The sequence below is a fragment of the Streptomyces sp. NPDC036815 genome, assembly GCF_055609205.1.
Map to the genome: position 1 here is coordinate 680,425 of NZ_JBVJPW010000001.1, position 57,671 is coordinate 738,095.

General features: G+C 72.6%; 43 protein-coding genes, 1 other RNA gene and 2 pseudogenes (2 of these 46 only partly in view). 29 read left to right on the top strand and 17 right to left on the bottom strand.

Annotated features, from left to right (window positions below; all coding sequences use genetic code 11):
* The 5 genes from ACZ69I_RS03010 to ACZ69I_RS03030 all read left to right on the top strand — a co-directional run.
* Nucleotides 1-77: the 3' end of a ferredoxin gene (locus ACZ69I_RS03010; RefSeq protein WP_467668658.1), read on the top strand. The gene continues 157 nt to the left of window position 1, outside the view; 77 of the gene's 234 nt are visible here — the last part of the coding sequence; the start codon falls outside the window, past its left edge; it ends in the stop codon at nucleotides 75-77.
* Between the two features lie 220 nt (nucleotides 78-297).
* Nucleotides 298-2,940 (top strand): class III lanthionine synthetase LanKC, encoded by a 2,643-nt coding sequence (lanKC, locus tag ACZ69I_RS03015; protein ID WP_470830279.1) that lies wholly within the window; start codon nucleotides 298-300, stop codon nucleotides 2,938-2,940.
* A 44-nt stretch (nucleotides 2,941-2,984) separates the two neighbouring features.
* Entirely contained in the window at nucleotides 2,985-3,113 is a 129-nt protein-coding gene (locus tag ACZ69I_RS03020; protein ID WP_467668654.1) for a SapB/AmfS family lanthipeptide, read from the top strand.
* Nucleotides 3,114-3,259: 146 nt separating this feature from the next.
* Complete coding sequence (locus ACZ69I_RS03025; RefSeq protein ID WP_470830281.1) at nucleotides 3,260-4,987, top strand: ABC transporter ATP-binding protein; 1,728 nt, start codon at nucleotides 3,260-3,262, stop codon at nucleotides 4,985-4,987.
* Nucleotides 4,984-6,870 (top strand): ATP-binding cassette domain-containing protein, encoded by a 1,887-nt coding sequence (locus ACZ69I_RS03030; RefSeq protein WP_470830283.1) that lies wholly within the window; start codon nucleotides 4,984-4,986, stop codon nucleotides 6,868-6,870. Before ACZ69I_RS03025 ends, ACZ69I_RS03030 begins: the two co-directional genes overlap by 4 nt.
* On the opposite strand, the pseudogene ACZ69I_RS03035 reads toward ACZ69I_RS03030, so the two are convergent.
* Nucleotides 6,796-7,374 (bottom strand): annotated as a pseudogene (locus ACZ69I_RS03035) (LuxR C-terminal-related transcriptional regulator); the annotation flags it as partial. The gene ACZ69I_RS03030 and the pseudogene ACZ69I_RS03035 overlap by 75 nt on opposite strands.
* 114 nt (nucleotides 7,375-7,488) lie before the next feature.
* Entirely contained in the window at nucleotides 7,489-8,109 is a 621-nt protein-coding gene (locus ACZ69I_RS03040; protein ID WP_467668648.1) for a TetR family transcriptional regulator, read from the bottom strand.
* A 215-nt stretch (nucleotides 8,110-8,324) separates the two neighbouring features.
* Here ACZ69I_RS03040 and ACZ69I_RS03045 point away from each other — a divergent pair, with 215 nt between their 5' ends.
* Genes ACZ69I_RS03045 through ACZ69I_RS03055 form a run of 3 tightly spaced genes read left to right on the top strand, consistent with a single transcriptional unit; the run spans nucleotide 8,325 to nucleotide 11,580 of the window.
* Nucleotides 8,325-9,755 (top strand): glycosyltransferase family 4 protein, encoded by a 1,431-nt coding sequence (locus tag ACZ69I_RS03045; RefSeq protein WP_470830286.1) that lies wholly within the window; start codon nucleotides 8,325-8,327, stop codon nucleotides 9,753-9,755.
* Nucleotides 9,749-10,501: a class I SAM-dependent methyltransferase gene (locus tag ACZ69I_RS03050; protein WP_470830288.1), complete on the top strand. Its 753-nt coding sequence runs from the start codon at nucleotides 9,749-9,751 to the stop codon at nucleotides 10,499-10,501. The genes ACZ69I_RS03045 and ACZ69I_RS03050 overlap by 7 nt, the downstream gene beginning before the upstream one ends.
* Nucleotides 10,498-11,580, top strand: coding sequence for a prenyltransferase/squalene oxidase repeat-containing protein (locus ACZ69I_RS03055; RefSeq protein ID WP_467668642.1), 1,083 nt, complete (start codon nucleotides 10,498-10,500; stop codon nucleotides 11,578-11,580). The genes ACZ69I_RS03050 and ACZ69I_RS03055 overlap by 4 nt, the downstream gene beginning before the upstream one ends.
* 7 nt (nucleotides 11,581-11,587) lie before the next feature.
* On the opposite strand, the gene ACZ69I_RS03060 is transcribed toward ACZ69I_RS03055, so the two are convergent.
* The gene (locus tag ACZ69I_RS03060; protein WP_384256771.1) at nucleotides 11,588-11,881 is read right to left on the bottom strand and encodes a hypothetical protein; all 294 of its coding nucleotides are present in this window, start codon (nucleotides 11,879-11,881) and stop codon (nucleotides 11,588-11,590) included.
* A gap of 139 nt (nucleotides 11,882-12,020) precedes the next feature.
* On the opposite strand from ACZ69I_RS03060, the gene ACZ69I_RS03065 reads away from it, so the two are divergent.
* Entirely contained in the window at nucleotides 12,021-12,578 is a 558-nt protein-coding gene (locus ACZ69I_RS03065; RefSeq protein ID WP_470830290.1) for a hypothetical protein, read from the top strand.
* Between the two features lie 13 nt (nucleotides 12,579-12,591).
* Here ACZ69I_RS03065 and ACZ69I_RS03070 read toward each other — a convergent pair whose 3' ends face one another.
* From ACZ69I_RS03070 to ACZ69I_RS03090, 5 genes are all read right to left on the bottom strand, one after another.
* Nucleotides 12,592-13,602, bottom strand: coding sequence for an LLM class F420-dependent oxidoreductase (locus tag ACZ69I_RS03070; protein ID WP_470830292.1), 1,011 nt, complete (start codon nucleotides 13,600-13,602; stop codon nucleotides 12,592-12,594).
* Nucleotides 13,603-13,716: 114 nt separating this feature from the next.
* A complete protein-coding gene (locus ACZ69I_RS03075) occupies nucleotides 13,717-14,580 on the bottom strand; it encodes a hypothetical protein (protein WP_470830294.1) in 864 nt (287 codons plus the stop codon).
* A gap of 182 nt (nucleotides 14,581-14,762) precedes the next feature.
* Nucleotides 14,763-15,797, bottom strand: a complete 1,035-nt coding sequence (locus ACZ69I_RS03080) for an N-acetylmuramoyl-L-alanine amidase (protein WP_467668634.1) — start codon at nucleotides 15,795-15,797, stop codon at nucleotides 14,763-14,765.
* Between the two features lie 80 nt (nucleotides 15,798-15,877).
* Nucleotides 15,878-16,528, bottom strand: coding sequence for a class I SAM-dependent methyltransferase (locus ACZ69I_RS03085; RefSeq protein ID WP_467668632.1), 651 nt, complete (start codon nucleotides 16,526-16,528; stop codon nucleotides 15,878-15,880).
* Between the two features lie 121 nt (nucleotides 16,529-16,649).
* Nucleotides 16,650-18,392 carry an MFS transporter gene (locus ACZ69I_RS03090; RefSeq protein ID WP_470830296.1) on the bottom strand — a complete coding sequence of 581 codons (1,743 nt, stop codon included), beginning with the start codon at nucleotides 18,390-18,392 and terminating at the stop codon, nucleotides 16,650-16,652.
* 278 nt (nucleotides 18,393-18,670) lie between these two features.
* Between ACZ69I_RS03090 and ACZ69I_RS03095 the strand changes: the two genes are divergently transcribed.
* The 3 genes from ACZ69I_RS03095 (at nucleotide 18,671) to ACZ69I_RS03105 (ending at nucleotide 23,781) form a co-directional block, all read left to right on the top strand.
* A complete protein-coding gene (locus tag ACZ69I_RS03095) occupies nucleotides 18,671-20,890 on the top strand; it encodes an acyl-CoA dehydrogenase (protein ID WP_470830298.1) in 2,220 nt (739 codons plus the stop codon).
* A gap of 39 nt (nucleotides 20,891-20,929) precedes the next feature.
* Nucleotides 20,930-22,141 carry a lipid-transfer protein gene (locus tag ACZ69I_RS03100; RefSeq protein ID WP_470830299.1) on the top strand — a complete coding sequence of 404 codons (1,212 nt, stop codon included), beginning with the start codon at nucleotides 20,930-20,932 and terminating at the stop codon, nucleotides 22,139-22,141.
* Nucleotides 22,142-22,287: 146 nt separating this feature from the next.
* Entirely contained in the window at nucleotides 22,288-23,781 is a 1,494-nt protein-coding gene (locus ACZ69I_RS03105) for an MFS transporter (RefSeq protein ID WP_470830301.1), read from the top strand.
* Nucleotides 23,782-23,861: 80 nt separating this feature from the next.
* Here the strand turns inward: ACZ69I_RS03105 and ACZ69I_RS03110 are convergent, their stop codons facing one another.
* The 3 genes from ACZ69I_RS03110 to ACZ69I_RS03120 are packed head-to-tail and all read right to left on the bottom strand — an operon-like array spanning nucleotide 23,862 to nucleotide 26,320.
* Nucleotides 23,862-24,494, bottom strand: coding sequence for a response regulator (locus ACZ69I_RS03110; RefSeq protein WP_467670761.1), 633 nt, complete (start codon nucleotides 24,492-24,494; stop codon nucleotides 23,862-23,864).
* Between the two features lie 53 nt (nucleotides 24,495-24,547).
* On the bottom strand, nucleotides 24,548-24,976 hold the full coding sequence (locus ACZ69I_RS03115; protein ID WP_470830302.1) for a VOC family protein: 429 nt from the start codon (nucleotides 24,974-24,976) through the stop codon (nucleotides 24,548-24,550).
* Nucleotides 24,977-25,024: 48 nt separating this feature from the next.
* Nucleotides 25,025-26,320: a sensor histidine kinase gene (locus ACZ69I_RS03120; protein WP_470830648.1), complete on the bottom strand. Its 1,296-nt coding sequence runs from the start codon at nucleotides 26,318-26,320 to the stop codon at nucleotides 25,025-25,027.
* Between the two features lie 374 nt (nucleotides 26,321-26,694).
* On the opposite strand from ACZ69I_RS03120, the gene ACZ69I_RS03125 reads away from it, so the two are divergent.
* The 3 genes from ACZ69I_RS03125 (at nucleotide 26,695) to ACZ69I_RS03135 (ending at nucleotide 29,728) form a co-directional block, all read left to right on the top strand.
* A complete protein-coding gene (locus tag ACZ69I_RS03125) occupies nucleotides 26,695-27,549 on the top strand; it encodes a MaoC/PaaZ C-terminal domain-containing protein (protein WP_470830304.1) in 855 nt (284 codons plus the stop codon).
* Nucleotides 27,550-27,649: 100 nt separating this feature from the next.
* Nucleotides 27,650-28,732, top strand: a complete 1,083-nt coding sequence (locus ACZ69I_RS03130; protein WP_467668616.1) for a Zn-dependent alcohol dehydrogenase — start codon at nucleotides 27,650-27,652, stop codon at nucleotides 28,730-28,732.
* 54 nt (nucleotides 28,733-28,786) lie between these two features.
* Nucleotides 28,787-29,728, top strand: a complete 942-nt coding sequence (locus ACZ69I_RS03135) for a 3-oxoacyl-ACP reductase (RefSeq protein WP_470830305.1) — start codon at nucleotides 28,787-28,789, stop codon at nucleotides 29,726-29,728.
* Between the two features lie 76 nt (nucleotides 29,729-29,804).
* Here ACZ69I_RS03135 and ACZ69I_RS03140 read toward each other — a convergent pair whose 3' ends face one another.
* The gene (locus ACZ69I_RS03140) at nucleotides 29,805-29,993 is read right to left on the bottom strand and encodes a hypothetical protein (RefSeq protein ID WP_470830307.1); all 189 of its coding nucleotides are present in this window, start codon (nucleotides 29,991-29,993) and stop codon (nucleotides 29,805-29,807) included.
* Between the two features lie 44 nt (nucleotides 29,994-30,037).
* The gene (locus tag ACZ69I_RS03145) at nucleotides 30,038-31,321 is read right to left on the bottom strand and encodes a hypothetical protein (RefSeq protein WP_470830309.1); all 1,284 of its coding nucleotides are present in this window, start codon (nucleotides 31,319-31,321) and stop codon (nucleotides 30,038-30,040) included.
* A gap of 223 nt (nucleotides 31,322-31,544) precedes the next feature.
* Here ACZ69I_RS03145 and ACZ69I_RS03150 point away from each other — a divergent pair, with 223 nt between their 5' ends.
* The 3 genes from ACZ69I_RS03150 to ACZ69I_RS03160 are packed head-to-tail and all read left to right on the top strand — an operon-like array spanning nucleotide 31,545 to nucleotide 34,527.
* The gene (locus tag ACZ69I_RS03150) at nucleotides 31,545-32,405 is read left to right on the top strand and encodes a Nif3-like dinuclear metal center hexameric protein (protein WP_467668608.1); all 861 of its coding nucleotides are present in this window, start codon (nucleotides 31,545-31,547) and stop codon (nucleotides 32,403-32,405) included.
* Nucleotides 32,402-33,145, top strand: coding sequence for a zinc ribbon domain-containing protein (locus ACZ69I_RS03155; RefSeq protein WP_467670757.1), 744 nt, complete (start codon nucleotides 32,402-32,404; stop codon nucleotides 33,143-33,145). Before ACZ69I_RS03150 ends, ACZ69I_RS03155 begins: the two co-directional genes overlap by 4 nt.
* A gap of 11 nt (nucleotides 33,146-33,156) precedes the next feature.
* Nucleotides 33,157-34,527: a bifunctional RNase H/acid phosphatase gene (locus ACZ69I_RS03160; protein ID WP_470830310.1), complete on the top strand. Its 1,371-nt coding sequence runs from the start codon at nucleotides 33,157-33,159 to the stop codon at nucleotides 34,525-34,527.
* Between the two features lie 16 nt (nucleotides 34,528-34,543).
* Here the strand turns inward: ACZ69I_RS03160 and eda are convergent, their stop codons facing one another.
* The gene (gene eda / locus ACZ69I_RS03165) at nucleotides 34,544-35,197 is read right to left on the bottom strand and encodes a bifunctional 4-hydroxy-2-oxoglutarate aldolase/2-dehydro-3-deoxy-phosphogluconate aldolase (RefSeq protein WP_470830311.1); all 654 of its coding nucleotides are present in this window, start codon (nucleotides 35,195-35,197) and stop codon (nucleotides 34,544-34,546) included.
* 278 nt (nucleotides 35,198-35,475) lie between these two features.
* Nucleotides 35,476-36,282, bottom strand: coding sequence for a peroxide stress protein YaaA (yaaA, locus tag ACZ69I_RS03170; RefSeq protein ID WP_467668602.1), 807 nt, complete (start codon nucleotides 36,280-36,282; stop codon nucleotides 35,476-35,478).
* 132 nt (nucleotides 36,283-36,414) lie between these two features.
* Here yaaA and ACZ69I_RS03175 point away from each other — a divergent pair, with 132 nt between their 5' ends.
* The 6 genes and pseudogenes from ACZ69I_RS03175 to ACZ69I_RS03200 all read left to right on the top strand — a co-directional run bounded on the left by ACZ69I_RS03175 (nucleotide 36,415) and on the right by ACZ69I_RS03200 (nucleotide 42,822).
* Nucleotides 36,415-37,857, top strand: coding sequence for an RNB domain-containing ribonuclease (locus tag ACZ69I_RS03175; protein ID WP_470830312.1), 1,443 nt, complete (start codon nucleotides 36,415-36,417; stop codon nucleotides 37,855-37,857).
* A 691-nt stretch (nucleotides 37,858-38,548) separates the two neighbouring features.
* A complete protein-coding gene (locus ACZ69I_RS03180; RefSeq protein ID WP_470830313.1) occupies nucleotides 38,549-39,049 on the top strand; it encodes a lactococcin 972 family bacteriocin in 501 nt (166 codons plus the stop codon).
* Between the two features lie 1,143 nt (nucleotides 39,050-40,192).
* Nucleotides 40,193-40,297: pseudogene (locus tag ACZ69I_RS03185) on the top strand (Uma2 family endonuclease); the annotation flags it as partial.
* A gap of 52 nt (nucleotides 40,298-40,349) precedes the next feature.
* Nucleotides 40,350-40,753: RNase P RNA component class A (gene rnpB, locus ACZ69I_RS03190), an RNA gene on the top strand.
* Nucleotides 40,754-40,860: 107 nt separating this feature from the next.
* Nucleotides 40,861-42,240, top strand: coding sequence for a DEAD/DEAH box helicase (locus ACZ69I_RS03195; protein WP_470830314.1), 1,380 nt, complete (start codon nucleotides 40,861-40,863; stop codon nucleotides 42,238-42,240).
* A 111-nt stretch (nucleotides 42,241-42,351) separates the two neighbouring features.
* The gene (locus ACZ69I_RS03200) at nucleotides 42,352-42,822 is read left to right on the top strand and encodes an MSMEG_6728 family protein (RefSeq protein ID WP_467668596.1); all 471 of its coding nucleotides are present in this window, start codon (nucleotides 42,352-42,354) and stop codon (nucleotides 42,820-42,822) included.
* Nucleotides 42,823-42,843: 21 nt separating this feature from the next.
* On the opposite strand, the gene ACZ69I_RS03205 is transcribed toward ACZ69I_RS03200, so the two are convergent.
* Nucleotides 42,844-44,289 carry a vanadium-dependent haloperoxidase gene (locus ACZ69I_RS03205; protein WP_470830315.1) on the bottom strand — a complete coding sequence of 482 codons (1,446 nt, stop codon included), beginning with the start codon at nucleotides 44,287-44,289 and terminating at the stop codon, nucleotides 42,844-42,846.
* A gap of 321 nt (nucleotides 44,290-44,610) precedes the next feature.
* On the opposite strand from ACZ69I_RS03205, the gene ACZ69I_RS03210 reads away from it, so the two are divergent.
* Both ACZ69I_RS03210 and ACZ69I_RS03215 read left to right on the top strand, forming a co-directional pair.
* Nucleotides 44,611-45,444 (top strand): PIG-L family deacetylase, encoded by an 834-nt coding sequence (locus ACZ69I_RS03210; protein WP_470830316.1) that lies wholly within the window; start codon nucleotides 44,611-44,613, stop codon nucleotides 45,442-45,444.
* A 109-nt stretch (nucleotides 45,445-45,553) separates the two neighbouring features.
* Nucleotides 45,554-47,299, top strand: a complete 1,746-nt coding sequence (locus ACZ69I_RS03215; RefSeq protein ID WP_470830317.1) for a chitinase — start codon at nucleotides 45,554-45,556, stop codon at nucleotides 47,297-47,299.
* A gap of 154 nt (nucleotides 47,300-47,453) precedes the next feature.
* On the opposite strand, the gene ACZ69I_RS03220 is transcribed toward ACZ69I_RS03215, so the two are convergent.
* The gene (locus tag ACZ69I_RS03220; protein WP_467668588.1) at nucleotides 47,454-47,672 is read right to left on the bottom strand and encodes a response regulator transcription factor; all 219 of its coding nucleotides are present in this window, start codon (nucleotides 47,670-47,672) and stop codon (nucleotides 47,454-47,456) included.
* Nucleotides 47,673-47,932: 260 nt separating this feature from the next.
* Here ACZ69I_RS03220 and ACZ69I_RS03225 point away from each other — a divergent pair, with 260 nt between their 5' ends.
* The 3 genes in view from ACZ69I_RS03225 to ACZ69I_RS03235 are tightly spaced (each overlapping or abutting the next) and all read left to right on the top strand, a layout consistent with a single transcriptional unit that may run on beyond the window.
* Entirely contained in the window at nucleotides 47,933-49,201 is a 1,269-nt protein-coding gene (locus ACZ69I_RS03225; RefSeq protein WP_470830318.1) for an MFS transporter, read from the top strand.
* The gene (locus ACZ69I_RS03230) at nucleotides 49,198-52,509 is read left to right on the top strand and encodes a type I polyketide synthase (RefSeq protein ID WP_470830319.1); all 3,312 of its coding nucleotides are present in this window, start codon (nucleotides 49,198-49,200) and stop codon (nucleotides 52,507-52,509) included. The genes ACZ69I_RS03225 and ACZ69I_RS03230 overlap by 4 nt, the downstream gene beginning before the upstream one ends.
* On the top strand, nucleotides 52,506-57,671 hold the 5' portion of the coding sequence (locus tag ACZ69I_RS03235; protein WP_470830320.1) for a MupA/Atu3671 family FMN-dependent luciferase-like monooxygenase. 2,178 nt of this gene lie beyond the right edge of the window; 5,166 of the gene's 7,344 nt are visible here — the first part of the coding sequence; its start codon is at nucleotides 52,506-52,508; its stop codon lies off the right edge, out of view. The genes ACZ69I_RS03230 and ACZ69I_RS03235 overlap by 4 nt, the downstream gene beginning before the upstream one ends.

The following is a 57,671-nucleotide window of genomic DNA, read 5'->3' on the forward strand; positions in this document are numbered from 1 at the left end:
CCGAGGGCTGCCCGGTGGAGGCGATCACGATCACGCTGGCCGAGGGCGGGGAGGTCGTTTTCCCGCCGGAGGAGTAGCCCCGCCGCAACATCAACAGGCATGCGCCCGCGTCCAGTTCACCCCGGTGACGACGCGGGCGTCGCCATATGTCCGGTCCGTAGCTATTCTGGACTCTCGAACATGAGCGAACGTGACTTTACCCATGCGTTCCGCACGGTGTTCCGGTGACAGTCGTGACTGTTCCGCCCCTCGGCGTACTGGAAATCTCTCCTCCACGCCGAGCGGAGAGGGGACGCCATGGACAAGCGGTACGAGGTCTACTGTCTGGCCGACAGGCACTTCTACGAGACCCCGGACCGACTGTCGTCCAAGGGCGCCGAGCGCGTCCCGGAGTACCCGGTGGCCCGCCGCCCCGTTCCCGCGGGCTGGCGCTCGGGGCGCCTCGGCGACTGGCTCGCCCTCACCCCCGTCGACGACGGCGGAGCCCCGCTCCCCGCCCCCCAGCAGGGCTGGAAGATCCACGTCTCCGCCACCCTGGAGAACGCGGAGCACGTCGCCTCGACCGTGTGGGACTACTGCGTGCCGCGCGCCATCCCCTTCAAGTTCGTACCGGCCAAGCACCTGCTGCACCTGCGCAACAGCAAGTACGCGGGCCGCGACCACAGCGGCAAGGCCGTCACCGTCTACCCGGCCGGCGAGGCCCAACTGCAGGAAGTCGTCACCGAGTTGGGCGACCTCCTCGACGGGACCGAGGGCCCGTACATCCTCACCGACCTGCGCTGGCGCCAGGGCCCGTTGTACGTCAGGTACGGCGCCTTCACGCGGCGCATGTGCGACAACGGCAAGGGCACGCTCGTGCCCGCCATCGAGGACGGCGCGGGACGGCTCGTGCCCGACCCGCGCGACCCCGCCTTCAAGGTCCCCGAGTGGGTGACCCTGCCCGCCTTCCTCGAACCGGCGCTCAAGGCCCGCAACACGACGACCGTCGGCGACCTGCCGTACCGCATCGAGAAGGCACTGCACTTCTCCAACGGCGGCGGTGTCTACGCCGGCACCGACACCCGCGACGGCCGCAAGGTCGTCCTCAAGGAAGGCCGCCCGCACGCGGGCCTCGCCTCCGACGGCGCCGACGCCGTGGCCCGGCTCGAACGCGAGAGGGCCGCCCTGGAGAAGCTCTCCGGACTCGGCGTCGCCCCCGAGGTGCGCGACTGGTTCCTCCTCGACGGCCACCGCTTCCTCGTCATGGACTTCCTCGAAGGGGCGACCCTCAACTCGTACTTCGCCCAGCGGCACCCGCTGTTCACCAGCGAGCCCGACCCCGCCGACATATCCGAGTACACGGCCTGGGCGCTGCGCATGCACCGCGCCGTCGAAGAGGCCGTCACCGCCGTGCACGGACGCGGCGTCGTCTTCAACGACCTGCACCTCTTCAACATCATGGTCGCCCCCGACGAACAGTCCGTCTCCCTCCTCGACTTCGAGGCGGCGGCGGGCGTGGAGGACGCGGGACGCCAGATCGTCGCCCACCCCGGGTTCCTCGCGCCGCCGGACCGCACCGGCACCGACGTCGACCGCTACGCCCTCGCGTGTCTGCGGCTCGCCCTCTTCCTGCCCATCACCTCGCTGCTCTCCATCGACCGCGGCAAGGCGGCCCACTTCGCCGAGGTGATCGCGGCCGAATTCCCGGACGTACCCGAGGAGTTCCTGGCCGAGGCGGTGGCCGAGATCGAGCACGGCGGCCAGGCGAGCCGGACCGCGGCCACCCCCCGCACGACCGGGGCGGCCGCACCCCTGGTCGACCCCGCCGACTGGCCGTACAGCAGGGACTCGATGGTCAAGGCCATCCTCGCCTCGGCCACCCCCGACCGGGACGACCGGCTCTTCCCCGGCGACATCGCGCAGTTCTCCGAAGGCGGCGGGCTCGGCCTCGCGCACGGCGCGGCCGGCGTGCTGCTCGCCCTCGCCGAGAGCGGCGCCGAACGCTACGAGGAAGGCGAGCGCTGGCTCCTCGACCACGCGGCGCCCGCCCCGACCGGCACCCCGCTCGGCCTCCACGACGGCCTCGCGGGCGTCGCCCACGTCCTCGACCGGCTCGGCCACCGCGCCCGCGCCCTCGACCTCATGGACGTCGTCCTCAAGGAGAACTGGCAGCGGCTCCCCTCCGATCTGTACGGCGGCCTCGCCGGACTCGGGCTCGTCCTGGACTCCCTCGCGCACAGCACGGGCGAGAGCGCCCTGGCCCGCCACGCGGAGCACGCGGCGGAGCTGCTCGCCGAGCGCCTCACCGCACAGGACGCGGACAGCACCCCGAAGATCGGACGCCGCCGGGCCGGCCTGCTGCGCGGCGCCACCGGCCCGGCCCTGTTCTTCCTGCGCCGGTACGAACGGCACGGCGACCCCACCCACCTCGACCTCGCGGCCCACGCCCTGCGCACGGACCTCGCCCAGTGCGTGACCCAGCCGAGGGACGGCAGCCTCGCCGTGAACGAGGGGTGGCGCACCATGCCCTACCTCGGCGAGGGCAGCGTCGGCATCGGCATGGTCCTCGACGACTACCTCGCCCACCGGGACGACGCCGCGTTCGAGGCGGCACGGCCGGGCATCCTGACCGCCGCGCGCGCCCGCTTCTGCGTGCAGCCCGGCCTGTTCCAGGGCCGCGCCGGACTGCTGCTGCACGTCAACCGCAGCACCACGCCCGGCATCACGCCCGAGGACGTTGCCGCGCAGATCGAGGAACTCGGCTGGTTCACCATGGCGTACGCGGGCCAGCTCGCGTTCCCCGGCAACCAGATGCTGCGCCTGTCCATGGATCTCCACACCGGGACGGCCGGCTGTCTCCTCGCACTCGCCGGCGCGCTCGGCGAGGGCGGAGCGCACGTCCCCTTCCTGCCGCCGCTGCGGCAGCCTCCTACCCGGTCCCGCGACACCGCGGGGTCGTGACACCACCCACAGGGAGCAACTCCCCATAGAGAGAGGGAATTCTCATGGCGCTTCTCGACCTGCAGAGCATGGAGTCCGACGAGATGACCGGTGGCGGCGGCGGTGGCGGCGGCGCGAGCCTCGCCAGCCTGCTCCTCTGCTGGAGCCAGGCGAGTGTCGTGCTCTGCCTCTGATCGCCGCTGACTGACCGCATGTGAAAGCGGCACGGCACTGAGGGCTCGGGTGGTCCCGCAAGGGGCTGTCCGGGCCCTCAGTGGCCCCGCCGACACGAGGGCTGCGAGACCTACGCACACGACGAGGCGACGGAGACCCGCACCGCATGGCGACGACCACCCCCCGCCCGCATCAACCGACCACCGGCACCCGCCTGTTGGGCGAGGCCACCCGGTACAGCGCCGCCCGCTGCGCGGTCCTGGCCCTGTGCGCCGTCGCGGGCTCGGGCGCGACCCTCTTCCTGCCGTACGCGATCGGCCACGCGCTGGACGCCGTCCTGACCGGCCACCTGACCGGCCGCGACGACCCCGACGCCACCCGCTGGATCCTGGTGTGCGCGGCGCTGATCGGCACCAGCGCGCTCCTCGACGCCGTCGACGGCGTCCTGACCGGCACCACCAACGCCCGCACCACGGCCTGGCTGCGCGGCCGCGTCGTACGCCACGCCCTGGCCGTCGGCCCCCGCACCACCGCCCGCTTCGCCCCCGGTGACCTGGTGGCCCGCCTCATCGACAACGCGGCACACGCGGGCATCGCGCCCGCCACCTTCGCCGCCCTCCTCGCCGCCCTGGTCACGCCCGTGGGCGCCGTGGTCGCCCTCGCCGTCGTCGACATCCGGCTCGCCGTGGTGTTCCTGGTCGGAGCGCCCGTGCTCTTCCTCCTGCTCAGGGCGTTCGTCCGCGTCTCGTCCGACTGCGTGGCGCGCTACCAGAAGGTCCAGGGGGACATCGCGGGCCGTCTCGACGAGGCGATCGGCGGAGCCCGCACCATCGCCGCCGCCCACACCGAGGACAAGGAGGCGGCGCGCGTCCTGGCGCCGCTGCCCGACCTCGGCCGCCACGGCCACCGGATGTGGCGGGTCCAGGGCCGCTCCCAGGCACAGGCCGTCGCCGTCGCCCCGCTCCTGCAGATCGCGGTCGCCGCCGTGGCGGGCCACCTGGTGCTCCACCACCGCATCAGCATCGGCGACCTGCTCGCCGCGTCCCGGTACGCGGTGCTCGCCACCGGCGTCGGCATGCTCGTCGGACAGCTGGGCGGTCTGGTCCGGGCGCGGGCCGCCGCCGGACGCCTGCACGAGGTGCTCGCGGAGCCGGCGACCGAGTACGGCACGGCACGCCTCCCGGACGGCGGGGGCCTGCTGGAACTGCGCGGGATCAGCGCCGCCCGCGGCGGCCGCACCGTCCTCGACGGCCTCGACCTCACCGTGCCCGCGGGCACCACGGTCGCCGTCGTGGGCCGCTCCGGCGCGGGCAAGTCCCTGCTCGCCTCGCTCGCGGGACGGCTCGCCGACCCCGACGAAGGAGTCGTACGCCTCGACGGCGTCCCGCTGGACACGCTCAGCCGCGCCGAGCTGCGCCGGGAGGTCGGCTACGCCTTCGAGCGGCCCGCGCTGCTCGGCGACACCCTCCAGGACACCATCGGCTTCGGAGCTCCGCGCCCGGCCCCCGCCCGCGTCCGCGAGGCGGCCCGCGCCGCCCGTGCCGACACCTTCGTCACCCGCCTCCCCGACGGCTACGCCACCCCCTGCACCGAGGCTCCGCTCTCCGGCGGCGAGGCCCAACGGCTCGGCCTGGCAAGGGCGTTCGCGCGTGGCGGGCGGCTCATGATCCTCGACGACGCGATGTCGAGCCTCGACACGGTGACCGAACACCACATCGCCGAGGCCCTGCTCCGCCACACCCCGCACCGCAGCCGGCTGATCATCGCCCACCGCGCGGCGACGGCGGCCCGCGCGGACGCCGTGGCGTGGCTGCACGACGGCCGGATCCGGGCGGTCGGCACCCATGCGGAGCTGTGGCAACGGCCGGAGTACCGGGAGGTGTTCGGCGCGTGAGGCCCTCTTCCGCCGAGCGGGCGGCTCCGCGCGGACCGTACCGCCGGGGTCTGCGTTTCCTGTGGCGCAGGTGGCCGGTGGTGGCGCGGCTCGCGGTCTGGTCCGTCCTGGAAACCGGCCAGACGTTTCTCACCGGGTACGCCCTCGCGCACGCCCTGGACGACGGATTCCTCGCCGGGGACGAGGCGGCCGGCCTCGGCTGGCTGGGCGCGGCCGCGCTCGGCGTGGTCATCGCCGCGTACGGCACCGGGCAGGTGTACCGCGCGGTCGCCGACCTGGTGGAGCCGTTGCGGGACACCCTGGTGCGGCAGGTCGTCGGCCGGGGCCTGCGGGAGGCGGACGGGGCCGCCGTGTCCCGGCTCACCCAGCAGGTGGAGATCGCCAGGGACACCTTCGCGGGCCTGGTGATGGTCTCCCGCTCCTTCGTCTTCACGGCGGTGGGCGCGCTGATCGGCCTCTTCTCGCTGGACCCGCTCCTGCTCCTGGTGGTCGCGCCGCCGCTGCTCGCGGGCATCGGCCTGTTCGTGGCGACCCTGCGCCCGCTGGCCCGGCGGCAGGAGGAGTTCCTGGTCGCCGACGAGCGCCTCGCCTCTCAACTGGGCGTGGTCTGCCCGGGGTTGCGGGACGTCGCGGCGGCCGGTGCGGAGGAGGGCGTGGCCGGGGACCTGGACCGGGACGTCGCACGGGAGTACGCGACGGCGGGCGCTCTGGCCCGCTGGGGCATCCTGCGCACGGCGGCGCTCGCCGTCGGCGGCCAGCTCCCGCTCGTCCTGCTCCTGGCCACGGCCCCCTGGCTCCTCGACCGCGGTGTGACGCCGGGCGCCCTGGTGGGGGCCCTGGCCTACGTCACACAGGCGCTCCTGCCCGCCCTGCACAACCTGGTCCACGGCCTCGGCGCGAGCGGTTCCCGCCTGGCGATCGTCCTGCGCCGCCTGACGTGGGACCCGCCGTCGGAGACCGCGGACGACGGGGACGACACCGCCACCGAGGCCCTCGCTGCGGCTCCCGCCCTGGACCTCTCCTCCCTCACCTTCGCCTACGGCCCCCACGCCGAGCCCGTCCTGCGCGATCTGGGGCTCAGCGTCGCGCCGGGCGAGCACCTCGCCGTCGTCGGACCCAGCGGGATCGGAAAGTCGACGTTGGCCGGAATCGTCGCAGGGCTGCTCGAACCGGACGCCGGAGACGTGCGTGTCGCGGGGTTGCCCGTGCGGGGCGAGGGGGCCGTGGGGCGGCGGGTGCTCATCCCGCAGGAGGCGTACGTCTTCACGGGGACGCTCCGTGACAACCTGCGGTACCTGCGGGCGGGCGCCGTCCCGGAGCGGGAGATGCTCGCCGCCGCGGAAGCCGTCGGCCTCGTCCCGCTCGTCGAGCGGCTGGGCGGCCTCGACGCACCGCTCGTACCGGCGGAACTGTCGGCGGGGGAGCGGCAGTTGATCGCGCTGACCCGCGCCTATCTGTCGGCCGCGCCGCTGGCGGTCCTCGACGAGGCGACCTGTCATCTCGACCCGGTCGCGGAGTCGCGCGCCGAGCGGGCCTTCGCGACCCGCCCCGGCGGCACTCTGGTGGTGATCGCCCACCGCATCAGTTCGGCCCGTCGCGCCGACCGCGTCCTGGTGATGGACGGAGCGCACGCCCTGTGCGGGCGGCACGACGAGCTGATGGAGCGTTCGCCTCTCTATCGGGACCTCAACGGCGCGGGCGACTGGGGGGAGGAGAGCGCCACCTCACACCCACCCCTCGCCCTGCGAGATCCGTATCGCGTCGATCCTGTTCCGCGCCCCGGTCTTCCGGGTGATCGCGGCCATGTAGTTGCGCACCGTTCCGTTGGACAGATGGAGGCTGCTCGCGATCTCGGCGACCGAAGCGCCCCCGGCGGCGAGTGACAGCACACTCAACTCCCGTCGGGTGAGCGGCATCTGCGCCGCCTTGAGGAAGCCGAAGCCCAGCGATTCGTCGACGAACCGCTGGCCGGCCGCCACCTGTCGTATCCCGGCGAGCAGCCGTTCCGGCGGGCTCGCCTTGTTCACATAGCCGAGTGCGTCCGCCTCCGTCGCACGCCGCAGCTGGCCCGGGCGGTTGGCGGTGGCGAGCACCAGGACTCGGCACCCCCTCCCCAGTGCCGAGGGCCCGGTCAGTTCGCCGAGTGGGGTGTGGGCATAGGTCACCTCGTCGTCGAGGTCGACCACGCACAGGTCCGGCCGTACGGTGCGTTGACGGCCGCGCGCGTGCGACCACGGCGCGTGGAACACCTCCAGATCCGGCTCGCGGGCCAATTGCTCCGCCAGCGCCATTCGCAGTAGACAGGCGTCGTGCACGAGAAGGACCCGGATCACGCTCTGCCCCTCCAGCTCCCCGCTCCGGTTGCTCCGTTCAAGCACGCAGAACATTCATAGCGGTGAGTACCCCCGTCGTGACGCTGAGAACTGGCCAAGGGGGTGTTCGGGGGCGCATTTGCCGTACGACTGTGCGCCCCCTGTGCGACAGACAGGTGGACGACGAGATTACGTCCGGGACTCCGCCGTGAGGTCGATGAGTCTGCACACCGTTTCGATGTCGATCTTCACCTGGGCGATCGAGGCGCGGCCGGAGAGCCAGGTGATCAGCGCGGAGTGCCAGGTGTGCTCGATGACCCGCACCGCGGACAGCTGCTGCGCGGTCGGTGTCCGCGTCAGGCCCATCGCGTCCAGGATGATCGCCGTCGTCAGCCGCGAGACCGTGTCGACCTCCGGGCTCACCGAGCGGTCCGCGAACGTGAGGGCCCGCACCATCGCGTCCGCGAGGTGCGGCTCGCGCTGCAGCGCCCGGAAGGCCCGCATCAGCGTCTCGGAGACCCGCTCGGCGGGCGTCTCACCGGCCGGCGGGCGCTTGCGGATGGTCGTGTGCATGTGCTGCAGCTGGTCCTGCATCGTGGCGACCAGGAGGTGCACCTTGGAGGGGAAGTAGCGGTAGAGGGTGCCGAGGGCGACGCCGGCGGCCTCGGCGACCTCGCGCATCTGCACGGCGTCGAAGCCGCCCCTGCTGGCCAGTTGGGCGCTCGCGTGCAGAATGCGGCGGCGGCGCGCCTCCTGGCGTTCGGTGAGGGGTGGCGCCGCCGGGTTCGCCGCCTTGGCTTCCGCTGTCATGTCGTTGCCCCTTTGGAAAACGCCTCCCGAGATCGCACAGCATGGCAGGGAGCCCGTCGTGGCGCGAATCACCTGATCCGGGCCTTACACCTCGCCTACCTGCCGGTAGATTCAAAGCTCGTTCAGCGATCACTCAGCGATCAAGTCTGAAACTTGTTCTAGATTACCGTCCCGGCGTAACCTCGCGGAGAGCTGCAGGAAGAAGGGGGCCGAGAGTGACCGCTGAGGCCATGGAGGCAGGCCCCCGGAAGGGCCCCGGCCGGGACGGCGAGCGTCCGCTGCGCATCGCTCTCCTGACGTACAAAGGGAACCCGTTCTGCGGGGGACAGGGCGTCTACGTCCGCCACCTCTCCCGCGAACTCACCCGGCTCGGCCACAGCGTCGAGGTCATCGGCGCACAGCCCTACCCCGTCCTCGACGAGGGCGAGGACCTGACGGGCCTCAAGCTCACCGAACTGCCGAGCCTGGACCTCTACCGCTCGCCCGACCCCTTCCGCACCCCGAAGCGCGACGAGTACCGCGACTGGGTCGACGCCCTCGAAGTGGCGACGATGTGGACCGGCGGCTTCCCCGAGCCCACCACCTTCAGCCTGCGGGCCCGCCGGCACCTGCGCGCCCGGCGCGGCGAGTTCGACGTCGTGCACGACAATCAGACCCTCGGCTACGGCCTGCTCGGCGATCTCGGCGCTCCCCTGGTCACCACGATCCACCACCCCATCACCGTCGACCGGCGCCTTGAGCTCGACGCCGCGCCCGACCTCAAGCGCCGCATGTCCGTCCGCCGCTGGTACGCGTTCACGCGCATGCAGAAGCGGGTCGCGCGCCGCCTGCCGTCCGTCCTCACCGTCTCCGGCAGCTCGCGCCAGGAGATCGTCGACCACCTCGGCGTGCGCGACGACCGCATCAGCGTCGTCCACATCGGCGCCGACACCGACCTCTTCTCGCCCGACCCCGCGGTCCCCGAGATCCCCGGCAGGATCGTGACGACGTCCAGCGCCGACGTCCCGCTCAAGGGCCTCGTCTTCCTCATCGAGGCGCTCGCCAAGACCCGCACCGAGCACCCCGAAGCCCACCTCGTCGTGGTCGGCAGGCGCGCCGAGGACGGCCCGGTCGCCCAGGCCATCGAGCGGCACGGACTCGCGGGCGCCGTCGAGTTCGTCAAGGGCATCACCGACGCCGAACTCGTCGACCTCGTCCGCTCGGCGCAGGTCGCCTGCGTCCCTTCGCTGTACGAGGGGTTCTCGCTGCCCGCGGCCGAGGCGATGGCGACCGGCACCCCGCTCCTCGCGACCACCGGCGGCGCGATCCCCGAGGTCGCGGGCCCCGACGGCGAGACCTGCCTCGCGGTGCCGCCCGGCGACGCGGGAGCGCTCGCGCTCGGCCTGAACCGGCTCCTCGGCGACGCCGGGCTGCGGGCCAGGCTCGGCGCGGCGGGCCGCGCGCGCGTCCTCGCCAAGTTCACCTGGGCCCGCGCCGCCCAGGGCACCGCGGAGCTCTACCGCACGGCGATCGACCGCTCCGCGGGCCAGGGCGCCGCCCGCGCGGTCGCCCGCGGCCACGCGATCCCGGCGACCGCGCCCGCCCCCGGGGTCGCGGCCGCCCCCGAAGTTGCAGGACCTCACCCCGAAAGCAGGGCCACGTGCTGACCGTCGACTTCACCCGCTTCCCGCTCGCCGCCGGCGATCGCGTGCTCGACCTGGGCTGCGGCGCGGGCCGGCACGCCTTCGAGTGCTACCGGCGCGGCGCCCAGGTGGTGGCCCTCGACCAGAACGGCGAGGAGATCCGCGAGGTCGCCAAGTGGTTCGCCGCGATGAAGGAGGCGGGCGAGGCGCCCGCGGGCGCGACCGCCACCGCGATGGAGGGCGACGCGCTCAACCTGCCCTTCCCCGACGCCTCGTTCGACGTCGTGATCATCTCCGAGGTCATGGAGCACATCCCCGACGACAAGGGTGTCCTCGCGGAGATGGTGCGCGTCCTGAAGCCCGGCGGCCGCATCGCCGTGACCGTCCCGCGCTACGGCCCCGAGAAGGTCTGCTGGACCCTCTCCGACGCCTACCACGAGGTCGAGGGCGGTCACATCCGCATCTACAAGGCCGACGAACTCCTCGACAGGATGCGGGAGTCCGGCCTCAAGCCGTACGGCACGCACCACGCCCACGCGCTGCACTCGCCGTACTGGTGGCTCAAGTGCGCGTTCGGCGTCGACAACGACAAGGCGCTGCCGGTCCGCGCGTACCACAAGCTCCTGGTCTGGGACATCATGAAGAAGCCCCTCGCGACCCGGGTCGCCGAGCAGCTGCTCAACCCCGTGGTCGGCAAGAGCTTCGTCGCCTACGCCACCAAGCCGCACCTGCCGAAGGCCTCGGCCGACGCCGCGGCGGACGCCAAGTGACGAGCCCGGAGCGGACCGAACACCTCGTCCTGCCCGGCGTCCTGACGGCCGATCAGGCCATGGCGACGGTCCGCGGCATCCTCGCCGTGCAGCGCGAGGACGGCGCCATCCCGTGGTTCCGCGGCCACCACCTGGACCCGTGGGACCACACGGAGGCCGCCATGGCGCTCGACGCGGCGGGCGAGCACGCGGCCGCCGAGCGCGCCTACGACTGGCTCGCGCGCCACCAGAACCCCGACGGCTCCTGGTACGCGGCGTACGCCGACGGCGACCCGGACGACGTCACCGACCGCGGGCGCGAGACCAACTTCTGCGCCTACCTCTCGGTGGGCGTCTGGCACCACTACCTCTCGACCGGCGACGAGGCGTTCCTGGACCGCATGTGGCCCGCCGTGGTCGCCTCGGTCGAGTTCGTCCTCGCGCTGCAGCAGCCCGGCGGCCAGATCGGCTGGAAGCGGGAGGCCGACGGCACGCCGGTCACTGACGCGCTCCTGACCGGTTCCTCCTCCATCCACCAGGCGCTGCGCTGCGCCCTGGCCGTCGCCGAGCAGCGCGACGAGCCGCAGCCCGACTGGGAGCTCGCGGCCGGCGCCCTCGCGCACGCGATCCGCCGCCACCCCGAGCGCTTCCTCGACAAGGACCGCTACTCGATGGACTGGTACTACCCGGTCCTGGGTGGCGCGCTGACCGGCGACGAGGCCAAGTCCCGCATCGAGGAGGGCTGGGACCGCTTCGTGGTGCCCGGCCTCGGGGTGCGCTGCGTGGTGCCCAACCCCTGGGTCACCGGCGGCGAGAGCGCCGAACTCGCCCTCGCCCTCTGGGTGTTGGGGGAGTCGGACCGCGCCCTGGAGATCCTGCAGTCCATCCAGCACCTGCGCGACGCGGAGTCGGGCCTGTACTGGACGGGTTACGTCTTCGACGACGAGGCGCTCTGGCCCGCGGAGCTCACCACCTGGACGGCGGGCTCGCTGCTCCTCGCGGTGGCGGCGCTCGGCGGCGACGAGGCGACCTGCGCCGTCTTCTCCGGCGAGCGCCTGCCGAGCGGCCTCGACCCGGACTGCTGCGACGTGGCCCGGTAGGCGTCACTCAGTAGCGGCGCAGGCGTCCGGCGAGAGCGTGGCCGACGAGCAGGTAGACCACGGCCGCGAGGCCGTAGCCCGCCACGACCCTGGCCCAGTCCTCGTCGAACGTGAACAGGTCGTGCGACCAGCCCGCCAGCCAGCGGGCCGCGTCGTGGATGAACTGGACGAGGTCGTTGGCCCGGTTCGCGTCCAGCAGGTACATGAGGATCCACAGGCCGAGTATCGCGGCCATGATGTCGGCGACGAGTGCTATGACCCGTCCCGCGGTGCTGCCGTGGGAGTGCCGTGTGGGAGACATAAGGACCGGATACCTGGAAGGCCCCCCTTGAAACCCGTACGGGCCCGCCCCGCTGGCGGGGTGCGGCGGCCGGGGTGAGGCTGCGCAGAGGAGCGCGCTCTGCCGCGGGCCGCTCAGCTCTCGTCTGGAGGCCGTTGCCGTGCTCAGCCCCGTACCCGTCCGTCGTGCCGGAGTCTCCCTCGCTCTCTGCTGCACCCTGCTGGCCGGCGCGACGGCCTGCAACGACGACGACAAAGCCAGTGCCAGTGCGGCGACGCCCAGCAGCTCGTCCTCCAGCGCGGCGGAGAAGCAGAAGTTCGCCAAGACCCGCTTCGTGGCCAACGCGGGGCTCGCCGCGGGCGCGACCTACCAGTGGATCGTGAAGCCGTACCGCGCGGGCAAGTTCAAGAAGGGCGCGAACGGCCGGAAGTTCGCGATGATCAAGGCGGGCCTCGCCGGAGCGTTCACGTACAACCGGCTGAAGGCCGCGACGAAGAACGCCCAGGGCGACCCGACCCTCGCCAAGGCGGTGGCCCCGCTGACGTCCGGCATCGACGCCCTGAAGGACCTGCCGTCCAAGCTCCGCAAGGGCGAGGGCACGGACTCGGTCGTGAACTCCTTCGACGACATCATCCAGGACGTCAAGGGCGCGGGCAGCAGCGCGGGCGCCGAGGTCAAGGACAAGGTGCCGTCGGCGGGGGAGCTGAGCAAGGGCTGACGCCCCCCCGCTCTCAGGAGTTGAGCTCGGCCAGGACCCGCAGGGTGTGCGGGTCCGGCGCGAGCAGGAGCAGGTCCGTGACCGGGCCCCTGCGCCACAGCTCCAGGCGCTCCGCGATCCGGGCGCGCGGGCCCACCAGGGAGATCTCGTCGGCGAAGGCGTCGGGCACGGCGAGGACCGCCTCCTGCCTGCGCCCCGCGAGGAACAGCTCCTGGATGCGCCGCGCCTCGGCCTCGTACCCCATGCGCGCCATCAGGTCGGCGTGGAAGTTGCGGGCCGCGTGCCCCATCCCGCCGATGTAGAAGCCGAGCATGGCCTTGACCGGGAGCAGGCCCTCCGCGACGTCGTCGCAGACCTTCGCACGGGCCATCGGGGCGATGGTGAAGCCCTCCCGCAGACCGGTCAGCGACGCCTCGTACACGTCCGTGCGCAGCGGCGACCAGTACAGCGGCAGCCAGCCGTCCGCGATCCGCGTCGTCTGCTCGATGTTCTTGGGCCCCTCGGCGCCGAGCAGGACCGGCAGATCGGCCCGGAGGGGATGGGTGATCGGCTTGAGCGGCTTGCCGAGCCCCGTGCCGTCCTCGCCGTCGTACGGGTGGGAGTGGAAGCGGCCCGCCACCTCCACGGGACCCTCGCGCCGCAGGACCTGGCGGATCACCTCGACGTACTCACGGGTCGCGGTCAGCGGCGACTTCGGGAACGGCCGCCCGTACCAGCCCTCCACCACCTGCGGCCCGGAGAGCCCGAGGCCGAGCAGCATCCGCCCGCCCGACAGGTGGTCGAGGGTGAGGGCGTGCATGGCGGTGGTGACGGGCGAGCGCGCCGCCATCTGTACGACGGCGGTGCCGAGCCTGATCCGGGAGGTCTGTGCGGCGATCCAGGTGAGCGGCGTGAAGGCGTCCGAGCCCCAGGCCTCCGCGGTCCACACGGAGTCGTAGCCGAGCCGTTCGGCCTCCTGGGCGAGGGCGACGTGGCCGGGGTCGGGGCCGCGCCCCCAGTAGCCGAGTGCGAGCCCGAGCCGCATGCGCCTGCCCCCTCCTGAACTGACGGTACGTCAGCTGACGTCGAGGGGCGACTGTACGACAACGGCCCCCCGCCCGGAAGGGCGAGGGGCCGCGGTACTGGCGTGCGTGCGGGGTCAGCCGCGCTGGATCCCCGTGGTGTCCTGCAGGACGCCGCGACGGCCGTCCTGCGTCTGGGCCACCAGGCCGGGACCGCGCTGCTCGACGGCCAAGTACCAGGTGCCGGGGGCCAGTTCGGCGATCGGCGTCGGCGAGCCGTCCTCCGCGTACAGCGGACGCGGCACCGGCACGGCGAACCAGAACGGCGAGAAGTCACCGGCCGGCTGCGCCTGCGCGGGCGGCGGGGTCTGCCCGGCCTGCGGCTGCGGCTGCTGCCCGCCGAAGGACTGGCCCTGCGGCTGACCGGGCTGGCCGCCATAGGGCGCGCCCGGCTGCGGCTGACCCGCACCGGCACCCGGGTAGCCGTAGCCACCCTGCGGCTGGCCGCCGTAGGGCTGGGGGGCGGCCGGACGCGGGGCGCCCATGAGGGGCGCCTTCAGGGCCGGGACGAGCAGGGTCGCGACCGCGGCGGCGGCGAGCACGAGGGCGCCGATCAGGCCGAGGATGAGGCCGACACCGGCGTCGATGTCGTCCGAACCCCTGCCGAGGCCACCCTCGAAGATGAAGTCGTACGACTGGGTGGTGTCGAAGATCGCGCCGAGCGAGCTCCAGGCGGCGGCGATGGTGAAGGCGACACCGACCTGGCCGAGCTCCAGGCCCGCGACCTTGCGCGGCATGGCGCGGCCGACGACGACCAGCGCCGCCCCGATGATGCCGAGCAGGTACACGCTCAGGAGCAGGTTGCCGTTTTCCCAGGCGTTGGGGAGCTTGTCGCTGTCGACACCGTTGATGTCCAGGGTGTCGAGGAACGAGGCGATGAAGAGCAACACCGCTGCTCCGATCACCACGCCGTCGCCTCGAGTGAGGGAGCGGAAATTCACTTCAGGTCCTTCGTCAGTCGTCTCGTCAGTGGAGGCGTCGCTGTCGCCGTGGTCGCGGTCGTGTCGCGGGGCGCGAAGCGCGGGGGTGGCCCCTCATCGTAGGGAGGACAATATCGTCCGGACACGCGGGGTGTCTGCTCGGGATAAAGACGTCCACGCTCCGGAACGCGGACGTTCACGCGCTACCGGCGCAGGAATCCCGCGATTCCCTCAGAAATCCCCTGCGCCGCCTTCTGCTGCCACGCACCACTGGTCAACAGGGCCGCGTCCTTCGCGTCCCGCATGTTGCCGCACTCGATGAACACCTTGGGAACGGTGGAGAGGTTGAGGCCGCCGAGGTCCTTGCGGACGTCGAGTCCGGTGCCGCCGCCGACGTAGTTCGAGGGGGCGCTGCCCGTCACCGCGACGAACTTCCCGGCGATGCGTTCGCCCAACTCCTTGGAGGGGGCGACGATCGCCGAGGTGTCGGCCGCGCCGGACTTCACCTGCGCGGGCAGGATCACGTGGAAGCCGCGGTTGCCGGGCGCGGAGCCGTCCGCGTGGAGGGAGACCACCGCGTCGGCGTGGGCCTGGTTGCCGATCCGGGCGCGTTCGTCGACGCACGGGCCCCAGGGCCGGTCCCCGTCCTGGGTGAACTTGACCGTGGCGCCCTGCTTTTCGAGCAGCGTGCGCAGGTCGCGGGCGACCGCCAGGGTGAACTTCGCCTCGGTGTAGCCGCCGTTGGTGGACGTGCCCGTGGTGTCGCACGCCTTGCGGTTCGTCCCGATGTCGACCTGACGGTTGATCTCCGCCGTGTGCTGGAAGTTGCCCGTGTTGTGGCCGGGGTCGACCACGACGACCTTGCCCTTGAGGGGGCCGTCGGGCGCGGGGTGGCGGGGGGCAGACGGCTTCGTGGCCGAATCGTTGTCGTTGCTGTCCGAACCCTTGCCGTCCTTGTCGCTCTTGTCGTCCTTGTCCTTCCCCTTGTCGGGCCCGCGGGTCCCGGACGGGGTGGACGAGGAGGACCCGTCCGAGGCGTTCGCGCCCTCGGACGTGCTTGAGGAGACCGGCAGCGATCTCGCCGGTTCACCCCCGTCGGGCCCGCTCGTCGCCTGGTGGATGAGCCAGCCCGCCAGGCAGGCCGGCACCAGGGCGGCGACGGTCACCGTCAGCGGACGGCCGAAGCGGCGGCGCCTCGGCGGCTGGGAGGGATCGAATTCCGGACCTACGTACGACACGGGGCGAGCCTATCCGCGGCGCCGGGTCCCCGCTCCTCATTGCGGCCCGGACCCAGCCCGGAGTGGTCGGATCCGCGTGGTCAGATCCCCGGCCCCGTCCGCCGCAGCACGCGCAGCGAGTCCGTCACCGAGACCTCGGTGAACGCGCCGGACTCCAGGGCCCTGAGGTAGACGCGGTACGGCGCCTGGCCGGTCATGATGTCGACCGGGTCGGGGAACACGTCGTGGATGACGAGCAGGCCGCCCTCGGCGACGTGCGGCGCCCACCCCTCGTAGTCGGCCGTGGCGTGCTCGTCCGTGTGGCCCCCGTCGATGAACACGAGGCCGAGCGGGCCGCCCCATGCCTTCGCCACCTGTGGCGAGCGCCCGACGACGGCGATCACGTGCTCCTCCAGGCCCGCCCGGTGCAGCGTGCGGCGGAAGGTGGGCAGCGTGTCCATCCGGCCGACCTCGGGGTCCACCGTCTCCGGGTCGTGGTACTCCCAGCCGGGCTGCTGCTCCTCGCTGCCCCTGTGGTGGTCCACGGTGATCGCGCTCACCCCGGCCTGCCGCGCCGCGTCGGCCAGCAGGATGGTGGAGCGCCCGCAGTACGTGCCGACCTCCAGGAGCGGCAGGCCGAGCGCGGCCGCCTCCGTCGCGGCCGCGTACAGCGCGAGCCCCTCGCCGCGCGGCATGAAGCCCTTGGCGGACTCGAAGGCGGCGAGGGTCTCCGGCTCGGGCTCGGCGGCCATGGCCACGGGTTCCTCCAGGTCGTAGGCGGATCGCAGGGGGTGTGGGCGCCATGATGCACGGCACCCCCGCCACCTGGGTGACGGGGGTGCTCCGGCGCCGTCGATGGACGGCGCCCGGGCGTCAGGCCGGTACGTCGCTCTCGTCGGCCGCGCCCGACAGGGCCAGGTCGACCCGTACGGGCCGGGCGTCCCCGTGGTACGCGGCCGCCGAGGCATGCGGCGCGTGGCCGGTGGCGGTGGCCGCGAGGACGTAACTGCCGTCGGCCGGGACGTCGAGGGCGTACCGGCCCTCGTCGTCGGTGAGCGCGGCGCCCGCCTGCTTGCCGCGGCGGTCGATCAGCGTCACCTTCGCCCGCGGGACGGGGGCCCCGTCCGCGCCCCGCACCAGGCCGTGGAAGCCCGCGAGCACCTCGGCGGCGCGCTCCAGATTCGCGTCCTCCTCGCTGCTCGCGCGCAGCTGCGTGGTGACCGAGCGGCGTGCGGAGGGCAGCATGAGGGCGAAGAACAGGCCGACGACGACCGCGCCCGCGGCGATCAGGAACGAGACGCGGAAGCCGTGCATGGTGGGGACGGCCACGCCCCCGACGTGGTCCGCGGTGTTGGCCAGGACCATGCCGATCACGGCGCTGGACACCGAGGTGCCGATGGACCGCATCAGGGTGTTGAGGCCGTTGGCCGCGCCCGTCTCGGACGGGTCGACGGAGCCGATGATGAGTGCGGGCAGCGAGGAGTAGGCGAGGCCGATGCCCGCGCCGAGGAGCACCGCGATGACGATCGTCTGCCAGGCGGCGCTCATCAGGCCGAGGCCCGCGCCGTAGCCGATCGTGATGATCAGCATGCCGAGGATGAGGGTCACCTTCGGGCCGTACTTCGCCGAAAGGCGGGCGTAGACGGGCGCCGTGAACATCATCGTCAGGCCGAGCGGCATCACGCACAGGCCCGCGACGACCATGGACTGGCCGAGGCCGTAGCCGGTCGCGGTCGGCAGCTGGAGCAGCTGGGGCAGGACCAGCGAGACGGCGTAGAAGGCGACGCCGACCATGATCGAGGCGAGGTTGGTGAAGAGCACCGAGCGGCGGGCCGTGGTGCGCAGGTCCACGAGGGGGGCCTTCACGCGCAGCTCCATCACGCCCCACAGGACGAGGACGACGGCCGCGGCGGCGAACAGGCCGAGCGTGGTGGACGAGCCCCAGCCCCAGTCGCTGCCCTTGGTGATCGGCAGCAGGAACAGGACGAGACCGGCGGAGAGGCCGAGCGCGCCGAGCACGTCGAAGGTGCCCTCGGCGCGGACCGGGCTCTCCGGCACGAAGACGAGGGTCAGCAGGATCGAGAGGACGCCGAGCCCCGCCGAGCCGAAGAACAGCGCGTGCCAGTCGGCGTTCTGCGCGATCAGCGCGGCGACCGGCAGGGCGAGGCCGCCGCCGACGCCGATGGAGGAGCTCATCAGGGCCATCGCGGAGCCGAGCTTCTCGCGGGGCAGCTCGTCGCGCATCAGGCCGATGCCGAGCGGGATGGCGCCCATGGCGAAGCCCTGCAGCGCGCGGCCCACGATCATCACGACGAGATCGTCGGTGAATCCGCAGATCATCGAGCCGACCACCATCACGGCGAGGCTGGAGAGCAGCATCTTCCGCTTGCCGTAGAGATCGCCGAGGCGACCCATGATCGGCGTGGAGACGGCACCGGCGAGCAGGGTCGACGTCATGACCCAGGTGGCGTTCGACGGCGAGGTGCGCAGCAGCTCCGGCAGGTCCTTGATGACCGGCACAAGCAGGGTCTGCATCACCGCGACGACGATGCCGGAGAAGGCGAGTACGGGGACGACGCCGCGTATGCCGCGTGGGTGGGTCGTCGACATCGACATTGCTTGGGGCCTCCGGGGCGGCAGGGGACTCGGCGGGGGTACGTGGAGCGGTACGCGCACGGCGGCGTGTACGTGTAGCCCGAACCTGTTTCCCGGGGCGACTATTCCGACGGATGTCGTACGAGAGGAACTCTTGACCCGTTGTTAACCCTTTCATCAGCCGGGCCGCCAGAGGCCTCTGAGGCCCCCGCCAAGCCGCCCCGCACCTGACCTTCCGTCAGATTGAAACGTGTTCTACTCTGTCGCCGTCCCGGCAGCGGCTACCGGCGAGGATGCGCATGGGGATCGGAATCACGCGGGAACATGGGGAGTTGGCGTCGGCCGTGCGGGGCTGGATCGCCCGCGCCGTGCCGCCCGAGGAAGTGCGGAGGCTCCTCGATGCCTCGCTCGTCGCCCCTCCGGGGCCCGCGCTCCCGGCGGGCGGGAGCGGCGGCGCCCGGCCCGCCCACTGGGACGGGCTCGCCGGTCAGGGGCTGCTCGGCGTCCACCTGCCCGAGGAGTACGGGGGCGGAGGAGGGGACCTCCTCGACCTCGCCGTCGTCCTCGAAGAGGCGGCGCGGGCCGCGCTCCCCGGGCCGCTCGTGGCGAGCTCGCTGGCCTCCCTGGTGCTGCACCGCGCGGGCGCGCACGCGCTCGCCGCGGACCTGGCGAGCGGTGCCCGGATCGGCGCCGTGGCGCTGGACGCGGGCACACTCACCGCCGTCGCCGGGCCCGACGGCCACGTCCTGGACGGCACGGCGCCGCCCGTGCTCTCCGGGGGCGAGGCCGACCTGCTGATCCTCTGCGCCGCGTCGGCGGCGGGCCCGGTGTGGCTGGCGGTCGACGCCGCCGCGCTGACCGTCCGTACGCACGACAGCGCCGACCCGACCCGGCCCACCGCCGAGGTGAGCGCGCGGGCGGCGCACGTCCCGGCGGACCGCCTCCTCGCCGTCGACGCCGCGGCCGTCCGCGACCTGGCCGCCGCCGTGCTGGCCGCCGACGCGTGCGGCACCGCGGCGTGGGCGCTGCACACCGCGGCCGAACACGCCAAGGTGCGCGAGCAGTTCGGCCGCCCCATCGGGCAGTTCCAGGGTGTCAAGCACCTCTGTGCCGACATGCTGGTCCGCGTCGAACAGGCCCGCGCCCTGGCCTGGGACGCGGCCCGCGCGGCGGACGACCCCGAGGCGGCCGCCGACGTACGCGGCCTGACCACCGCACTCGCCGCGGCCACCGCCCTCGACGCCGCCCGCACCTGCGCCAAGGACTGCGTGCAGATCCTCGGCGGTATCGGGTTCACCTGGGAACACGACGCGCATCTGTATCTGCGCCGGGCGGTCGTGGCCCGGCAGCTGCTCGGCGCGGGCGACGCGCACCGGCTGCGTGCCGTGCGGCTCGCGGAGGGCGGCGCGCGCCGCGAACTGCGCCTGGAACTGCCGGAGGAGGCGACGGAGTACCGGAACCTGGCCCGCGCGGCCATCGCCCCGGCCCGCGGACTCGACCCGGCGGCGGCCCGCAAGGCGCTCGCCCCCACCGGCTACGCCGCCCCGCACCTGCCCGAGCCGTACGGCCTGGGCGCGGGCCCCGTCCAACAGCTCGCCGTGCAGGAGGAGTTGAAGGCCGCCGGAGTCAGGCTCAGTGACCTCGGCATCGCGACCTGGGTGATCCCCTCCCTCATCGCGTACGGCACCGAGGAACAGCGCGCACGCTTCCTCGCGCCCACCCTGCGCGGCGAGTTGCTCTGGTGCCAGCTCTTCAGCGAGCCCGGCGCGGGCTCCGACCTCGCGTCCCTGAGCACCCGGGCCGAGCGCGTCGAGGGCGGCTGGCGCGTGAACGGCCAGAAGGTGTGGACGAGCGCGGCCCAGTGGGCGGACCACGGGATCCTGCTCGCCCGTACCGACCCGTCGGCGCCCAAGCACAAGGGGCTGACGTACTTCCTCGTCGACATGAAGGCCGCCGCGGGCGAGGGCGGCGGGATCGACATCCGCCCGCTCACGGAGATCACCGGCGACGCCCTCTTCAACGAGGTGTACTTCGACGACGTGTTCCTCCCCGAGGACGCCGTCGTCGGGGAGGTCGACGACGGCTGGCGGGTCGCCCGCGACACCCTCGGCAACGAACGCGTCCACATGGCCGACCAGTTGACCTTCGACACCGGCCTCGAAGCGCTCATCGCCCGCGCCGGTGAACTCGACGGCGCGTACCGGGCCCGCATCGGAGCGCTCGCCGCCGAGGCACACGCCCTCGCCTGCATCGGGCTGCGCACCACCATCCGGCAGGTCGCGGGCGCGGAGCCGGGCGCGGGCGCTTCCGTGCGCAAACTCGTCCAGACCCCCCACCAGCAGAAGGTCGCCGAACTGGCCCTCGAACTCCTCGGCCCGGCGGGCGCGGTCCGCGAGGGCCCGGGGGAGCGGGCGCTGCACGGCTTCCTGATGTCGCGCTGCCTGACCATCGCGGGCGGCACCACCCAGGTCCAGCTCAACGTGGTCGCCGAGCGGATCCTCGGCCTGCCCCGTGACTGAGAGCCCTTCTTTGCACCACCGGCCAGCGAAAGGGACATCATGAAGGCGTACGTCGTCGGCGTCGGGATGACCAGGTTCGAGAAGCCCGAGACGCGCGACTGGCAGTACTGGGACATGGCCAGGGAAGCGGGCACGAAGGCCCTCGACGACGCCGGGATCCCGTACGGCCAAGTGGAGCAGGTCCCCGTCGGCTACTGCTTCCAGGCCTCGACCGCCGGCCAGCGCGCCGTCTACGAACTCGGCCTGACCGGCGTGCCCGTCTACAACGTCAACAACAACTGCGCGACCGCGTCGACCGCGCTGATGATGGCGCGGCAGTTTGTCGAGGGCGGCCTGAGCGACTGCGTGCTCGCGCTCGGCTTCGAGAAGATGGCGCGCGGCTCGCTGGGCGGCGGCAGCGACGGGGGCGCCCGCGGCGAAGCCGCCGATGGATTCGGCAAGACGTCGCCGGTCGCCCGCCACTACGGGATCATGGCCGCCCGGCACGGCTTCGAGATGACCCCGCCCACCGCGCAGATCTTCGGCGACGCGGCCCGCGAGCACATGGAGAAGTACGGCACCACCGAGGCACAGCTCGCCGCGGTCGGCGCCAAGAACCACCGGCACTCCACGAACAACCCGTACGCGCAGTTCCAGGACGCGTACACCGTCGACGAGGTCCTCGCCGCGAAGATGATCCACCGCCCGCTCACCAAGCTCCAGTGCTCCCCGACGTCGGACGGTTCGGCGGCGGCGGTCGTGGTCTCCGAGCGCTTCGTCGAACGGCACGGCCTCGCGGACCGGGCGGTGGAGATCGCCGCCCAGGCCATGACCACCGACACCGAGGAGTCCTTCGCCTCCGGGTCGTGCATCGACGCCGTCGGCCAGCCGATGTCACGGGAGGCGGCCCGCCGGGTCTACGAGAGGTCGGGGCTCGGCATCGAGGACGTCGACGTCGTCGAGCTGCACGACTGCTTCTCCGTCAACGAACTCCTGACGTACGAGGCGCTCGGCATGTGTGCGCCGGGCGAATCGGGAGAGCTCGTCGAGAGCGGCGCGACGACGTACGGCGGCCGGTGGGTGGTCAACCCCTCCGGCGGCCTCATCTCCAAGGGCCACCCGCTGGGGGCGACCGGCATCGCGCAGGTCGCCGAAGTGACCTGGCAGCTGCGCGGCGAGGCGGGGGCGCGACAGGTCGAGGGGGCGCGGGTGGGGCTCGCGCACAACATCGGGCTCGGCGGGGCGGCGGTGGTGACGATGCTGCGGAGGTGAGGAGACGGGCTTCGGCCCGCAGGTACTGGCGCCACAAGTTCTGGCGCCACAGGTCCTGGCGCCACAGGTCCTAGTCCTGTCGACCGAGGCCGCGTCCAGCGAATTTCCGATGCACTGCTCAAGTGCGGCTTGAGAGGATGGCTGTCATGGTCCAGACGCCCCCCACCTCTTACCCAGCCGACACCGGCTCCGGTTCCGCCCCCGCGCCGTCCTCCTCCGCGGCCTCCGCCACCGCCCCGCCGAAGAAGTCCGTCCCGGTGTGGGCGGTGCTGATGACCGCCTGCGCGGGCCAGTTCCTCGTCGTCCTCGACGTGTCCGTGGTGAACACCGCGCTGCCGTCGATGCGCGCCGACCTCGGCATGAGCGCCATCGGCCTGCAATGGGTCGTCAACGCGTACTCCATAGCCTTCGCGGGCTTCATGCTGCTCGGCGGGCGGGCCGGGGACCTCTTCGGGCGCAAGCGGATGTTCCTCGTCGGCCTCACGCTCTTCACCGTCGCCTCGCTCGGCGGCGGCCTCGCGCAGGCCGAGTGGCAGCTCCTCGTGGCGCGGGCCGTGCAGGGCCTCGGCGCCGCGATCCTCGCGCCGTCGACCCTGACGATCCTCACGTCGGCGGTGCCCGAGGGCGCCGCGCGGGCGCGGGCGATCGGCGTCTGGACAGCGGTCGGCGCGGGCGGCGGCGCGGCCGGCGGACTGGTCGGCGGAGTCCTCACGGACCTGCTCTCCTGGCGCTGGGTGCTCCTGATCAACGTGCCGGTCGGCGCCCTGGTGATCGTCGCGGGCCTGGCCTGGCTCACCGAGAGCAGGGCGGACCGGACGCGCCGCCTGGACGTGCCGGGCGCGGTCCTCGTGACGGGCGGCCTCGCCACCCTCGCGTACGGCATCGTGCAGACGGAGGAGAAGGGCTGGACGGCGGCCGCCACCCTGGCGCCCCTGGCGGCGGGGCTCGCGCTGCTCGCGGCGTTCCTCGTGGTGGAGTCGCGCACGGAGGTGCCGCTGATGCCGCTGAAGCTGTTCAAGGTGCGGACGGTGTCGGCCGCGAACGCCGCGATGTTCGTGTGCGGCGGCGGAATGTTCGCCATGTGGATGTTCATGACGCTCTACACCCAGAACGTCCTCGGCTACTCGCCGCTGAAGGCGGGCCTGGCCCTCATGCCGTCCTCGTTCACCGTCGTCCTCGGCTCGATGCTCGCGCCGCGTCTGATGCCGGTGATCGGCTCGAAGAACGTCTCCGTGCTCGGCATCGTGGTGGCCGCCGCGGGCTTCGGCTGGCAGTCGACGATGACGGTCGACGGCGCGTACGTCACCTCGATCCTGCTGCCCGGCATCGTGATGATGCTCGGCGCGGGCCTCGCCACCACCCCGCTCGCCTCGCTCGCCACGTCGAGCGCCAAGGCGGACGACGCGGGCCTCGTCTCCGGACTGGTCAACACCTCCCGCACCATGGGCGGCGCGCTCGGCCTCGCGGTGCTGTCCACGGTGGCCGCCGCGCGGATGAACGGCTCGACATCACCGCAGGCGCTCACCGACGGGTACGCGATGGCGTTCCGGACGAGCGGGTTCATCCTGCTGGCGGGCGTGGTCGTGCTGCTGCTGTGGATGCCGAGGGTCCGGGGGACCGCGGCTGCGAAGCAGGGCTGACGTTCTGCTCGGGTGAGGCGACTGCGAGGCTGGGGCGACCGGCACGGCGTGGGGCGGTGCCACCACCGCTCCAGCCACGCCTACAACCACCCCTGATGCCGCGCCTCCCGCACCGCCTCCATCCGGTTCCGCGTCCCCGTCTTGCCGATCGCCGCCGACAGGTAGTTCCGCACGGTCGACTCCGACAGGTGGAGCCTGCCCGCGATGTCGGCGACCGTGGCGCCGTCCACCGAGGCCTTGAGGACGTCCGCCTCGCGGTCGGTCAACGGGTTCGGCCCCGCGCTCAGCGCGGCGGCGGCGAGCGCCGGGTCGATGACCGTCTCGCCCCGCAGCGCCCGGCGGACCGACTCGGCAAGCTCCTCGACGGGCCCGTCCTTGACCAGGAAGCCGACCGCTCCGGCCTCCATGGCGCGGCGCAGATAGCCGGGCCTGCCGAAGGTGGTGAGGATGAGGACCCGGCAGTCGGGGCACTGCTCACGCAGGTCGGCGGCGGCCTCCAGGCCGCTGCGGCCCGGCAGTTCGATGTCGAGCAGCGCCACGTCCGGGCGGGCTACCAGCGCCGCGTCGACGATCTCGTCGCCCGCGCCGACCTGGGCGACGACCTCGAGGTCCTCCTCCATGCCGAGCAACAGGGCGAGAGCGCCCCGCATCATGCCCTGGTCCTCGGCGAGGAGGATGCGCACGCTCTTGGCGGGGCGGTGGTCCTGCGGCATCTCGTTCACGGGGAACAGAGTAGGGCGGGCGCCCTGTCGTCGAAGGCAGGCCGTCAGTCGATGCAGAACTCGTTGCCCTCGATGTCCAGCATCGGGATGCACGCGTCGGTGCCGTCGTACAGCGTCTGTACGTGTACCGCTCCGAGCGGGATCAGGCGTGCGCACTCGGCCTCCAGGGCCGCGAGGCGCTCTTCGCCGACGAGTCCGGTGCCGACGCGCACGTCGAGGTGCACGCGGTTCTTGACGGCCTTCCCCTCGGGGACGCGCTGGAAGTACAGCCGGGGGCCTTCGCCCGAGGGGTCGGTACAGGCGAACCACGCGTCCCGCTGCTCGGGGGGCTGGGCGCTCTTGAACTCGTCCCACGTGGCAAAACCCTCCGGCGGGGGCGGAATGACGTACCCCAGCACCTCGCACCAGAAGCGGGCGAGACGCTCGGGTTCCGCGCAGTCGAAGGTGACTTGGAACTTCTTGATCGACGTCATCGGGCCACCGTATGGACGCGTGCCCCGCGGCGAAACCCCCGGCCGCGATCATGTTGTGGCGGAGATGGGGGGCGCCAGGGACGGGTCCGGTTCCGCGGTCGGGAGGACGGCCGTGACGCGGAAGCCGGAGCGGGGCGCCGGGCCGGAGGTGAGGGAGCCACCGGCCGCCGCGAGGCGTTCGGCCAGTCCCTTCAGGCCGCTGCCGGGCGCCTCCGAGCCCGCGCCGCGGCCGTCGTCCGTGATCACCAGGCGGGCGCGTCCGGCGGTGCTCGTGACGTCGATCTCGCAGTGGGCCGCTCCGGAGTAGCGTACGGCGTTGGTGACGGACTCGCGGACGACCCAGCCGAGGAGGGCCGCGGCCTGCGGGGTGAGCGGCGGGCCCGACTGGCGGACGACCGCGTCGATCCCGGCGGCCGCGAGCAGGTCGCGGGCGCGGTCCAGTTCGGTGGCGAGGCTGCCCTCGCGGTAGCCGGTGACGGCCTCGCGGATCTCGGTGAGCGCCTGCCGGCCGACGGACTCGATGTCGGCGACCTGGCCGAGCGCCGCGGCCAGGTCGCGCGGGGCGATGCGGCGGGTCGCCTCCGCCTTCACCACGATCACGGAGAGCGTGTGGCCGAGCAGGTCGTGCAGGTCGCGGGAGAAGCGGAGGCGTTCCTTCTCGACGGCGGCGCGGGCCAGTTCCTCGCGGGTCTCGCGCAGCTCTCGGACCGCCTCGGAGAGCGAGAGGATCGCGGCCGTCACCATCGTGGACAGGAACGTGGCGTAGGCGACGTTCAGCGCGCCCCAGCCGTCCCTGAACCCGCCGATGGCACCCGCCAGGGCGCTCAGCCCCAGGCCGACGGGGCCCAGGCCGCGACCGCGCACGATCGCGCCCACGGCGAGGCCGAGCAGCGGGAAGAAGAGCAGCCAGTTGCCTCCGTAACCGGCGGCGAGCCCGACGGTCAGCAGGCCGAGCGCGATCAGGGCGATGAGCGTGGCGCGGGACTGGCGGCTGCGCTTGTCGAAGGCGCGGAAGGCCAGGAAGACGTAGAGGGAGTTGAAGACGAGGAGCCCGATGCCGCCGACCCAGGGGTTGGGGGTGCGGCCCTGGAGGAGGTGGGAGACGGCGCCCAGGCCCATCAGGAGCCAGGGCAGGAGCGCGAATCCGGAGGGCGGCGGCCCGAGGTGCTCGTCGTCCGGGCCCGCCGCGCCCCCCTTCCATCGCCCCCGCCACCGGCCGCCCTCCCGCCGCTCCGCCGCGCACCGTTTCCGCTCGGCCCCGCACTCGTCGCGGGCGTTCCCGTGCTCCCTACGGGAGGTCCGCCACTCGCGTACGGAGCGGCTGATCCTGTTCTCTGCGGCCATCTCGGCGTTCCCCGTCCTCGGCATCGGGCGGCCGCGGATGCGCGGACCGTCGTTGGGAGACCACAGCGTACGAACCGGGGGACGGATGTCGGCAGATGCGCCCGTACCGACTCGGCCAGTACAAATGTCACCCGTGGCGCCGCCGGGCCGCCGAGCTCATCTGACGAGCTGTCAGGAGTCTTCACAACCGCCGTGGCCTCGGCTATACATGGGATCGCCGGACTGGAACGCGTTCTAGAACGAGGCTCTCCGTGCGTCCCGGGACGAGGCTGTTCACGGACCGCCCCTCCGGCCCTGTTGCGACCTCGGTGCGGTCGACGGTGCGGACGGCCGCACCGAGGTCTTCGATCACCGGCCCAAGGAGCTGCCCCCAGATGCCCATTGACGCAGTGAAGGCCGTGGCCGCCGAGCCCCGGTCCGCCGAGATCGCCTGGGACCACAAGGACATCCAGCTCTACCACCTGGGACTCGGCGCCGGACGGCCCGCCACGGACCCGGACGAGCTGCGCTACACACTGGAGTCCCGCCTGCACGTCCTGCCCAGCTTCGCCACCGTCGCGGGCGCGGGCATGGGTGTCGTCGGCGGTCTCTCCGCGCCCGGCATCGAGGTCGACCTGGCCGCCGTCCTGCACGGCGGCCAGAGCATCACGCTGCACCGCCCCATCCCCGTAAGGGGCGAGGCCGTCAGCACCTCCAGGGTCGCCGCGGTGTACGACAAGGGGAAGGCCGCGATCCTCGTCCTGCGCACCGAGGCCGCCGACGCCGACGGGCCGCTGTGGACCAGCGACGCCCAGATCTTCGTGCGCGGCGAGGGCGGCTTCGGCGGCGACCGGGGCCCCTCCACCCGCCTCCCCGCTCCCGAGGGCGCCCCCGACCTGGAGGTCGAGCGCCCCGTCCGCGAGGACCAGGCACTCCTCTACCGCCTCTCGGGGGACTGGAACCCGCTGCACGCCGACCCCGAGTTCGCCGCCCTCGCCGGCTTCGACAAGCCGATCCTGCACGGCCTGTGCACCTACGGGATGACCCTCAAGGCCATCGTCGACACCCAGCTCGGCGGCGACGTGTCCCGGGTGCGCGGCTACGGCACCCGCTTCACGGGGGTCGTCTTCCCCGGCGAGACCCTGCGGATCCGCATGTGGCGGTCCGCGGGCCGGGTGCAGGCCACGGTCACCGCCGCCGAACGGGACGACGCGCCGGTCCTGGCCGACACCGTCGTCGAACACGCCTGAGTCGTCCAGCACGCCTGAGCCGTCGAACCCGCCTGAGTCAGCCCGGTCGCCCCCGACCCGCTCGGGCCCGCCCGGATCTTCGTACGAGAGGAGCCGCACCATGCGCGCAGCCGTACTGCACGAGACAGGCCAGGACAAGCTCGAAGTCCTCGACGACGTCGAGACGGCGGGCTTCGGCCCCGGCAAGGTGAAGATCCGGGTCCGGGCCACCGGGCTGTGCCACTCCGACATCTCGGCGATGAACGGCGTGCTGCCGCAACCCGCCCCCTTCATCCCGGGCCACGAGGGCGCGGGCGAGATCATCGACGTCGGCGACGGGGTGACCGGCCTCGCCAGGGGCGACCGCGTCCTGCTGTGCTGGCTGCCCGCCTGCGGCGTCTGCCCCGCCTGCAAGCGCGGCCAGACCCAGCTGTGCCTCGCCGGGTTCATGAACGCGGGCACGCCCAACTTCAAGCGCTCCGGCGGCAATTCCGATGTGTTCGGCTTCGCGGGCACCGGCACGTTCGCCGAGGAGGTCGTCGTCGACGCCGGGTGCGCCGTGCCGATCCCCGACGACGTGCCGTTCGACATCGCGGCGCTGATCGGCTGCGGCGTGACGACGGGGCTCGGCGCGGCCGTCAACACCGCCGACGTGGCCGTGGGTTCGTCGGTCGCCGTGATCGGCTGCGGCGGCGTCGGCATCTCCGCGATCCAGGGGGCCAGGCTCAAGGGCGCGGCGCAGATCGTCGCGGTCGACCCGGTCGCCTCGCGCCGGGAGGCGGCCTTGAAGTTCGGCGCCACCGAGGCGGTCCCGCCCGACGAACTGGCCGACGCCAAGCAGCGGATCACCGCGGGCGAGGGCTTCGACTACGTCTTCGAGGTCGTCGGCAAGTCGGCCACGGCCCGCACGGCGTACGAGGCGACGCGGCGCGGCGGCACGATGTGCGTCGTCGGAGCCGGAGCCATGGACGACCACCTGCGGTTCAACATGTTCGAGCTCTTCTTCGACGAGAAGCGCATCCTGCCCTCCATGTACGGCGGGGGCGACGTCCTCACGTCGTACGAGCGGGCCATCGCGCTCTGGCGGGCGGGCCGCATCGACCTGGCGGGCCTGATCACCCACCGCGTACAGCTCGCCGAGGTCAACGAGGCGCTGGAACAGATGCGTACGGGCGCCGCGCTGCGCACCTGCATCGAGATCTGACCGTCTCCGCGCCGGGCTCCGACCGTCTCCGTATCCAGCTCCGAAGGGACTTCGATGTCACTGCCACTTGAGGGCCTGTCCGCGATCGTGACCGGTGCGGGCCGCGGGCTCGGCCGCGCCGAGGCACTCGAACTGGCCCGCCTCGGCGCGAGCGTCGTCGTCAACGACTTCGGGCAGCCGGGCCGCGACGGTTCGGGCGAGGCCTCGGCGGCGCCCGCCGAGGAGGTCGCCGCCGAGATCCGGGCGGCGGGCGGCGCGGCCGTCGCCCACACCGGGGACGTCGCCGACCACGAACAGGCCCGCGCACTCGTTCAGTTGTCGGTCGACATGTACGGAAAGCTCGACATCCTCGTCAACAACGCGGGCATCCTGCGGGACCGGATGATCTTCTCGATGAGCGAGGCCGAGTGGGACTCGGTCATCCACGTCCACCTCAAGGGCCACTTCAACACCACCCACTTCGCGGCCGCGCACTGGCGCGAGCGCTCGAAGGCGGCGGGCGGCCCGGTGTACGGCCGGATCGTCAACACCTCGTCCGAGGCCTTCCTCGCGGGCTCGGCGGGCCAGCCCAACTACGCGGCGGCGAAGGGCGGCATCGTCGGCCTGACGACGTCGACGGCGCTGGCACTCGCCAAGTACGGCGTGACCGCCAACGCCATCTGCCCCCGCGCCCGTACACGGATGACGGAGGACGTCTTCGCGGGCTTCCAGGAGCCTTCGGAGGGCCGGCTCGACCCGCTGGCGCCCGAGCACGTCTCGCCGTTGGTCGGATATCTGGCCTCGCCCGCGGCCGCCCGGGTCAACGGGCAGCTGCTCGTGGTGCACGGCGGCATGGTCGCGGTCGTCGAGCGGCCCAAGGTGGCGGCGCAGTTCGACGCGGCGAAGGAGGCGTTCACCTTCGCCGAGCTGGACGAGGCGCTCTCGCCTTATTACGCGGGGCGTCCGGAGAACGAGACGTTCGCGGCGGCGGAGGTGCTGGGGCTCAAGCGGGGCTAGCGGGACTCCGTAAAGAGTCTCGCCCCCGTGCCGCTTGTGGCGGTACGGGGGCGAGACCTTTCCGCGGAGCTCCGGGTCAGGGCTGCTGCTGGTATTGCTGCTGGTCCTGCCTGCGGTGGCGTCCCTGCGGCACGGCTGCCTCGTCGTGCTCGGCCACCGGGCCCCGGTGCCTGCCGGCCCCGGTCCCCGCCCCTGTGGGCACGGTCGACGGCCACCGTGGTGTGGTGTTCTGCTGTGTCTCCGTGACGGTCTCGGTCGTAGTCAAGCCATTCACCCCGTAAAGAAGATCGTTCGTACAGCCGGGCGAGTCTAACGGTCGCCCGTTCGGCCGCCGAGGGGTGCCTGCTGCAGGGGTACGGGGCGTGCGACGGCGGGCTGCGGAGGGCCCGCCGGGGGAGGCGGAGGCGGTGGTGGGGACAGGTGCGGAGCGCCGTCGTCCACCGCCGGGGGACCGGCGTCCGGCGTGGGCGTCCCGGTGTCGGCCGACGGGGCCTCCGTGCCGGGCGGCGGCATGGGTGCGCTCACCCGGGCCACCCCGCACGGCACGGCGGCCGTCGCGTACGGCAGGCACAGGACGCCGTCCGGGGTCCACCACCCCGAACCGGCCAACCAGCCCTCGGGAGCCGCCAGTTGGATCAGCTTCCGGCCGGCGGGCCGCCACAGTCCGAACCAACTGCCGTCACCGCCGCGGTCATCGCCGGGCGCCCGCCCGCCACGGCTGCCCGGCCCGTCGATCCGCAGCGCCACCGCGCAGGCCTCCGGCGTCAGCACCTGCCCGGGCTGGATCGCGAACGGCGTCACCGTCAGCTCCGGCAGCCGCAGGCACTCCGGGAAGCGCACCGGCCGCGTACCGCCGAGGACGCCCCAGCCGAGGCGGGGCCCGCCCGGCGCGTCGGAGCGGATCAGGAGCAGTCCGCTGCCCGCGTCGGCAAGCAGCAGCCGGTCGTCGCTCTCCTCCGCGATCTGCAGGAGCGGGGAGACCTCGCCGCCGCGCTCCAGGTCCACCGCCACCGTCTTGGTGCGGCCGTCCAGCTCGCGGTCGAGCGCGAGCATGCGGTCCGTCCCGTCCAGCCAGACGCCGCCCGAGCAGCGGCCCGGCACCGAGGCGAGGTGCTCGGGCCCGAAGGTGCCGCCCGCCACCAGCCAGATGTCCGAGGAGCGGGCGCCGGGCGCGAGGGCGTACGCGCGGTCGCCGCCCGGCGCCGGTGGCAGCAGGTTCAGCTCGCCGCACTCCACGGCCCCGAGCGGCACCTCGCCGGTGCCCGGACCCGTCGGGTACAGCAGGGCGAAGGCGTGCCGCTCGCCCACCACGCGGTGGACGAGGACGCGGCCGTCGGCCATCGGATGGACCTCCGTGGACGGCTCCTCGGGCTGGTTCCCGGGCAGGGGCACGGCGTACGGCTCGGGGGAGCCGAGGGTCCAGCGTTCGGGGTACCAGGAGTCCGGGGCGCCGGCGGCGCGGGCCAGACGCGCCGCGTACGAACCGTCCGCCGCGACGGTGCACCCCGCGGGGCGGGCGGGGACGCGAACGCGGATGGGGGCCGGGGCCGGGACGGGGGCCTGGATCGGTGGCGGCGCTGGTGGCGCAGTCATCGTGGTGTCACCTCCGGCCCCGAAGCTAGTTTCGTACGCACTGACGTGGCACCGACGGGCGTCCGCTTCACACAGAAGGGTGGCGATGTCCCGATTCGCCTGAGGGTGCGGGGGCGGTTGTGCTGTGAGGGCCGACGACCCGCCGCGGCCCCGTCAAGTAGCCGCACCGTAGCGGTACGTAACGCTCGACCTGCGGGGCACGCGGGGAAGGTAGCCTTTCTCCGTGCCCCGTCTGTCTGAAGTCATCGCCGCGCTCGACGCCCTGTGGCCCGCCGATCTGGCCGAGAGCTGGGACGCGGTCGGCACGGTCTGCGGAGACCCCGACGCGGAGGTCTCCCGGGTCCTCTTCGCCGTCGACCCCGTCCAGGAGATCGCCGACGAAGCGGTCGCCCTGGGAGCCCAGCTCCTGGTCACCCACCACCCCCTCTACTTGCGGGGTACGACGACGGTCGCGGCGTCCACCTTCAAGGGCCGGGTCGTCCACGACCTGATCAAGCACGACGTCGCGCTGCACGTCGCGCACACCAACGCCGACCGCGCCGACCCCGGCGTCTCCGACGCCCTCGCGGGCGCGCTCGACCTCCGCATCCTGCGCCCCCTCGTGCCGGACCCCACCGACAAGGAGGGGCGCCGCGGACTCGGCAGGATCTGCGAGCTCGCCCACCCCCTGACCCTGGGCGAGCTGACCGAGCGCGCCGCGAAGCGGCTGCCCGCCACCGCGCAGGGCATCCGCGTCGCGGGCGACCCGGACGCGCTGATCCGCACCGTCGCGGTCAGCGGCGGCTCCGGCGACAGCCTCTTCGACGACGTACGCGCCGCGGGCGTCGACGCCTTCCTCACCGCGGACCTGCGCCACCACCCGGCGTCCGAGGCCCGCGAGCGCACGCCTCTCGCGCTGCTCGACGCGGCGCACTGGGCCACCGAGTGGCCCTGGTGCGAGCTGGCCGCAGCCCAGCTCGACGAGATCTCCGACCGGAACGGATGGGGCCTTCGCGTCCACGTCTCGAAGACGGTCACCGACCCCTGGACCGCCCACGCGGCCTCACACCACGCCTCAAACGACTCAACAGGAGCCCCCAACTGAACGCCGCGCCCGCCGACCAGATCCGACTGCTCGACGTCCAGGGTCTGGACGTACGCCTGCAGCAGCTCGCGCACAAGAAGAAGTCCCTGCCCGAGCACGCCGAGATCGAGTCGCTGAACAAGGACCTCACGCAGCTGCGCGACCTGCTCGTCGCCTCGACGACCGAGGAGAGCGACTGCGCCCGCGAGCAGACCAAGGCGGAGCAGGACGTCGACCAGGTCCGTCAGCGCGCCGTCCGCGACCAGCAGCGCCTGGACTCCGGCGCCGTCACGTCCCCCAAGGACCTGGAGAACCTCCAGAAGGAGATCGCCTCGCTGGCCAAGCGCCAGGGCGACCTGGAGGACGTCGTCCTCGAGGTCATGGAGCGCCGCGAGGCGGCGCAGGAGCGGGTCGCCGAGCTCACCGAGCGCGTCTCCTCCGTCCAGTCGAAGATCGACGCCGCGACGGGGCGCCGTGACGCCGCGTTCGAGGAGATCGACGGCGAGGCCGCCACGGTCGGCAAGGAGCGCGCGGTCGTGGCGGGCTCGGTCCCGGCCGACCTGCTCAAGCTCTACGACAAGCTGCGCGAGAAGGAGGGCGGCGTCGGCGCCGCCAAGCTCTACCAGCGGCGCTGCGAGGGCTGCCGTCTGGAGCTCAACATCACCGAGGTCAACGAGGTGAAGGCGGCGTCCCCGGACACCGTGCTGCGGTGCGAGAACTGCCGCCGCATCCTGGTCCGCACGTCCGAGTCCGGCATCTAGGAGCCCTGCCCGTGCGGGAGTTCATCGTCGAGGCCGACGGCGGGTCGCGGGGCAACCCGGGGCCCGCGGGCTACGGCTCGGTGGTCATCGACGCGGCCACGGGGGAGACCCTGATGGAGGCCGCCGAGTACATCGGCGTCGCGACGAACAACGTCGCCGAGTACAAGGGCCTGGTGGCCGGTCTCAAGGCCGCCCACCAGCTGGACCCGGCCGCCTCGGTGCGCGTCCGCATGGACTCCAAGCTCGTCGTCGAGCAGATGTCGGGCCGCTGGAAGATCAAGCACCCGGACATGAAGCCGCTCGCCGCCGAGGCAGCGCGGGTCCACCCCTCGTCCCTGGTGACGTACGAGTGGATCCCGCGCGCGCAGAACAAGCACGCCGACCGGCTCGCGAACGAGGCGATGGACGCGGGCAAGCGGGGGGAGCGGTGGTCGCCGTCGGCGTCCACGGCGGAGTTCGACGCGAGGGCGGCGCGGGCGGCGGCCGAAGCGCCTGCCGGGCCCGGCGGGCCGCCGGGGGACGCGGCCGCGGGGGCGGCGCGGGCGCGGGCGGCGTTGAGCGCCGGTGCCGGTGCCGGTGCCGGTGCCGCGTCGAGCGGGGCGTCCGCCACGGGGGGTACGGAGGGCATCCCGGGTATGGGGGGCATCTCGGGTACGGCGGGCATCTCGGGTACGGCGGGTACGACGGGAGAGAGCGCAGACGCCCGCGCCGCGCGCAACGCCTCCGCACCGCCCGTCGGCTGGGCCGCCCCCGCCGACCTCGGCGCGCCCGCGACCTTCGTGCTGCTGCGGCACGGCGAGACCGCGCTGACGCCCGAGAAGCGGTTCTCCGGGAGCGGCGGCAGCGATCCGTCCCTCTCCGACATCGGCCGTGCGCAGGCCGAGCGCGCCGCCGCCGCCTTCGCCGCGCGCGGCACGATCCAGGCGGTCGTCTCCTCGCCGCTCAAGCGCTGCCGGGAGACCGCGCACACCGTCGCCGCCCGCCTCGGACTCGACGTACACCTCGACGAGGGGCTGCGCGAGACGGACTTCGGGGCCTGGGAAGGGCTGACGTTCGGCGAGGTGCGTGAGCGCCACCCGCAGGAGCTGAACGCCTGGCTGGCCTCGCCGAAGGCGGCGCCGCCCGGCGGCGAGTCGTTCGCGACGGTCTCCCGCCGGGTGTCGGCGGCACGCGACCGGCTGGCCGGCGCGTACGCGGGCCGCACGGTCCTGCTCGTCACGCACGTCACGCCCATCAAGACGCTCGTGCGGCTCGCGCTCGGCGCCCCGCCGGAGTCCCTGTTCCGCATGGAGCTCGCGGCGGCCTCGGTCTCGGCGGTGGCGTACTACGCGGACGGCAACGCTTCCGTACGGCTCCTGAACGACACGTCCCACCTGCGCTGAGCGGGGTTCGGACGCATCAGCGCAGCGCCGCGGCCTCGCGTGCCAGGGACTCGACGAGTCCCCAGTCCTTCGCCGCCACGGCCTCGGCGGGAAGCATCCAGCTGCCGCCCACGCAGCCGACGTTCTTCAGCGCCAGGTACGAGGGTGCGGAGGCCGGCGTGATCCCGCCTGTCGGGCAGAACCGCGCCTGGGGCAGCGGCGCGCCCAGCGACTTCAGGTAGGCGGTGCCGCCGGCGGCCTCCGCGGGGAAGAACTTCATCTCCCGTACGCCGCGTTCGAGCAGCGCCACCACCTCCGAGGTCGTCGAGACGCCCGGCAGGAACGGCACGCCCGAGCCCTGCATGGCGTCCAGCAGCGTGTCCGTCCAGCCAGGGCTGACCAGGAAGCGGGCGCCCGCCTCCACGGAGTCGGCGACGTTCCGCGCGGAGATGACGGTGCCCGCGCCGACCACCGCATCCGGCACCTCGGCGGCGATGACCGAGATCGCGTCGAGCGCGACCGGCGTCCGCAGGGTCACCTCGATCGCGGGCAGCCCACCCGCGACCAGCGCGCGCGCCATCGGCACGGCGTCCGCGAGGTCCGAGACGACGACCACGGGGACGACGGGGGCGAGGTCGAGGACCGAGGTGGGCTCGGGGGCGGTGTGGGGGGAGGGCGCGGAGGAGGTCATGGGGGCATCCTGCACCGGGGCGCGCAGCATGCGCAAAGGGCGTTGCGCATGCTGCAATTGGTCGTCGTTCAGCCCTGTCGGTGGGTGGACGTCCGGCCCGCGTCCGAGCCTGCCAATGGGGCACGGCATCCGGTCCTGCCAGTGGGGCCGAGCATCCGGTCCTGGCGATGGGAGCCGGGCGTCCGGTCCTGCCAGTGGGTCAGGGCAGCCGGTCCTGGCAATGGGAGCCGGGCGTCCGGTCCCGGCAGTGGGGCCGGGCGTCCGGTCCCGGCAGCGGGTCAGTGGATCTCGCGGACCACCACGTCCAGGGCCCACGGCCTGCCCGCCCTGGCCGGGGCCTCCGCCTCCACCACGTGCCCCAGATCCCGCAGCGCCTCGACCAGCTCGGCCGGATCCTTCGGCCGGACGCCCGTCGTCAGCAGCGAACGGACGATGCGCCCCTTCGTCGCCTTGTTGAAGTGCGAGACGACGGAGCGCTTCTCGGCGCCGGTCCTCTCGTCGACCTGCGCGTGCAGCACCCGCACGGTCGCCGTCCGCCCCGCGACCTCGCCCTTCGGCCGCCACGCCGCCGCGTACGCGGACGACCGCAGGTCGAGGACGAGCCCGTCGCCCGCCGCCTCGGGCATCACGTCCGCCATGGGGCCGCGCCAGTACGGGCCGAGCGCGCCGAGGCCGGGGAGCTTCACGCCCATCGAGCAGCGGTAGGAGGGGATCCTGTCGTGCACGCCGACGGCGCCCCACAGGGCGGAGAACACGAGCAGCGAGCGGGTGGCGCGGCGCTTGGCCGCGGCGTCGAGCGAGGCGAGGTCGAGGGCGTCGTACAGGACGCCGGTGTAGACCTCCCCGGCGGGACGCGCGCCCGCCGTACGCAGCTCCGCGTTCTTCGCCACCTCGCCGCGCAACCCCTCGCTGAGGCCGAGCACCGTGCGGGCCTTCTCCTCGTCCGCGGCACACAGCTCGACGAGCTCGTCGAGGACGGCCTGCCGCGCCTCGGCGAGCCCCGGCAGCGAGAGGCTCTCCGGCTTGAGCGGGGCTCCGCGCCCGGAGGATGCCTTGCCTTCGGACGGCGGCAGCAGGACGAGCACGATCGGACTCCTTCAGCGGTACGGGGGGAGGGGCGCGGCCCCTGCGAAAGGGTACGGGGCGTGCGCGGGTGTGCTGCCCCGGAACGCCGTACAAAACCCCCCAACACCCCCCGCACCCCCTACCCTCGGAACATGCCCCGCCGCCACCTCCGCATGACCGGCACAGCCCCCACCCCGCTGCGCGCCGCCCTGCGCGCACTCCGTACGGAACTGGACGTGCCCGGGGAGTTCCCCGCCGCCGTCCTCGCGGAGGCGGAGCGGACCGCCGCGTCGCCACGGCTGCCGGACCACGACGCCACGGACCTGCCCCTGTTCACCGTCGACCCGCCCACCTCCGTCGACCTCGACCAGGCCATGCACCTGGCGCGCCGCAAGAACGGCGGCTTCCGCGTCTCGTACGCCATCGCGGACGTCGCCGCGTACGTCACGCCCGGCGGCCCCCTCGACGCCGAGGCCCACCGGCGCGTCACCACGCTGTACTTCCCCGACGAGAAGGTCCCGCTGCACCCCACCTCGCTGAGCGAGGGCGCGGCGAGCCTCCTGCCCGGGCAGACCTGCCCGGCCGTCCTGTGGACGATCGATCTGGACGCGGACGGCCGCACCGAGCGGACGGACGTGCGCCGCGCCCTCGTCCGCAGCCGGGCCAAGCTCGATTACGAGGGGGTGCAGAAGGCCGTCGACGGGGGCACCGCGGAGGAGCCCCTCGCGCTTCTGCGGGACATCGGGGAACTGCGCGAGCAGCGGGAGGTGGACCGGGGCGGCATCTCCCTCGACGTGCCCGAGCAGGAGATCGTCGAGCGCGACGGCACGTACGAGCCGGCGTTCCGCGCCCCGCTCCCCGCCGACGGCTGGAACGCGCAGATCTCGCTCCTCACCGGGATGGCCGCCGCCGACCTCATGATCGCCTCCGGTACGGGTGTCCTGCGGACGCTGCCCACCGCACCGGACGGCGCGGTGGCCCGGCTGCGCCGCACCGCGAAGGCCCTGGACATCGACTGGCCGCACCACGTGTCGTACGCGCGGCTCGTCCGTTCTCTCGACGCCCGCAGGCCGCACCACGCCGCTTTCCTCCAGGAGTGCACGACGCTGCTGCGGGGCGCGGGCTACACGGCGTTCGCAGGCGGCGAGGTCCCCGAGCTGACCACGCACGCCGCGGTCGCCGCGCCCTACGCCCACTGCACCGCCCCGCTGCGCCGCCTCGTCGACCGCTACGCCGCCGAGCTCTGCCTGGCCGCCTGCGCGGACGCGCCGCCCCCGGAGTGGGTGCTCGCCGCCCTGGGCGAGCTGCCCAAGGAGATGGCGGACGGCACCCGGCGCGCCAACACGGTCGAGCGCGAGTGCGTGGACCTCGTCGAGGCCGCCCTGCTCCAGGGCCGGGTCGGCGAGGTCTTCGACGCGGTGGTGGTGGACGTGAAGGAGCGCGAACCGACCGTCGGCACCGTCCAGTTGGCCGAACCCGCGGTGGTGGCCCGCATCGAGGGCGGCTCGTCGAAACTGCCCCTGGGGGAGCGGCTGCGGGTCCGGCTCGCGCAGGCCGACCCCGGCACCGCGAAGGTTCAGTTCGCCCCAGCCTGAGAGGAGAGCGCCGACCGCAGGGCCGCGAGGAGCTTGCGGGCTCGTCCGCGTGCAGCCGGATCGTGGTCACCTCGCGCCGCTTTCCCAGGAACCCGACGTCGGTGACCGGCTCCGTCAGCCGCAGGGTGAGGGACGTGGTCGAGGTGATCGGCAGGTCGAGCACGCCGTCGACGGGCTCGTGGGTGAACAGCCGCTCCGCGCGTACGTCGCCGATCAGCGCCAGCGGTATCCGCAGGTCCCGGTGTGCGCTGTGGCGTACCCGCAGCTCGTCGCGTTACACACCCGGAACGCTGTCGAGCGGCCCGCATCCCTGACGAGTGCACCCTCGCCACCAAGGGCAATCCTGCCCGTGCCGTGCTTCTGCGCACCCTGACCTCCACGCTCACGATCGCCTGGAACCCCCGAGGGGTCGGCGGGGTAGCGGAAGGGAATCCCTATCCCCATATCGCAATTTCCACGTAGATCTTTGGATGGGAATACCCATAGGCTTATGTCGCCGCGAGGAGCTCCCGATGATGGAGCGCGTTGATAGAAGAAGAGTGAATTCGACTGTGTGTCAACCGAAGGGTATCGGTTCCAGTCGACGTGTCGCTGCAAACGTTTGACAGCATTACGTAAGCCGCGAAGAAGGGATCGGGTCGCGGACGGCGGCCTCCGAGCTCTCGATAGAGGAACGCAGAAAAGAGGTAACGTGAAAACGTTTAGGAAGTCGGTAATTTTCGCCGTTTCGGGCGCTGCGCTTGCGGTTTCCAGCTCTGTCACCCCGGCGGTGGCCTACGGGCCTCAGGGCGGAAACGGTATCCGCAGTGCCGTCGTTGAGGCCGGCGACGGCGATCTCATACCTGGAGAGCCCGTCATCCACGAGAAGGGTGACGGCGTCAACCCGCCGGCGGAGCTGGGTGACCCCTCAGAGTGGGGCGTAGTAAAGCTGGAAATCAACGATTCGGCCGCTCAGCCGAAAGGTAATACCTGTAAGAATGTGACTCATGGCAAATGGTGCTATGGGTATGATTTGGTGTCGGGTGGAAAGAAGTGCTACTCGAACTACAGTGCGGATGTGAAGCACAAGTCAACGGTCCGGGTCCGGAACATCGACCATTCAAGTGGCTGGGTGGCAAAGGGGAAGACCTCCTACGCCAACACCACAAATGGCGCGGCGTACACCTGCTACGCCTATTACAGTAATGCCTAAATATATCCATCGCGATGAGAGTTGATCTCCCTTTGAGTGGGGGCTTTGCTCCGGGCGTACGAGGGTCGGAGTAATGCCACATTAGGGCCGGAAGGGGGAGTGTGAAATTCTTGAGTGCTCGTGTCGCGTCTTCTGTGGTGCCACTCGTGCTTGGCGTGTTGCTTGGTCTAATAGGCCCTACCGCTGAGCGTTGGGGCGGCCGTCCAGGTGCGGCCATAGGTGCCGTCTTCACCGGTGGGTGGCCGTGGGCTTGTTACGCTTTTCTGGTGGGTTATTTCCGCCGGTCTAAAATTGAATCGGCTGCTCTCGCGCCACTCGGGCTGGCTGCTGGTGTCATGACCTACTACCTGACTAAGGCAAATCTGGCCTCACTGGGTGGACTGGATTCCTCGGGTGCGGGATCATCCGGAATTGCTCTCTGGGGTGTGCTGGCATTCGCCTTCGGAGCACCCCTTGGCCTCCTGGGGAACCTCGCGCAGGTGCCGGGTATCGGCGGCCTGTTCTTCCGGCTACTTGTTCCCCTGGTGGCTTTTTATGAGACTTCCATGCGTCTAGAGATGGAGTCACACGGGCCGAGTCGAGTTGTTCTGGATACCTGGACCACCGTTCGGTTCACGGCTGTTGTCGTTGCGGTCGCTCTGGTGGGCCACACGATTTGGGGTTGGTGGAGATCTCGCCGTATTCGTTCCGCCGGGGTGGGCGTTGGCTAGTGTCTCGTGACCCTGCCGCACCCGCACCGCACGCTCCCGGGCGAGCGCGACGTCGAGTCCGCGGCGGTTGCGGGCGAGTTCGGGCGGAAAGCGGTGGCGGGGCCGGAACACGTGCCACAGCACGCCTCGCCGCGACGGAGGTCATCAGCCTTATGTGCGCCATCAGTTGAGGATGAGGTGCTCCACCGGACACGGCTCGATCCGTACAACTGCCCGTTCCGCCCCCGCGCGCGGGGGCACCGTGGTGTGGCAGACGGCCGCTGTCGCCCACTGTTCCTTAACGTCACTCCAGGCCAGCGGGCGGACTGCACAGACCCGGCACTTGATCACCGACGGGTCGGCACCCCGCTCGCGATCCTGCTGACCGGGGTGGGAAAGGTGTGCTGAACGAGGGTGCCGTCCGGGTCGGGCGCGTCGAAGCTCGCGGACATGCCCGTGGGGCGACGACTGCCGGGAGCTCTGTACGCGCCCCTTCGGCAAGCCGGTGGACCTGCCCGAACCGTTCGCCTTCGAGCTGGAGACCGCGGCGTTCAGCTGACCTCCCGGGACGGGGCGCGGGGCCCGGCGGGTACCATGGGCGGCACGGCAGACGAGCCGGGCGGACGGTCGCGTGAAGATCCCTTCGGGGACTTCCCGAGGAACGTCCGGGCTCCACAGGGCAAGGTGGTGGCTAACGGCCACCCGGGGTGACCCGCGGGACAGTGCCACAGAAAGCAGACCGCCACGCGCTCAGGCGCGGGGTAAGGGTGAAACGGTGGTGTAAGAGACCACCAGCGCCTGAGGTGACTCAGGCGGCTAGGTAAACCCCACCTGGAGCAAGGTCAAGAGGAGCGCCGTGAAAAGCGCTCTGCGCGGACGTTCGAGGGCTGCCCGCCCGAGTCCGCGGGTAGACCGCACGAGGCCGGCAGCAATGCCGGCCCTAGATGGATGGCCGTCGCCGCGACGTCCGCGAGGACCCGCGGTACAGAACCCGGCGTACAGCCCGGCTCGTCTGCCCCACCCGCTCCGGCTCCGGCCGGGGCGGACCTCTCCGGCCCGCGTCCGTGGGGCCACGACCTGCCGGGCCTTCCCTCGGTACGTTCCCTCAGCGGAAGGCTCTTCATGACCCACCAGGACCACCCCGCGGCCGAGGCGACCCCGCCCGTCTCCTTCGCCGAGCTGGAGCTGCCGCCCGCGCTGCTGCGCACGCTCGACGAGGCCGGTGTGCGCGAGCCCTTCCCGATCCAGGCCGCCACCGTGCCCAGCGCCCTCGCGGGCCGCGACGTCCTGGGCCGCGGACGCACCGGGTCCGGCAAGACGCTCGCCTTCGGCCTGCCGCTGCTCGCGCGGACCGCCGGGCGCCGCGCGGAGCCGAAGCAGCCCCTCGCGCTGGTCCTGGTCCCCACCCGTGAGCTCGCCCAGCAGGTCACCGAGGCCCTCACGCCGTACGCCGAAGCGCTGCGGCTGCGGATGGCCACGGTCGTCGGCGGCATCTCGATCAGCCGGCAGATCGCCGCGCTGCGCGACGGCGCCGAGGTCGTCGTCGCCACCCCCGGCCGGCTGCACGACCTCATCGAGCGCAAGGCCTGCCGCCTGGGCCGGGTCCGCATCACCGTCCTGGACGAGGCGGACCAGATGTGCGACATGGGCTTCCTGCCGCAGGTCACCGAGGCGCTGGACCAGGTGCACCCCGAGGGCCAGCGGATGCTGTTCTCGGCCACCCTGGACCGCGACGTCGACCAGCTGGTCGGCCGCTACCTCCACGAGCCCGTCGTCCACTCCGTCGACCCGTCCGCCGGCGCGGTCACGACGATGGACCACCACGTCCTGGTCGTGCACGGCCCCGACCGGTACGCCGTGACGACGGAGATCGCCGCCCGCGACGGCCGCGTCCTGCTCTTCCTCGACACCAAGCACGCCGTCGACCAGCTGACCCGGCACCTGCGGGCCAGCGGTGTGCACGCCGCGGCCCTGCACAGCGGCAAGTCCCAGCCGCAACGCACGCGCACCCTCGCGCAGTTCAAGAACGGCCAGGTCACCGTGTTGGTGGCGACCAACGTCGCGGCCCGCGGCCTGCACGTCGACGACCTCGACCTGGTGGTCAACGTGGACCCGCCGACCGACCCCAAGGACTATCTGCACCGTGCGGGCCGCACCGCACGGGCCGGCGAGTCGGGGCGGGTCATCACGCTCGTCCTGTCGGGGCAGCGCCGCGAGACGAGCCGCGTCCTCGCCGAGGCGGGCATCGAGCCGAAGGTCACCAAGGTGCGCTCGGGCGAGGCCGAGCTGAGCCGCATCACCGGGGCGAAGCGCCCCTCCGGCGCGCCGCTCGACGGCGGCCCCGCCGCGCCCCGGACCAAGAACGTGAACACCCCGTTCCGCGGCCTCGGCACCAGCAAGGACACCTCCCGCGGTGGCGCGGGCGGCAAGTCCAAGAAGGGCAACGAGGCCCGCAAGCTCGCCGAGGCCCGCAAGGCGGCGCGGGTGCGCCGCGGCGGCTGACGGCCGATTCGTCGCCGCGGGCCGCCCGTTCGGACCCGTTCGGACCCTTACGGACCGTACGGACCCGTACGGAACGGAGTGGCCGCGGGCCCGCCGCGGTAGGCATTCCGCGTGCAGACTTTCCTCCCGTACCCCGACTTCACGCGATCCGCCACGGTCCTGGACCGGGCCCGCCTGGGCAAGCAGCGGGTCGAGGCGCTCCAGGTGCTGCGGGGCCTGACGGTGCCCGGCTACGGGTGGCGGCACCACCCCGCGGTGCGCATGTGGACCGGCTACGAGGAAGCCCTGGTCCGCTACGGCCTCGACGTGTGCGCGGTGTGGGTGGCCGAGGGGCGCACCGACACCTGCGCCGCCACCCTGGTCACCGACTTCGCCCGGCACCGGCCCGACACCGCCGTACGTGCCCAGGAGGAGCTCGCCGACGACGGCGAGCTGCCTCCCTGGCTGGGGGACCGGGCCTTCCACCGCAGCCATCGCTCGGCACTGGTGCGCAAGGCGCCGGAACTCTACGCCCCGCTCTTCCCGGGCGTGCCCGACGACCTGCCCTACGTCTGGCCGGCCTCGGACCGCGGCCCTTCGTGACCCGTGCTCAGAGCCTCTGCTTCAGAGCTTGCGCAGCTTGGTCGTGTACACGTGGTTGGCGATCTTGTCGCCGAGGGTGAGTCCGTCCTCGGCGTCCCAGGGGAAGTGGACGCCGAGCCAGACCCGGCTCTGGGCGTCCTCCCTGGCCGCCTGGCCGAAGCTCGTGAACGAGCGGGACTTGATCGGGGACTGCGGTTCGTCGGTGGTCATGGTGAAGGAGATGTCGTCGCTGCCGAAGTAGCGCTTCATCACCCCGGCCCAGGAGGCGCCGAAGGTGGCGTGTCCGGAGGCCCAGGCCGGGAAGCAGGGTGTCGCGTTCACTCCGGCCCGTGTTTTGAGCAGGGGCTTCCAGTCGGGGTCGAGGCCGCCGTCGCGGATGGCGGAGACCGGCCGCCACAGGTCGATCGGGGTCAGGTACTTCACGTCCCGCACCGCGATCCCCGCGTCCGCCATCGCGATCGAGACGAGGGCGAAAAGGCGGGCGTTCTCGTAGGTGGTGAGCTTGCGCTGGGTCGCGACCTCGCGCGTGGCCTGGAGGAGCTGGCCCGGCGGCTTGTACGTGCCGTCCTCGTCGTTGGCCCAGAACCAGGCGACGGCCTCCTGCTCCGGGGTCCGGTTGACCTTGGGAGTCGCGGCGGTGGGCCGGTCCGCACCGGCCGTGCGTGCCGCCTCGACCTGCTGCTTGTACGCGTCGCTGGCCAGCAACTTCTCGTACGTCCCGTACAGGCCGGGAGTCGCGGGCCGGAACTGTGAACCCGACGTCAGCGCGAAGGGTTTGACCTGGCCCCAGAACGGGGTCACGGCCTGGCTGGCCTGGGTACAGCTCGGGTCGACCATGTCGGGGTAGCTGGTGGGCCGCCAGGCGCCGGGCTTGTTGTCCGCGACGTACACCTGGTCGTTGTCGGAGCCGTCGCCGTCGCGGGCGTCCCGCATCTGCTTGACCATCGGCCCGACGACCGTGGTGTCCAGCAGGTCGAAGCCGGTCGGCTCGCTGCCGAAGCGCTGGCGGAACCGGGCGTCCAGGTAGTTGGTCTGGCCCGGGTAGAGCCCGAGCAGGATGTTGTAGGCCGTGCGTCCGACGACCCGCTCCTCCTCGTCAGGACCCTCGACCCACCCCGTGTACTTGGTGGCGCGGATGTACGGCTCGGAAGTGATCTTGCCCTTCCACTTGAGCTGGTACGAGGACTCCGCGTCGTAGACGGCGGCGTTCAGCATGGCGGCGGATCTGGACATCGGGCCCGGGCCGCCGCCCTCTCTGCGGACCACCTCCATGAGCACGTCGTTCCAGTAATGAACCGGGTCCGCGATGGTCTGCGGTGGCAGCGCCGTCTGGGCCGCGCGGGCCTGCGGCACCGCGGTCAGCGCGGTGCTCGCGGCCGCGAGGACCACGGCGACCGCGAGGGCCCGGCGCCGGTACGCCGTCCGTCCGACGTTGGTGGCGCTGATGGTCCGGGTGTTCGTGGTCATGCCCAACCCCCCTGATCACGATGCTGATCACGCGCCACCGGAGCGGTGGCGGCGTGATCCTCGCCGCAGCGCGGCCCCGGCAGGAACCGCTCCCGCCGGAATGACCGGCCCCGGCCGGCTGCTTGGCCGAAAACGCGTCGTCGCCGGCCCGCGAGGCTCCGCTGAGCGGGTACACACGTCCGTCGGAGGAACGCGGTCGGGGCCCCGCCCGGTTCCGTCACGGAGACGGCGAGCGGGAACAGCCGGTCCGGGCAGCGCTGTTGCACCGACAGGCCCCGGGGCTTCCACCATCGTCCACTTTCACCACCGAAGGACTGTTTCATGACTGAACGACCCTTGACGCTCATGGCCGTGCACGCCCACCCCGACGACGAGGCCACCGGAACCGGCGGCATCCTCGCGCGGTACGCGGCGGAGGGCATCCGCACGGTTCTCGTGACGTGTACCGACGGCGGTTGCGGTGACGGGCCGGGGGGTGTCAAGCCGGAGGACCCCGCGCACGACCCCGTGGCCGTCGCCGCGATGCGGAGTGCGGAACTCCGGGCGAGCTGCGACGTCCTGAAGATCAGCGATCTGGAGACGCTGGACTACGCCGACTCCGGGATGATCGGCTGGCCGAGCAACGAGGCCCCGGGATCCTTCTGGCAGACCCCCGTGGAGGAAGGCGCCGCCCGGCTCGCGGAGCTCATGCTGCACTACCGCCCCGACGTGGTCGTCACCTATGACGAGAACGGCTTCTACGGGCACCCCGACCACATCCAGGCCCACCGGATCACGATGGCGGCGGTGGAGAGGAGCGGGCTGACGCCGAAGGTGTACTGGACGACGATGCCCCGTTCGATGATGGCGCGGTTCGGGGAGGTCATGCGCGAGTTCAACGAGGACATGCCGGAGCCGGATCCCGCGGAGGCCGAGGCCATGGCCAAGATCGGCCTCCCGGACGACGAGATCAGCACGTGGGTGGACACCACCGCGTTCAGCGGCCAGAAGTTCGACGCGCTCGCCGCGCACGCCAGCCAGGGCGAGAACATCTTCTTCCTTCGGATGGGCAAGGAGCGGTTCGGCGAACTGATGGGCGTGGAGACCTTCGTACGGGTTCAGGACCCCACCGGCGCGCCCCTGCCGGAGACCGACCTTTTCGCCGGACTGCGCTGATCAAGTTGTCCAGGTCTTGACAACTTGATTGGTCTGGACCAACGATGCGCACAGGAGCGGTGGCCACCGTCGTTCACTCCCGTCCTTCACCCCTTCCTGGAGGTGCCCCGTGGACCGTGTACGTCAGGGCAGACCCGGCTTCCGCCGGAGAGCCGGCGCGGCCATCGCCGTCGGCGCGGCCGCGGCGCTCGCCGTCACCGCGCTCGCCGCACCCGCGCAGTCGGCGGACGTCCGAGCCGCAGGCGTCAGGGCCGACGCCGCAGCCGACGTCAACGTCGCCAAGAACGCCGGCTTCGAGTCGGACCTGAGCAACTGGACCTGCGCCGCGAACAGTGGTGCCGCCGTCACGTCCCCCGTGCACGGCGGCGCCAAGGCGCTCAAGGCCACCCCGTCGGGCCAGGGCACCGCCGAGTGTTCACAGGTCGTCGCGGTGAAGCCCAACTCCACGTACAAGCTGAGCAGTTGGGTGCAGGGCAGCTACGTCTACCTCGGCGCCCGCGGCACCGGCACCACCGACGTGTCGACGTGGACGCCGGGCAACTCGGCCTGGCAGCAGCTCTCCACCACCTTCACCACCGGCGCGAACACCACGTCGGTCACCGTGTACACGCACGGCTGGTACGGACAGAGCGCGTACTACGCCGACGACGTGAGCGCCTTCGGTCCTGACGGGGGCGGCGGCACCGACCCGGTCGAGATACCGGCCGTGCCGGGCGGCCTCGCGGCGGGCGCGACGACGTCCACGTCCGTGGAGCTGTCCTGGACCCCGGTGTCCACGGCCACCGCGTACACCGTCTACCGCGACGGCACCAAGGTCGCCTCGACCAGCGGCGCCGCCACGACGGTCACCGGCCTCACGCCGGAGACCTCGTACAGCTTCCAGGTGAGCGCGTCGAACGCGGCGGGCGAGTCCGCCAAGTCGGCCGCGGTGACCGCGCGGACCGGGAAGGGCGGCGGCGGGGACGGCGGCACCGTGCCCAAGCACGCGCTGACCGGCTACTGGCAGAACTTCAACAACGGCGCCACCGTGCAGAAGCTGCGGGACGTGTCGTCGCAGTACGACATCATCGCCGTCTCCTTCGCCGACGCCACCACCACCCAGGGCCAGATCACGTTCAACCTGGACCCGGCCGTCGGCTACTCCTCCACGGCCGACTTCAAGGCGGACATCGCCGCGAAGCACGCCGCGGGGAAGTCGGTGATCCTCTCGGTCGGCGGCGAGAAGGGCACCATCTCGGTCAACAGCGACGCCTCGGCGACGGCGTTCGCGAACAGTGCCTACGCGCTCATGCAGGAGTACGGGTTCGACGGCGTCGACATCGACCTGGAGAACGGTCTCAACCCCACCTACATGACGAAGGCGCTGCGCCAGCTCGCCGCGAAGGCGGGTCCGAAGCTGGTGCTCACGATGGCGCCGCAGACCATCGACATGCAGTCCACGTCCGGCGGCTACTTCCAGACGGCGCTGAACGTGAAGGACATCCTCACGGTCGTCAACATGCAGTACTACAACAGCGGTTCGATGCTCGGCTGCGACGGCAAGGTCTACAGCCAGGGCACCGTGGACTTCCTGACCGCGCTCGCCTGCATCCAGCTGGAGGGCGGCCTCGACCCGTCGCAGGTCGGCATCGGCGTCCCGGCGTCGACGCGCGGCGCGGGCAGCGGCTACGTGGCTCCGTCGGTCGTGAACAACGCCCTCGACTGCCTCACCCGCGGTACCGGCTGCGGCTCCTTCAAGCCGTCGAAGACGTATCCGGCGCTGCGCGGCGCCATGACGTGGTCGACGAACTGGGACGCGACGGCGGGCGGCACGTGGTCGAACACGGTCGGCCCGAAGGTGCACAGCCTTCCGTAGCGACTCCCGGAAAGGGCCCGTTACTTGGTCGTGTGCGTGGGGTAGACCTGGACGTCGGTGCAGGCGCCCTTGATCTGCCCCGCGCCCGCGGGCCACGGCAGGCTCACGCTGTGGGTCTCGTTCGGGGCTGCCCTCGCCGGAGCCCGCCTTCGTGCTAACAGTCCTCGCTGCGGCTCAGCTGGATCAGGTGGGCCACGGTGGGTGCCGTGCGTTTGGTGCGGATCCGGCGCAGGTAGGTGCTCACCGTGTGCACGCTGATGCCCAGCCGTCTGGCGACCTGCTTGTGTGAGAGGCCTGCCGCGATGTGGGCCAGCACCTGGCGTTCCCTGTGGGACAACGCCGGTGCGTTCTGCGGGCGGCTGTTTCCTGGCATCTTCCCTCCGGGAGGGACTGTCAACACGTACGACGGCTGTAGCCGCAACGTGATCTAACCACGGTCGTGAAGAAACAGGAAGGAATCCCCGCATACCCAGGGGGAATGTGCAGCTACTGAGTGCAACTGGTGGTGTCAAGTCCCCAATTCGGGGGACTGTGGGCGCGCTTCGGGGCGGGTGAGTGTGAAGACGGTCTCGGCTGAGCACAGCCGTGCACGACCCGTACGGCAGCAGCCCGGCGCGGACCAGGGGGGATCGGTTGCGGCACTTTCGCCTGCTGGTGGTGGGCAACGCCGTATCGGCATACGGCAGTTACCTGAACATGGTCGCCCTCAACGTCTTCGTCTACGAGGTGACCGACAGCGCCCTCGCCGCCGGACTCTTCATGGCCGTACGGCTGTTGACCAGTGTCGCGTCCGGCTTCGTGAGCGGGCGGCTGGTCTCGGCGTACGACCGCAAGAGGTTGATGGTCGGTGCCGATCTGACGCAGTGCGCCGCCATGACAGCCCTGCTGATCGCTCCCGACGCGGGGCGGGCGGGGCTCCTGTACGCGCTGGCCGTCGTGACCGGCTTCTGCTCGACCCTGTCGGGCGTCGCGCTGCGCAGCAGCATCCCTGAGATCGTCGGGGGCGAGCTGCGGCTGCGCGCCAACTCACTGCTCGCGACCGGCCGTTCCCTTGCCATGATCGCCGGATTCGCCTCCGCGGGCGTCGTGGTCGCACAACTGGGCTACGTAGCCGCCATCTCCCTGGACGCCGCCAGCTTCGCGGTCTCGGCGAGCGTGCTGCTCTCGCTGCCCATCCGTACGCGGGCGGCCAGGAGTGACGCCGGGGCGGCGCAGAGCAGTGTGAAACGGGACGGGCGGGGCGGCTCGCTCCTGCTGTTGCGGGCCGCCCCCGTCCTCGCCCTCATGGTCGCGCTCAGGGCCGCCGACGGACTGGGCTCCTCGTCCCACAACGTGGCGCTGCCGGTCTACTCCAGCGACCTCGACCCCTCCCATCCGGCCACGTTCGTCAGCCAGTTCTGGGCCACCTGGGCCATCGGCAATATCGTCATGCAGCAGGTGTGCGGGCGGTGGGCCGGACGCGGCGGGCGGCAGGGGCCGGGGGAACGGGCCTTCGCGGTCGGGGCCTGCGTGATGTCCGCCGCGTTCATCGTGGTCTTCGCCGGGCTGCCCACGGGCGTCGCGGTCGCCGCCGCGCTGGTGGCGGGCATGGCCGACGGGCTCACCGAGATCGCCTACGTCACCCGCCTCCAGGCCGCCCCCGACGAGCAGCGCGGCAGGCTCTTCGGGCTCTCCGCGTCGGTCGAGAACACCGGGTTCGGCCTCGGGATGCTCGTCAGCGGCGCCCTCCTGGACCGCTTCTCGCCCCTCCAAGTCGTGGGCGCGCTGCACGGGTCGGCGATCGCGCTCTGCCTGGGCCTGTTCGTCGTCCTGGTGCGTCACCAAGGGCGGGAGGGCGGGAGCCGGGACCGCCGTCCGAGTCGGGACCGGAGCGGGAGCGAGAGCGGGAGTGAAGTGCGGTGAACGACGCAGTCCGTGATGCCGTGGCCGTCGTGGGGATGTCCTTCCGGCTCCCCGGCTCCGACACGCCGGAGGAGTTCTGGCGCACGATCCACGAAGGCGCCGACCGCATCCGCCGCTTCACCGACGCCGAACTCGCCGCCGCCGGGGTGCCCGAAGAGGAGTACCGCGCCGAGGAGTTCGTCGGGGCGAGCGGGGTCCTCGACGACATCGCCGGGTTCGATGCCGGTTTCTTCGGGATGAGCGCGCACGAGGCCCGGATCACCGATCCGCAGCACCGCCTGTTCCTGGAGTGCGTGCACCACGCCCTGGAGGACGCCGGATACGCGGGCGGCGGGAACGGGGAGCCGACGGTGGTGGATGTCGGAGGCCGGGGCGGCGGCCGGGACGTCGGCGTGTACGCCAGCACCGGCTACCACCTCTACTCCCTGCAGACCTACCTCCAGAACAACGTCCTGCGCGGCGGCATCGCGGACTGGGTCGCCGGGCTCCAGGTCACCATCGGCAACTTCGCCGACTTCACCGCCAACCGCGCCGCCTACCGCCTCGGCCTGACGGGCCCGGCCGTCAACGTCCAGACGGCGTGCTCCAGTTCGCTCACGGCGGTCCATCTCGCCGCGCAGTCGGTCGCGGCCGGCGAGTGCGACCTCGCCGTCGCGGGGGCCACCGCCCTCCATGTGCCGCAGGTGCTCGGATACCGGTACGTCAAGGGCTCCATCCTCTCCAGGAGCGGCTTCCTGCGGCCGTTCGACGCCGACGCCGACGGCACGGTCGGCGGCACCGGCGTCGTGGCGGTGGTGCTCAAGCGCCTCGACCGGGCCGTCGCCGACGGCGACCACATCCACGGCGTCATCCGTGGCTGGGGCGTCAACAACGACGGCGCGGACAAGAAGGCGTTCACCGCCCCCAGCCCGGCGGGCCAGCGGGGCGCGATCCGCCGCGCCCTGGAGCGGGCGGGCGTCGACGCGGGAACCGTCGGCTATCTGGAGACGCACGGGACCGGCACGTTCAAGGGCGACCCGATCGAGTTCGAGGGCGCCACCGCCGCGTTCCGCGCCGACACCGACCGCACGGGCTTCTGCGCGCTCGGCTCGGTGAAGGCCAACATCGGTCACCTCGACGTGTGTTCGGGCCTGGCGGGCCTGGTCAAGGCGCTGCTCGTGCTGCGGCACGGCGTCATCCCGCCGATGGCCAACTTCCGCCGCCCCAACCCGGCCCTGGACCTCGCGTCCAGCCCCTTCTACATACCCGACTCCCCCCGCCCCTGGCCGCGCGGCGACGGCCCGAGGCGGGCCTGCGTCAGCTCCTTCGGCGTCGGCGGCACCAACGTCCACCTCGTACTGGAACAGGCCCCCGAACCCCCGCCGCGCCCGGCCGGCACCCCGCCGCCCGCGGGCGTCCTGGTCGTCTCGGGCCACACCGGGGCGGCCCTCACCGACAACGCCACGGCCCTGCGCGACCACCTGCGCGCGCACCCCGGCACCCACCCCGCCGACCTCGTGACCACGCTGGCCCTCGGCCGCGCCCACCGCGGACACCGGCTCGCGGTACGGGGCGACACCGTGGCCGCGCTCACCGCGGCTCTGGACGACTGGCTGCGGCGACCACCGCCCCCGGCGGCAGGCGGCACCGGCACCGGCTTCCTCTTCACCGGGCAGGGCAGCCTCCACCGGGGCGCGGCGCGCGTCCTCTACGAGCGGATTCCCGTCGTACGCGAGGTTCTGGACGCCTGCGAGCGGCAGTTCACCGGGCTCACCGGCGGGCCCGGCCTGCTGGCGCCGCTGCTCGGCACCGGGGACGGGGCCGCGGGGGAGCGGGCCGGGGAGCAGGTGGCGGACACCGAGGTCGCGCAGCCCGCGCTCTTCGCGCTCCAGTGCGCGCTCGTCGCCCTGTGGCGCGAGGCCGGGATCGCCCCGCGCGTGGTGGCCGGGCACAGCGTCGGCGAGTACGGCGCGCTGCACGCGGCGGGGGCGCTGAGCGCCGAGGACGGGCTGCGCCTGACGGCCGGGCGCGGCAGGCTGATGCGGCTGCGGTGCGCGCCGGGCGCGATGGTCGCGGTCCCGCTGCGCGAGCGCGAGGCGCGGAAGCTGGCCGCCGAGGTGCCCGGCGTGGCGCTCGCCGTCACGAACGGCGAGCTCAGCCAGGTGCTCGCGGGCCCGGCCGCCGCCATGAAGGACCTGAGGGGTCTGCTGGCCGAGCGGGGCGTCCACGCGCGGGAGCTGCCGGTGCGGCAGGCCTTCCACACCGCGCTGATGGAACCGGCCGTCGACGGGCTCCGGGAGCTGGTGGCCGACGTCGGCCTGCGCCCGTGCACGGTGCCGTTCGTGAGCGGCCTCGACGGGCGCACCCGTCCGGCGGGCTGGGTCCCGGACGCCGACTACCTCGTACGGCAGGCGCGTGAACCGGTGCGCTTCGCGGACGTACTGCGGGAGTTGGGGTCTTCGTACGACGGCGTGGGCGCGCTGGTGGAGATCGGCCCGCACACGACGCTGAGCGGACTCGCCCGCCGGGAGCTGCCGGACCGGGCGGCGCACCCGACGCTGCGGCGCGGCGCCGGGCTCGCGCCGCTGTGGGACGCGGCCGCCGGTCTTTACCGGGCCGGTGCGCCGGTCGACTGGCGGATGCTCATGGGCGGGGCGGGCCGCAGGATTCCCCTGCCCGGCTACCGATTCCAGCACAAGGACTACTGGACAGGGCCGGAGAACCACCTTCCCCGGCCCGCGACACCCGTACGAGCGGCAAGGGATGGGGCGGAAGTGGCACAGGACGAGGCAGCGGTCGAGCGCGTGCTCCAGCACATCATCAAGGTCACCGCGAAGCACCTCAGCTACGACACGAGCGAGATAGCCGAGGACGCGTCCTTCTTCGACCTGGGGGCGGACTCGCTGCAGATGATCGGCGTGCTCCGGGAACTGGAGGAGGAGCACCGGGTCAAGGTGTCGATGCGGGAGCTCTTCGAGGAGGCGGGGTCGGCGAAGGGGCTTGCGCTGATCATCGTGCGGAAGACGGGGGGCGGGGAGAAGACGGGGGGCGGGGAGACGGAGCCGGTGGTGACGCCGCCCGTGACGGAGCCCGCGCCCGTCCCGGCCGCCGCCGCGCCCGTCCCGGCCCCGGCCGTCGCCGCGCCCGTGATCACCCCGGCCCCGGCCGTCGCCGCCTCCGCCGAGTACGCCACTCGCCGAGAGGTGGACGACCTCGTGCGCCAGGTCCACCAGCTCTCCCAGATGCAGCTCCAACTCATGGGGCAGCTCTCCCAGTTGCTGGCCGCGCAGACCGCGCACGTGGCCGCCGACGGCAAGGCGGGCCGGTGACCGGGACCGCATCCGCCGACCGCTCCGCCTCCGCGGCGGTCGACGAGACCCTCGCCGCGATGACCGAGCTCGCGGCACGCATCGCACAGCAGATGGGCGCCGCACCGGCCCCGGCCCCGGAGCCCGTCGACGCGCCGCCCGCGCCCCGGCCCGCCCAGCACGGCCCCCGCCTGGAGGTCGCCCGCGGCTCAGGGATGCTGCGCGGCGACGCGCCGGCGAGCCAGCGCACCCACCTCGACGACCTCGTGCGGCGCTACACCGCCAAGACACCCACCTCGAAGCGCATCACCCAGCGCTACCGCCGCGTGCTCGCCGACAGCAGGGCGGCGGTCGGCTTCCGCAGCAGTACGAAGGAGATGCTGTACCCCATCGCGGGGCGGCGGGCGCGCGGCTCGTGGCTGGAGGACGTCGACGGCAACCGCTACGTCGACATCACCATGGGCTTCGGCGTCCTGCTCTTCGGCCACGAGCCCGCCTTCGTCACCGAGGCGGTCCGCGAGCACCTCTCGCGCGGCATCCAGCTCGGCCCGCGCACCGTGGAGACCGGCGAGGCCGCGGAGCTGCTCGCCGAGCTGACCGGCATGGAGCGGGTCGCCTTCGCCAATTCCGGTACGGAGGCGAACTCCGCGGCCATCCGGCTCGCCCGCGCCGCCACGGGCCGCTCCCGCATCATCACGTTCGAGGGCTCCTACCACGGCCACAACGACAACGTCCTCGGCCGCTCCCCGCGCACCGGCGGCGACGGCCTCACCACCGTCCCGATGTCCGCGGGCGTCCCGCCGGGCGCCGTCGCCGACCTGCTCGTCCTGCCGTACGGCAGCGAGGAGAGCCTCGCCGTCATCGAGCGGCAGGCGGGCGACATCGCGGCGGTCGTGGTGGAGCCGGTGCAGAGCCGCCATCCGTCGCTCCGGCCCGCCGACTTCGTACGGCGGCTGCGCGAGCTGACCCGGCGGCACGGCATCGTGCTGCTCTTCGACGAGATGCTGACCGGCTTCCGGCCCGCGCCGCGCGGTGCCCAGGAGCTCTACGGCGTCACGCCCGACCTGGCCACGTACGGCAAGCTGCTCGGCGGCGGGTTCCCCATCGGGGCCGTCGCGGGCCGGGCCGACATCATGGACGGCATCGACGGCGGCCACTGGAGCTACGGGGACGACAGCTACCCGGCGGCCGACACGACGTTCTTCGGCGGCACCTACATCCAGCACCCGGTGTCGATGGTCGCCACCCGCGCCGTGCTCTCCCACCTCAAGGAGCACAGCCCGCGGCTCCAGGAGCGCCTGAACGCCCGCACGGACGAGCTCGCCGCCACCCTCAACGCCTTCTTCGAGGACGAGGGTTTCGCCCTGCGCATGAGCCACTTCGGCTCGATGTTCCGCTTCGAGCACCGCGCGGACCTGGAGCTGCTCTACCACCACCTCATGCTGCGCGGCGTCCACGTCTGGGAGTGGCGCAACTTCTTCCTGTCCACCGAACACTCCGACGGGGACCTGGAGTTCATCGCGGACGCGGTGAAGGACTCGCTGCGTGAGCTGCGCGCGGCGGGGTTCTCCATCGGCGGGCCGAAGGCGCCGTCGAGGGCTCCGGTGCAGGCTCCGGTGCAGGCCATGGCATGGAACGGTGCGGCGGCGGTCGCCGCACGGACCGAGCCGAAGCGTGAGCCGAGGCGCGGGCCGAAGCGTGAGCCGAGGCGCGGGCCGCAGCGTGAACCGGAGAGCCGCCGACCCGCCCGACAGGGCCCCCGCACCCTCGACTTCGGCGTCTACTTCTTCGGGGACTATCCGCAGGACGACTCCGCGCCCCGCCACGGCAAGTACGACCACCTCCTGGAGACCGCCCGTTTCGCCGACCGCAACGGCTTCCACTCCCTGTGGATCCCCGAACGGCACTTCCACTCCTTCGGCGGCCTGTTCCCCAACCCCGTGGTGCTCGCCGCCGCCCTCGCCCGCGAGACCGACCGCATCCGCATCAACGCGGGCTCCGTGGTGCTGCCCCTGCACGACCCGATCCGCGTCGCCGAAGAGTGGTCGATGGTCGACAACCTCTCCGGGGGCCGGATCGGCATCGGCTGCGCGAGCGGCTGGCACGCCAATGACTTCGTCTTCTTCCCCGAGCGCTTCGGCTCCCACAAGGAGACGATGTACGAACAGGTGGCGCAGGTACGGCAGTTGTGGCGCGGCGAGCCCGTGCGCCGCACCACCGGCAACGGCGAGAGCGACCTGCGGCTTTTCCCCCGGCCCGTCCAGGACGCCCCGCCGATGTACACGGCCGTCGTCGGCAACCCGGCCTCGTACGAACTGGCCGCACGCCACGACCTGGGCATCGTCACCAACCTCATGACCCAGAGCGTCGAGCAGCTGCACGAGAACGTCGCGCTCTACCGGCGCACCCGCGCCGCCTGCGGCCTCGACCCGGACGCGGGGCACGTGGCCGTGCTGCTGCACACCTACCTCGCCGAGGACCACGCGGCGGCCCGCGACGAGGCCCGCGAGCCGTTGGCGCGGTACATGCGCTCGTCCCTGTCCCTGTTCGGGAACGTCGCCAACAGCCTGGGCCACCGGGTCGACCTGTCGGCGATGACCGAGGACGACCTGGACGTGGTCTTCCGCCGCGCCTACGACCGCTACTGCGACCAGCGGGCCCTCATCGGCAGCCCCGAGAGCGTACGGGCCGTGGCGGACGCGGTGCACGCGGCGGGCGCCGACGAGATCGTCGGCCTCGTCGACTTCGGCATCGCGCCCGACGCCCTGCGGGAGGGCCTGGTCCACTTCGACGGCCTGCGCCGGGGGTACGCGACGCCCGCGGGGAGCCCACCCGGTCCGGCGCCGGAACCGGGGACTGTGGCGGTCACCGGGGGCGGCGGAGAGCCGCTCTCTCCCGGCCAGCAGCGCGTCTGGTTCCTGGAGCGGATGCTGCCCGGCCGCACCGCCTACAACGAGACCAAGGCCATCGAGTTCGCGGGCCCGCTGGACGTCACCGCCCTGCGGTCCGCGCTCGACGCCCTGGTCGCGCGGCACGATCAGCTGCGTACCGTCTTCCGGGAAGTCGGCGGCGAGGCACGGCAGTTCACGCTCCCCGCGAGCGGAGCGGACTTCGAGGTCGTCGACGGCGCGCGGGTCGGTGATCCCGTCGCCGACGTCCTCGGCGCCGAGAGTGAGCGCCGCTTCGATCTGGCGGAAGGCCCGCTCTTCGTCGCGCGCCTCGTCCGGCTCGGCGACCAGCGGCACGTCCTCGTCCTGTCCCTGCACCACATCGTGATGGACGCGGCCTCGGCCGCCGTGCTCGCCCGCGACGTGTCCGCCCTCTACCGCGAGCGCCTCGCGGGCGGACGGGCCGCGGACCTGCCCGCCCTCACCCGCACGTACGCCGACCACGCCCGCGGGCAGCTCGACGCGCTCGGCGGCCCGAAGGCGGCCGAGGACCTCGCGTACTGGAAGAAGGCGCTCGACGGGGACCTGCCGGTCCTCGCGCTCCCCACCGACCGGCCCAGACCTCCGGTGCCGACGTCCCGCGGCCGCGCCCTGTTCCGCAAGCTCGACACCGAACTCTCGCGGCGGGTCCGGGAGTTCGGCCGGGCCCGGCGTGCCACCCTCTTCATGACCCTGCTCGCCGGCTACGCGGCCGCGCTGCACCGCGTCACCGGCCAGGACGACCTCGTCATCGGCACTCCGATGTCCGACCGCACGCCCGAGTACGAGGACGTGGTCGGCTTCTTCGTCAACACCCTGGCGCTGCGCCTCGACCTCTCCGGCGACCCGGACTTCGGCACGCTCCTCGACCGGGTGCGCGGAGTGGCCCTGGACGCGTACGACCACGCCGACGTGCCGTTCGAGGCCGTCGTGCGGGAGCTGGCGCCGCCGCGTGCGCTCGACCGGACGCCCGTCTTCCAGACGCTCGCCGAGTTCGAGCCGGACGACCCGTTCCGCTTCGACCTGCCCGGGGTGCGGGCGACCCCGCTCGACTCGGGACCCGACAAGGCGCTGACGGACCTCGGCGTGTACTTCACGGACCGGCCCGACGGCATCCGCTGCCACCTGGAGTACTCCACCGACCTCTTCGACGAGGCGACGGTCGACGCGCTCTTCGGGACGTTCCGTGACGTGCTCGCGGAGGCGGTGGGCATCGGGGTGCCCGGCGCGGAGCCGCAGGAGTGGCGCCGTGGTCCGGTCCGGCAGCGCACCCGCAGCACGGTCGACTCCCTGGCGTCGCGCTGGGCCGAGGTCGCCCCGCACCGCGTGGCGGTGATCAGCGGTGAAGTGACCCTTTCCTACGGCGAGTTGGTCGCGCGGGCGGAGCGCCTCGCGGGCGCGTTGCGGGCCGCCGACGCGGGCGGCGCCCCGGTCGCCCTGTGGCTGCCGCGCGGCGCCGACCTGATCGTCGCCATGCTCGCCGCCCTCAAGTCGGGGCACGGGTATGTGGCGTTGGACCCGGGCCAGGGCAGGGCGCGGGCCGAGGCGATCCTCGCGGAGAGCGGGGCCCGGCTCCTGGTCGTGGACGGCGCCGAACGCGAGGACGCGCGGCCGAAGCCGCCGGACGGGACCACCGTGATCGGCGTGGGCGTCGGCGTCGGCGCCGACGCCGCACGTGCCGTACCCCCCGTATCCGCTGGGGCCACGCCGTCCCACGGACCCGAATCCCTCTGCCTCGCCGTCTACACCTCCGGGAGCACCGGCGCCCCCAAGGGCGTCGCGATCCCGCACCGGGCCGTCGTGGACCTCTGCCAGTGGCACCACGCACGCTTCGGGTTCACGGCGGAGGACCGGGGCGCCGCCGTCTGCAGCCAGGGCTTCGACGCCTCGGCGCTGGAGATCTGGGCCGTCCTGACCGCGGGCGCCACGGTCGTCGTGGCCGACGACGCCACCCGCAGGGACCCGGCCGTGCTGGCCCGCTGGTACGCGGAGCACGGGATCACCTTCTCCATCCTGCCGACCGCGCTCGGCGAGGCGGTCCTCGCCCTGCCGGACGACCGGCAGCCCCCGCTGCGGCACCTGCTCCTGGGCGGCGACGTCCTGCGCACCCGGCCGCGCCCCGGCACCCCGTACGAGACGGTGAACGTGTACGGCCCCACCGAGGTGACGGTGCTCTGCACGACCTGGACGGTGGAGCCCGGCGCCGCCGACGCCCCGATCCCGATCGGCCGCCCCGTCGACAACGTCACGCTGCGG

Bases quoted from the DNA above. Each gene is read 5' to 3' on its own strand.
- ACZ69I_RS03090 (WP_470830296.1), bottom strand. From the start codon at position 18,392: ATGTCGATGTCGACGACCCACCCACGCGGCATACGCGGCGTCGTCCCC.
- ACZ69I_RS03070 (WP_470830292.1), bottom strand. From the start codon at position 13,602: ATGCGGCTCGGGCTCGCACTCGGCTACTGGGGGCGCGGCCCCGACCCC.
- ACZ69I_RS03110 (WP_467670761.1), bottom strand. From the start codon at position 24,494: ATGCCGCAGGACCACCGCCCCGCCAAGAGCGTGCGCATCCTCCTCGCC.
- lanKC (WP_470830279.1), top strand. From the start codon at position 298: ATGGACAAGCGGTACGAGGTCTACTGTCTGGCCGACAGGCACTTCTAC.
- ACZ69I_RS03175 (WP_470830312.1), top strand. From the start codon at position 36,415: ATGCCCCGCCGCCACCTCCGCATGACCGGCACAGCCCCCACCCCGCTG.
- ACZ69I_RS03210 (WP_470830316.1), top strand. From the start codon at position 44,611: ATGACTGAACGACCCTTGACGCTCATGGCCGTGCACGCCCACCCCGAC.
- ACZ69I_RS03205 (WP_470830315.1), bottom strand. From the start codon at position 44,289: ATGACCACGAACACCCGGACCATCAGCGCCACCAACGTCGGACGGACG.
- eda (WP_470830311.1), bottom strand. From the start codon at position 35,197: ATGACCTCCTCCGCGCCCTCCCCCCACACCGCCCCCGAGCCCACCTCG.
- ACZ69I_RS03135 (WP_470830305.1), top strand. From the start codon at position 28,787: ATGTCACTGCCACTTGAGGGCCTGTCCGCGATCGTGACCGGTGCGGGC.
- ACZ69I_RS03020 (WP_467668654.1), top strand. From the start codon at position 2,985: ATGGCGCTTCTCGACCTGCAGAGCATGGAGTCCGACGAGATGACCGGT.
- ACZ69I_RS03220 (WP_467668588.1), bottom strand. From the start codon at position 47,672: ATGCCAGGAAACAGCCGCCCGCAGAACGCACCGGCGTTGTCCCACAGG.
- ACZ69I_RS03085 (WP_467668632.1), bottom strand. From the start codon at position 16,528: ATGGCCGCCGAGCCCGAGCCGGAGACCCTCGCCGCCTTCGAGTCCGCC.
- ACZ69I_RS03040 (WP_467668648.1), bottom strand. From the start codon at position 8,109: ATGACAGCGGAAGCCAAGGCGGCGAACCCGGCGGCGCCACCCCTCACC.
- ACZ69I_RS03095 (WP_470830298.1), top strand. From the start codon at position 18,671: ATGGGGATCGGAATCACGCGGGAACATGGGGAGTTGGCGTCGGCCGTG.
- ACZ69I_RS03130 (WP_467668616.1), top strand. From the start codon at position 27,650: ATGCGCGCAGCCGTACTGCACGAGACAGGCCAGGACAAGCTCGAAGTC.
- ACZ69I_RS03025 (WP_470830281.1), top strand. From the start codon at position 3,260: ATGGCGACGACCACCCCCCGCCCGCATCAACCGACCACCGGCACCCGC.
- ACZ69I_RS03100 (WP_470830299.1), top strand. From the start codon at position 20,930: ATGAAGGCGTACGTCGTCGGCGTCGGGATGACCAGGTTCGAGAAGCCC.
- ACZ69I_RS03125 (WP_470830304.1), top strand. From the start codon at position 26,695: ATGCCCATTGACGCAGTGAAGGCCGTGGCCGCCGAGCCCCGGTCCGCC.
- ACZ69I_RS03120 (WP_470830648.1), bottom strand. From the start codon at position 26,320: ATGGCCGCAGAGAACAGGATCAGCCGCTCCGTACGCGAGTGGCGGACC.
- ACZ69I_RS03060 (WP_384256771.1), bottom strand. From the start codon at position 11,881: ATGTCTCCCACACGGCACTCCCACGGCAGCACCGCGGGACGGGTCATA.
- ACZ69I_RS03115 (WP_470830302.1), bottom strand. From the start codon at position 24,976: ATGACGTCGATCAAGAAGTTCCAAGTCACCTTCGACTGCGCGGAACCC.
- ACZ69I_RS03105 (WP_470830301.1), top strand. From the start codon at position 22,288: ATGGTCCAGACGCCCCCCACCTCTTACCCAGCCGACACCGGCTCCGGT.
- ACZ69I_RS03195 (WP_470830314.1), top strand. From the start codon at position 40,861: ATGACCCACCAGGACCACCCCGCGGCCGAGGCGACCCCGCCCGTCTCC.
- ACZ69I_RS03145 (WP_470830309.1), bottom strand. From the start codon at position 31,321: ATGACTGCGCCACCAGCGCCGCCACCGATCCAGGCCCCCGTCCCGGCC.